Below are 56181 nucleotides of genomic sequence, written 5' to 3'. Positions count from 1 at the left end.
TCGGTGAGTTTGCCGAACAGAAGTTCGTCGGCGAGCGGTTTGCGGATTTTTTCCTGGATCAGGCGGTTCATCGGGCGTGCGCCCATTTGCGGGTCGAAACCTTTTTCCGCCAGATATTTGCGCAATGCCGGTGTGAATTCGGCTTCGACTTTTTTGTCGAGGAGCTGGTGTTCGAGCTGGAGCAGGAATTTGTCCACGACTTTGACGATAATGGGTTCGGACAAGGGCGCAAATGGGATAATCGCGTCCAAGCGGTTGCGGAACTCGGGCGTGAAGAGTTTGTTGATTGCCTGCATTTCGTCGCCGCGCTCGCGTTTGGCGGTAAAGCCGAGGTTGGGTCGGCTGAGGCTTTCCGCGCCTGCGTTGGTGGTCATAATCAGGATGACGTTGCGGAAGTCGGCACTCTTGCCGTTGTTGTCGGTCAGTTTGCCTGCGTCCATGACTTGCAGGAGGACGTTGAAAATGTCGGGGTGGGCTTTTTCGATTTCGTCCAAGAGCAACACGCAATGCGGCTGCTTGTTGACGGCTTCGGTCAAAAGGCCGCCTTGTTCAAAGCCGACGTAGCCTGGTGGTGCGCCGATGAGGCGCGATACGGCGTGGCGTTCCATGTATTCGGACATATCAAAGCGTTGCAGCGGTACGCCCATCGAGTAGGCAAGCTGTTTGGCGACTTCGGTTTTGCCGACGCCGGTTGGGCCGGAGAAGAGGAAACTGCCTATCGGTTTGTCGGGCAGGGCGAGGCCGGAGCGCGACATTTTGACGGCGGCAACCAGCGCGTCAATGGCGTTTTCCTGACCGTAAACCATGTTTTTCAAATCACGGCCGAGGAATTGCAACACTTGTTTGTCGTCGTGCGACACGGTTTTTTCGGGAATCCGCGCAACTTTGGCGATGACGGTTTCGATTTGCGCTTTGCCGATGACTTTTTTCTGTTTGGATTTGGGCAAAATCCGTTGCGCCGCGCCTGCTTCATCCATTACGTCGATGGCTTTGTCGGGCAGGAAACGTTCGTTGATGTAGCGGGCGGAAAGTTCGGCTGCGGCTTCAAGTGCGCCTTGCGTATAGCGGACTTGGTGGAAATCTTCAAACATCGGTTTCAAGCCGCGCAGGATTTGTACGGTTTCGGAAATGGTAGGCTCGACCACGTCAATTTTTTGGAAACGGCGGCTTAAGGCGTGGTCTTTGTCGAAAATGGTACGGTATTCGTCATAAGTGGTCGCACCGATGCAGCGCAGCGAGCCTTTTGCCAGCGCAGGTTTGAGCAGGTTAGACGCATCCATTGTGCCACCGCTGGTGCTGCCCGCGCCGATGATGGTGTGGATTTCGTCGATGAATAAAATGGCGTGCGGGATTTTTTCGAGCTGTTTCAAGACGGATTTGACCCGTGCTTCAAAGTCGCCGCGGTATTTCGTGCCCGCCAAAAGCGAACCCATATCCAGTGCGTATACTTCGGCTTCTTTCAGCACGTCGGGAATATCGCCGTTGACGATTTGGTGTGCTAAGCCTTCCGCCAGCGCGGTTTTGCCCACACCAGCCTCGCCGACCAAAAGCGGATTGTTTTTGCGGCGGCGGCACAGGATTTGTACCAGCCTTTCCATTTCGTGTTTGCGACCAATCAAAGGGTCGATACGGCCGGCTTTGACTTCGGCGTTGAGGTTGACGGTGTAGTCGGAAAGAGAGCCGGTTTTCTGTTCCGCTTCTTCGCCCTCGCGTCCCAGGCCGTCTGAATCATTGCAGTCTTCGTCATCAGGCGAGCCATGGGCAATGCAACGCAAGACTTCAAAGCGTGTAATGGATTGCAATTTGAGGAAATAAACGGCATGGCTTTCAGATTCGCTCATCATGGCAACCAAAATATCCAAAGGCTCTACTGCGGCTTTGCCGGCAGACTGGGTATGCACCATTGCCCGTTGGATGACGCGTTGGAAGCCCAATGTCGGCTGGGTTTCGACCGTATCCAGAAGATGATCGGGAATTTGCGGTGTATTTTCTGCAACGCTGGCCGCAAGCTGCTCGGACAGGACTTTCAAATCCGCACCACACAGTTTCAAGACGTTCGGCACAGCCGCATCTTCTTCTATCAACACCAAAAGCAGGTGTTCCAAGCTGATAAACTCATAACGGGCGTTGCGTGCTTCACGGTAGAGCAGTTGCAGGATGTGTTCCAATTCGGGTGAAAGCATGATTTAAACCTCTTCGACTATACATTTGAGCGGATGCCCTTCAGCTTTGGCACGTTCCATGACCTGATGTTGCTTGGTCTGCGCAATATCGCGCGTGTAGGTGCCGCACAGGCCTTTGCCTTCGTGGTGCACCAGCAACATGACGGCCACTGCCTGTTCCTGTGTAAGCATAAAGACTTCGGTCAGGATTTCGACGACAAATTCCATGGTGGTGTAATCGTCGTTCAATAAAAATACGCCGTAACGTTTCGGCGGCTGTGTGTTGATATCGCTGAGCAGGGTATCGGATTGGTGGTCGGTATTCGGATGGTTCATAAGCTTAGGTTTCAGTTTTCAGACGGCCTGTTTTAGAGTGTAAACAGTTTTCTGTTGTATTTCGGCAATTTTTTTCTATTTTCCCACTTTTTTGAAAACATAGCTTGACGTTTTGTCTTAACAAATGTAAAAAGACGGTTAAGCAGAAGTTGGCACTCGACCGCGTATGTGATACGTGGGAGAAACGCTGAACGTTTTAGTTTGCTGTATGCCTTGTTTTGCTGATTTTGTTAATTTTTAAGTATAGGAAGTTTCTAATGGCAACCGGTATCGTAAAATGGTTTAACGACGCTAAAGGTTTTGGTTTCATCACTCCTGATGAAGGTGGCGAAGATTTGTTCGCTCACTTCTCAGCGATCAACATGGATGGTTTCAAAACCCTGAAAGAAGGTCAACGCGTATCTTTCGACGTAACCACCGGCCCTAAAGGCAAACAAGCTGCTAACATTCAAGCTGCTTAATCAAATGCGCGGCGTAAGCCGTAAAATCATGGCGGGGTTTCCCGCCATTTTTTATGGGCGTTCGAGTTAAAAATTGTGAATCAAAATTCATCTTATCAAAATGCTTTAAACCAGTTAGACGAGCTTATCCGTCATTTTCGTAGCGAAGGCGAGGTCAGCTGCGCCGTTGCCGAGCGTGAAGACCAAATCTTAATCCGCCTTGCCGATTTGAAACTGGATTTGCGCCCTGAAGATGAAAAAGCGATTGCTGATATCGACCGTTTTTACCGCCGCCATGTTTTAAGCGAATAAACGTTTCAAAACCGTTTGCCGTTTTATTTTTTAAGCATGCCTGATAAAATAGGCCGTCTGAAAAGTTTGTAAAGAATCAGCACAATGAGTATTGCCAATAATAAAAAAGCCTTTCACGATTTCTTTATCGAAGACCAAATCGAAGCCGGTATAGTATTGGAGGGATGGGAAGTCAAAGCCATCCGCGCTGCACGCGTGCAATTAAAAGAAAGCTATATCTACTGGAAAAAAGACGCATTCTATTTGGTGGGCTGCCACATTACCGCATTGCCCACTGCCTCGACACACGTCAAACCCGACCCTGTCCGTCCGCGTAAGTTGTTGTTGAAACAATCGGAAATCAACAAGTTAATCGGTAAAACCGAACGTGCCGGTTATACGATTGTGCCCTTAAACCTGCATTACACACGTGGTAGAATCAAAGTGGAAATCGGTTTGGCCAAGGGTAAGAAACAGCATGACAAACGCCAAAGCCTGAAAGAAGCGGATTGGAAGCGTGAGAAACAACGTTTGATGAAAAACGTACGTTGATTTTTTCAGACGGCCTTTTTGTAAAGGCCGTCTGAATATTTATTGTTTGAAAATTTTAAAAAGGAAAACAGATGAAAACCATGATTTTAGCAGCGGCTTCAGCCGTATTGTTGCTGGGCGCGTGTTCTACTACGGAACAAAGAGTATTGAAACCTGAAGAGCTGACCAGCATCAAACATGTCTGCATCATTCAGAATGCAAAAGTGCGTCCGCATGATTTGGACAAGGCTTTGTCCAAAGCTTTGGCAAAACGCGGCATTGGCAGCACGATTGTAACCGCAGACAACCGTGGCAAACTGTATGATTCTTCTTGCCCGTATAATCTGCGTTACAAAACCAAAGGCAATGACGAAATCTTGCGTAAAGGCGTATTTGTGTTGCGAAGCACGAAGTATGCGGTTTCTACTGTCAGCTACTCTTTAAATGATGAAAACCACTTCCGAACCAACCCTGATTTGGTGAAACAGGCTGAAGGCGTTGTGGCCAAATTGTTGGAAAAAAACAGCAAATAAAAGCCAGAATAAAAAACCGGCTTGCCGTGATATGGAGAATATCGGGCAAGCCGGTTTTATTTTCAGACGGCCTTAAATGGATTTGATTTTTTCCCAAAGGGTTTTGACTGTACCTTGATAGTAGGTTTCGGAAGTGCAATAGACTGTTTCTAAAGCACATTGTCCTTGTGAGCCGTATTTTTTGATACATTGGTTCAAGGCAATTTGATGCACGGTTTTGAAACGTGGGGAGGTAATGGCTACCACGTTTTGAGCAGTCAATTTGCCCATGGCTTTAGGATAGGCAACAGCGATACAGGTGTTGTGCAGAGGGACAACCGTTTTGCAGCCTGTTGCTTGGCCTGCACCGATGCCGGCTAAGGCATCTTGGCCTTTGCAGAATGTTTCGAGTTCGGCTGTCGCATCCAGTTGGGTGGCATTTTCTTTGGTGGTTTTGATTTGCAGCGCTTCATCGCTGTTGGCTGGGTTTTGCCACATGGCCAGGTAGCCGTAAGTATCGGCAGCCAGGGCGGCAGGAGTCAGTGCGCAAAGGATAAGTGTCATTAGTGTTTTTTTCATGTTCGTTCCCTGTTTGTTGGGTATTTGTCGTTATTATAAAGCAAAAGTACTTATTTGATATAAATTTGCTTTTAAAATGAATATTTAGTGTGGCAGATAGATTATAGGCCGTCTGAAATTTCAGACGGCCTTTTGATTATGTTTTAAAGAATAGGGCGTAGCTTAGAGGTTTATACACCGTGGCGGTCGAGCCAACGTTCGGCATCAAGCGCGGCTTGGCAGCCGGAAGCGGCGCTGGTGATGGCTTGACGGTAGGTATGGTCTTTGACGTCGCCTGCCGCCCATACGCCTTCGATATTGGTTGCGCCGACATTGTCACCGGTACCGCCTTTGGTTTTCAGGTAGCCGGTTTCATCCATATCGAGTTGACCTTTGAAGATATCGGTGTTGGGTTTGTGGCCGATGGCGATGAAAACGCCTTTTACAGCGATTTCTTCAGTACTGCCGTCATTGTGTTTCAGGCGTGCACCGGTAACGCCGCTTTCGTCGCCCAAGATTTCATCAACCGAGCTGTTGAGCTTGAGGATGATTTTGCCTTCTTCGACGCGTTGCATCAGTTTGTCCACCATGATTTTTTCGGCACGGAAGCTATCGCGGCGGTGAATCAGGGTAACGGTGTTGGCGATATTGGCAAGGTAGAGTGCTTCTCCCACAGCGGTATTGCCACCGCCGACTACGGCAACATCTTGTTTTTTGTAGAAGAAACCATCGCAAGTCGCACAGGCGGAAACGCCTTTTCCGGCAAAGGTTTCTTCGCTTGGCAAACCTAAATATTTGGCGGATGCGCCGGTGGCAACGATGAGTGCATCGCAAGTGTATTCGCCCATATCGCCTTTGAGGGTAAACGGACGGTTTTGCAAATCAACGGTGTGGATTTGGTCAAAAATCATTTCAGTACCGAAGCGTTCGGCATGAGCTTGGAAACGAGCCATCAGTTCCGGACCTTGTACGCCTTCGGCATCGGCAGGCCAGTTGTCCACTTCGGTGGTGGTCATCAGTTGTCCGCCTTGCTCAACGCCGGTAATGATTACAGGGTTGAGGTTGGCACGGGCAGCATACACGGCGGCAGTATAGCCGGCAGGGCCGGAGCCGAGGATGATGAGTTTATGATGGTTGCTCATGATGGTTTCCTTGCTGATAAATGATTGAATTTTGTCGTATCTAAGCTTTCAGATGGCCTGAATTTTACTTGAATCTGCCGCCGTCTGAAATATGTTTGTTGCTTGGATTTAGTGGCTGTCTTTCCATTGATAGTATTTTGAGCCGAGGAAAGAGCCGAGTTTGCGCAGGAAAGGCTGGGTAATGATGTTGCTGTGGCGCAGTTGCTCAAAAGGTTTCAGACGGCCCTCATCTCCCATGATGGCCTCGGCAATTGCCAAGCCGGCAATGCCGGTAATCGCCATGCCGTGTCCGGAATAGCCTTGGGCGTAGAAAACGGTAGGGGCGAGGCGGCCGAAATGTGGGACGAGGTTGCGCGTAATGTCGCATTCGCCTCCCCAAGAATGCTCGATTCTGACATCGGCAAGTTGCGGGAAAACTTTCAACATGTCTTGGCGGACGAGTTCGGTCATGCGGTCTGGATCGTCGATAAACTCGTTGTCTTTGCCGCCGAAGAGCAGGCGGCCGTCGGCGCTGAGGCGGTAGTAATCGAGGACGTGGCGGTTGTCGCAGATGGCCATATTGTTACGGATCAGGTCTTTGGCACGCTCACCCAGAGGCTCGGTGGCAATGATAAAGGTGCTGACTGCAATGGCTTTTTGTTCCAATACTTTGAATTTCGGGTGTAAACCGGCATAAGTATTGACGGCATAAACGAGGTTTTTGCACTCGACGCTGCCATTAGGTGTATGAACCAGCCAGCCGTTATTGCATGGCTCGATACGCGTCATCGGGGATTGCTCAAAAAGTTGTGCGCCTGCATCGGCTGCCGCTTTGGCAATGCCTAGGGTGTAATTAAGCGGGTGCAAGTGACCGGATAAAGGATCAAATTGCGCGCCTTGATACATATCGCTGGCAAGTTGTTGCTTCAGCGTGGCTTTATCCCAAAGCTGGTAATGGCTTGCACCATAATGTTTTTGAGCGTGTTCGTGCCATTGCTGCAATTCTTCCCAATGCTGAGGACGGACGGCGACGGTAGCGTAGCCGCGTTGCCAATCGCATTGGATATTGTGTTTTTGAATGCGCGAGTCAACCAGTTCGACGGCTTGCAGGGATTGCTGCCAGAACCATTGTGCCTGTTCCAAGCCGACTTGTTTTTCGATTTCTTCCATGCCGCAGGCAAAGTCACTGATGACTTGTCCGCCGCTGCGACCTGATGCGCCGAAACCGATACGAGCGGCTTCAAGTACGATGACTTCATGGCCGTTTTCGGCAAGCGGTAGGGCGGTGCATAAGCCGGATAGGCCACCGCCGATAACGCAGGTTTCAGTTTTCAGACGGCCTTCAAGCGTCGGATAAGATGGATGGGGATTGGCCGTGCTGACATAGTAGGAAGGAAGGTATTCCTTGAAGCTGGGATTGATCATGATTTGAGCTTTAGGTTGGTTTTTACTTCATTGAAATTGGTTTTCAGACGGCCTTAAATGTGGGTTTAGGTTCAGGCCGTCTGAAAGGATAAGATGCAGTTAATAAAACAGGCTGTTCCGACACTTTATCGGACAGCCTGTCTGCATATTAGGCGGCTTTCTCGGCTGCCAATTTTTCTTGGCGGTAGGCTTCGGCAGCCTCGCGTTCCCGTTTGGTTGCCTGACGCATCATCCAGTAGTTAACAACAATAACCAGCGTACCGATGATACCGATCAGGATGGTTGCCAAAACGTTCATCTGAGGGTCAAGGCCGAGTTTGATTTTGGAGAAAATCACTTGCGGCAATGTCGATGAACCCGGGCCTGATAGGAAGGAGGTAATCACCAAGTCGTCCAAAGACAGGGTAATGCCCAAGAGGAAGCCTGAAGCAATCGCAGGGGCAATCAGCGGCAGGGTAATCACGAAGAAAATCTTCAGCGGACGGGCACCCAAGTCCATTGCAGCCTCTTCCAAGGATTGATCCAATTCCACCAGGCGCGAGCGGATAACGACGGTAATGTACGCCATGCAAAGTGTGGTGTGACCGAGGAAGATGGTGAAGAAACCGCGATCGAAGTATAGCGATTGCAGCAATTCGCTGCCTTGCAGGAACATTTGCACCTGAATAATCAACAGCAGCATGGACAAACCGGTAATCACATCAGGCATCACCATAGGCGCGGAAATCATACCGGCAAACAGGGTGCTGCCGCGGAAGCGCTTGATACGCGCCATAGCGTAACCAGCTAATGTGCCGAGTGCTACGGCGGCAAGTGAGGAAACAATGGCGATACGCAATGACAGCCAAGCTGCTTCCAAGATGGTGTCGTTTTCCATCAATGCGCCGTACCATTTGGTTGAGAAACCGCCCCAAACGGTAACCAGTTTGGATTCATTGAAAGAATAGATGACTAAAACTACCAGCGGAATATAGAGGAATGCCAGCGAGAGCAGGAGCATCAGTTTCAAGAACCAGGATAATTTGGTTTTCTGCATTATTTGCCTCCTTCTTCCAATTCGCGGTTTTCATAGTGCTGGAACAGGGCAATCGGTACAACCAGCAGGGCAACCATGACGACGGCGACAGCAGAAGCCAGCGGCCAGTTGTTTTGGTCGAAGAATGCCTGCCACAATACTTTACCAATCATCAGGTTTTCAGAACCGCCCACCAATTCAGGAATCACAAATTCACCGACGGCCGGAACGAAGACCAGCATAGAGCCTGCGATGATGCCTGTTTTGGATAAAGGCAGGGTAATGGTAAAGAACGATTTGATCGGACCTGCGCCCAAGTCGGAAGCGGCTTCGAGCAGGCGGTTGTCCAGTTTTACCAATTGTGTGTACAGCGGCAAAATCATAAACGGCAGATAGGCGTAAACCATCACCAAATTCAGCGAGAACGCATTGTAGAACAAGTCTAAAGGCTCGCTGATGATTCCATATTTGATTAAGAAATTATTGATGATGCCGTTGTGACCCAATAAGCCCATCCATGCGTAAACACGCAACAGGAAAGAGGTCCAGAAAGGTAGCATGATTGCCAACAGCAGGCCGTTGCGCGCAGCCGGATTGGCGCGTGAAATGGCATAAGCGGTCGGATAACCAATCAACAGGCAGATGATGGTCGTCGTCAGCGCGGTCTTAATCGAAGACCAGTAGGTCATCAGATAGATATTGCTGTTTTCACTGTCGCCAAACGGATTGAGCGTATTCCAAAAGTTTTGGAAGATGTCGGCGTAGTTCTGATAGCTGATGGCAATGTTCAGACGGCCTAAGTCTTCATCAATCGTCGTCAAAGGCGTAAATGGCGGAATGGCGATTTCTTGTTCGGCAAAGCTGATTTTCAAGACGATGGCGAACGGAATCAGAAACAGCACCAAGAGCCAAATATACGGTACGGCAATAACTGCACGCTGGCCGGGGCGGCGAAACAGTTTCTTTTTCAGTTTTTTAAGGTCCATTGCATTTCCCTCAAATTAACTGTACAGAGGTGTCGGTTGGTTTTCAGGCCAGCTGATATAGACGGTCTCGTCCCAAGTCGGCGGCGTAATGTTGCGCACATACCAATAAGGTGCGGGAACTTGGCTTTTGACGACACGGCCGTTGGCGAGTTTGATGTAGTAAATCGCAAAGCTGCCCAGGTAGGCAATCTCTTTGACTGTACCTTGGGCCCAGTTGTGCGCGCCTAAGTGTTCCGGTTTTTCTTTGTGCAAATCAATGTCTTCAGGGCGAATACTGATCCAAATTTCATGGTCGTTCGGAACGCCCAAGCCATGGTCGATGCGGACGTGGTTTTCCAAGCCATCACATTTGACGATAGAGAAATCGGCACGGTCATCAACAACGACACCGTCAAAAATATTGGTTTCGCCGATAAATTCGGCGGTAAAGCGGCTGTTAGGGTAATCGTACACATCACTAGGCGTACCGACTTGGCGCAATTGGCCGTCAGACATAATGGCGATACGGGTAGCCATGGTCATGGCTTCTTCTTGGTCGTGGGTAACCATGATGCAGGTTACGCCGACTTGTTCCAGCGTGTTGACCAATTCCAGTTGGGTTTGTTGGCGCAGTTTTTTATCGAGTGCGCCCAAAGGTTCGTCAAGCAGCAGGATTTTAGGACGTTTCGCCAGGCTGCGCGCCAAAGCGATACGCTGTTGCTGGCCGCCGGAGAGTTGGTGCGGCTTACGTTTGGCGTATTTGGTCATTTGCACCAGGCGCAACATTTCTTCGACGCGGGCGTCGATTTCGCCTTTAGGCATTTTGTCTTGTTTCAGACCGAAAGCGATGTTTTGCTCAACGCTCATGTGTGGGAACAGGGCATAGCTTTGGAACATCATGTTGATTGGGCGCTCGTACGGAGCAAGCTTGGTAATGTCTTGGCCGTCGAGAATGATTTTGCCCTGATTTGGGCTTTCCATGCCTGCCAACATGCGCAGCAGCGTGGATTTGCCACTGCCTGAGCTGCCCAAGAGGGCAAAGATTTCATGTTGGTAAATGTCCAAGTCGATGTTATCGACAGCGTAATTGTCACCAAACTTTTTCACCAAGCCTTGGATTTGCAGATAAGGTTTGGCTGAAGACGCAGTGGTTGCGGTCATAATGGCAATACTCCAAAAAGAAAGACGAGTACCGGCAAAACGGATTTTCGAATGGGCGATAAAAAGCTGTTTGATTGCTGGCGGGAGTCGGACGGAGGCCGTCTGAAACTCTTGTAAAGCGCACGGGCAGCGTGGATAGAAAGCAATTTAAGCCTAAGCTTTTGCTCTCGGCAAACTCAATATTATATTAGCCTAAGCCTCATAGGGGCAATATGAAATTGCTTGTATCGGCTGATTTGAAACAAATAGGAAAGGAAAGGCAGGCAGGGAAATAAGATAGTAAAAATGGGTAACGTTGTTTTTCTGCACAAAAGGGGGTAATTATTATCTATATGTCTTAAATAATTATTCAAAATAGAATAAAATACGCAAATTGCATTTATTTACTAAACCCATAATGGATTACGTTTTATATCGGGCGAGGCGGTTTTACTCGGAATTAAAACTAAATCCGCTATATAAATAAAAAGGGAAAACATGAGTATCAAAGAATGGCCCGAAGGGGAGCGACCGCGTGAGAAGCTCTTAGCGCACGGTGCGGCGGCATTGAGTGATGCGGAGTTGCTGGCGATTTTGCTGCGTGTCGGAACGCGTGGTATGAGCGCGGTTGATTTGGCACGTTATTTGTTGAGTGAGTTTGGCAGTTTGGGGAAGCTGATGAGTGCGGATGCCAAAACACTCGCTGCTTATAAGGGCATGGGTTTGGCAAGCTATACTCAATTTGCTGTGGTCAAAGAAATCGGGCGGCGGATTTTGGGTGAAGATTTGCAGGAGCAGATTGTTTTGTCAAACCCGAAATCGGTTGCGGATTATCTGCGCCTGCATCTTGGGCATGAAAAAATCGAGGTTAGCGTTGCTTTGCTGCTCAATCGTCAAAATCAATTGATTGCGGTACGGGAGTTGTCGCGTGGTACGGTGGCGGAAAATACGGTTTATATCCGTGAAATCGTCAAATTGGCATTGGATGAATACGCCGACAGTTTGATTTTGGCACACAACCATCCGGGCGGTTTGGCAAGGCCGTCTGAATCTGATGTGCAGTTTACAGAGCGTTTGAAACAGGCTTTAAGTTTGGTCGATATTACGCTGTTGGACCATTTTATCGTGACGGCAAAAGAAACCTGCTCTTTGCGCGAACAGGGCTATATGTAAGGATGAATGTTCAGACGGCCTCAGTAGGATTGGTTACCTTGCTGAGGCCGTCTGAAGGATTATTGCGTTACTTCGTCGGAGGATTCTTCTTTATAGACGATTTCTTCCGATTTTGGTTTTCCTTTGCTCTTTTCTTTTTCTTTTTCTTTATCCTTGTCTTTTTTACCGTCGGGAATGGCGGCATCAATCACTGCCCCCGTTCCTTTGACAACCAACTTTCCGGCAGTCAGGACGGTTGTGGCGGCCAAATCGACAGCCGCACCTACAACGCAGCCGTTAAGCGTCAGGCAAAGGGCAAGTGCCGGAATCAGGCGTTTTGTGCATCTCAATGGCTGCATCCGCAGTGTCCTTCGTGATGATGGCCGCATCCGAGTGCTTCTTGCCAAGCATCATCATCACCGTCAAATTCTTCAACTTCGTCAAATTCGCCGTTTTCTACCATGCTTACCAGCTCTTCCAGGCTTTCTGCGCCTTTTACCCAAAAGCAGGGAATATCGGGTGGTGTGTCGGGGGCAAGCAGGGCGGCCTGTTGGTTGTGCCAAGCAATCCAATAGCCGTTTTGCGTTTGTACGAATACGGCATCGGGATGGATGGTTTCGTTTTCGGTATTGACCAGCATTCTGTCAGCGATATCGGTTTGAAAAGGTAAGGTTTGCATGATGGTTTGAGAATGTGGGAAAAGAAAGTATTGTAACATGGCAAAAACAAACGCACCGTCTGAGTCAGGCGGTGCGTTTGTGTCTCGGCAACTTGGGTGCAGTCGGTTTAGAGTATCAGCCGCACCGGGAATGTCATTCCGTCAAGATTATTTGTCGTCATTAGCCAAAACGAAGCGGTAAATAGCCGCGCCAACTGCTGCGCCGGCAATAGGAGCCAACCAGAACAACCACAATTGTTCAACAGCCCAGCCGCCTTGGAACAAGGCAACGCCGGTAGAGCGTGCAGGGTTAACGGAAGTATTGGTTACAGGAATGCTGATTAAGTGAATCAGGGTCAGACCCAGACCGATGGCGATAGGGGCAAAGCTGGCCGGAGCCAGTTTGTCGGTAGAACCCATGATGATGATCAGGAAGAATGCGGTCAGTACGAACTCGATCAGCAAAGCAGCCATCATGTCGTAACCGTTAGGAGAGTGCTCGCCGAAACCGTTGCTGGCAAAGCCGGAAGCAACAGCATCAAAACCGGTTTTACCGGAAGCAATCAGATACAGAACGCCCGCAGCGGTAATCGCACCGATCACTTGGGATACGATGTAAGGCAACAGGTCTTTACCGTTGAAACGGCCGCCGATGAAAAGGCCGACGGAAACGGCAGGATTGAAGTGGCCGCCGGAAATGTGGCCAACGGCGTAAGCCATGGTCAGTACGGTCAAACCGAATGCTAAAGCGACACCGGCAAAACCAATGCCAAGCTCAGGGTAAGCTGCTGCCAAAACTGCGCTGCCGCAGCCGCCGAATACCAGCCAGAAAGTGCCGAAAAATTCTGCAAAATATTTTTTCATTTGTTTTTCCTCGTAAAGGGTGGGGTGTTGCCGAAGGCATGAATCATAATAATATTGTTTCTAATCGAAAAATGGATTTACCTGTTTTTTCTAGTCCTGACAAAAGGCCGTCTGAAAATGGCGACAAATGGATAGGGACATATATTTGGCAGGTCGAATTTTGATTATTGGGACTGGATTTATTTGATAGCGAAGCAAATGCCGTTAATGCAAAAGCATTTGTTTTTGTAAGAAATGCCGTTTACAGATTACTTATTTGCTTGTTTATTTAATTGGAATCTCTGAACCCATTATCTGATTAAAAAAGGCCGTCTGAAAACTTTTCAGACGGCCTTTTATTGATGGAGATAAGTTAATCTAAATGCTCACTGCTTTGCGCCAAGATGGTGCGGTTGCCATTGTTTTCCGCCGGGGAAACAATACCGTCGGCTTCCATTTGATCAATCAGGCGGGCAGCGCGGTTGTAGCCGATGCGCAGTTGGCGTTGGATATTGGAAATGCTGGCCTTACGCGATTTCAAGACAACGGAAACGGCTTCGTCATACATGGGGTCGAGGTCGCTGTCGTTGCTGCGGCTGGTGCTGGTAAAGTCCTCGGTCGAACCGCTGCTTAAAATATCGTCGATATAGTCAGGCGTGCTGAATTGTTTCAAGTATTCCACTACGCGGTGTACTTCGTTGTCTGATGCGAATGCGCCGTGTACACGTTGCGGATAGCCGGTACCGGGTGGCAGGAACAGCATATCGCCTTGACCGAGCAAGTTTTCCGCACCCATTTGGTCAAGAATCGTGCGGCTGTCGATTTTGCTGGACACTTGGAAGGCAATGCGTGTCGGAATATTGGCTTTAATAAGTCCGGTAATGACATCCACGCTTGGGCGTTGGGTGGCAAGAATCAAATGGATGCCGGCTGCGCGTGCTTTTTGGGCAAGACGGGCAATCAGCTCTTCGATTTTCTTGCCTGCAGTCATCATCAGATCGGCAAACTCATCTACCACGACCACGATAAACGGCAGTTTCTCCAATGGTTCAGGATTTTCAGGCGTGAGGCTGAACGGGCTGCCGATTTTTTCGCCACGAGCGGCGGCTTCGGCAATTTTTTGGTTGAAGCCGGCAAGGTTGCGCACGCCCATAAAGCTCATCAGGCGGTAGCGTTTTTCCATTTCGTTGACGCACCAGTTCAGCGCGTTTGCGGCCAGCTTCATATCGGTTACGACAGGGGCGAGCAGGTGAGGAATGCCTTCGTAAATGCTTAATTCCAGCATTTTCGGGTCAATCATAATCATGCGCACGTCTTCAGGCGTTGCTTTGAAGAGCATGGACAGAATCATGGCATTCACACCCACGGATTTACCCGAACCGGTCGTACCGGCAACCAGCAGATGCGGCGCTTTGGCCAAGTCGGTGACGACAGGCTGGCCGGTGATGTCTTGGCCGAGTGCGAGGGTCAGTTTGGATTTGGACTCGGTAAATGCAGGCGAATTGAAGATTTCGCTCAGGCGGATCATTTGGCGTTTCGGATTAGGCAATTCCAAGCCCATGCAGGTTTTGCCTGGGATAGTTTCCACCACGCGGATGGAAGCCACGCCAAGCGAGCGCGCCAAGTCTTTTTCAAGGTTCAAAACGGCACTGCCGCGTACACCGACATCAGGCTCAATCTCATAACGCGTAATGACCGGGCCGGAATAGGAGTCCATCACTTTGACTTTAACTTTGAACTCGGCCAGTTTTTCTTCGATGGTAATGCTGTTTTCCAGCAACTGTTCTTCAGTTTGCGAGGCGCTTGGGTCAAACTGCGGCGGCAGGAGCAGGGCAGTGGTCGGCAGGTGTGCCTCGGTCAGGGTTGCCGAAGTTGGAATAGCTATGCTTGGTGTATCTTCTTGAACGCTTGGTTCTACGCTTCGAACAGGCGTTTCAATGACTGTCTGTGTATATTCAGACGGCCTTGCGATTGTTTCAACAGGTTCAACAGGTTCAATCGTTTCAACCGCTTGAATCGCTTCTGTTTCCGCTTGTACAGGCGCTTCCGGCTCACCATCGAATTCTGTTTCTTCTTCCGCAGATTCGCTGATTAAATAATCGCGGATACTGCGTTCAGGCTGATTGCTAACATGCGCATTGACTTGCGAATCAAAAATCGGCACTTGGATTTTATGTTCGAAAGCAGGCGGCTCGGGGATATCAATCGGTGCAATCGAGGTTTGGAAAACGGGCGGCTCGGGAATATCGGTTTTCGCCATCGGGACAACCGGTACGGCAGGCGGCTCGACTACGGTTGCGTTTGGCGCGGCAGGTCGGGAGATATAAGGGGATTTTTTAACAGGCGCAGCCGGTTTTGGACGGGACGGCGTTGCCGATACGGCAGGTTGTGGTGCAACAGCTTCCGTGGCAGCTTGTTTGCGCGCCCATCTTTCGGCGGCCGCTTCGGTATGGCGAACTTGACGGCGCAGGCTGGCAGGACGGCTGATTTGTCCCAAATTGGCCAGAATTTCGTCATTTTCGATGGTGCGCGGAGAGTAGTCGCGCAATGGGGCGACGGCCGCAGCTAGTTTGTGGCGGGCGGCGGTGCGGCGGGCAAGGTTGTCGTGAATATCTTCCGCTTGGATTTCAGAAGGGAATGCCTGCATGGAAGTATAGGGGAGGATGGCTTCTTTTTCGGCAGTTCTTAAGGCCGTCTGAACGGTTTCGATATGCGGCGCATTGGCTTCTGCCACGCGGACATTATTGGCACGCGCCAAGGCACGCTCGCGTGTGCGGCGCAAGATAGGGTCGTTGTAGTCGATGATTTCCATGCCGGTCATCGGCAGGGATGAAGCGCGCAATAATGGAGTTTCAACTTCGTCTTTGTAAATCGGCGCATTTTTTTCTGCCAAATGCTCGTTCCATTCTTCAACCGCTGCTTCGTGCAGGGAACGGGTGGCTTCTTCTAATGTGATTTCTTCAAAATTGCTGTTTTGCACCAAAGACGGGCTGTATTCGGGAGTTTCCATTTGTGCAAACGGCGTGATTTTAGGAATACGTTCCGGTTTGGCAGATTTACGGGTTTTAGGCGCAACTTTGATTTCTTCTTCGGTAGCTGCGATGTGTTCCGGCTCTTCGGCAAACGGCTCTGCTGCATGCTCTTCGTTTGTTTCGGCGCGTTGCGTTTTATTGTGTTCGAGCGCAGAAAGCAGGCGGATGCGGGCGATTTTATGGTTGTCGGCAGTGTGCTTGTTCATACTGAACAAACGTTTCAGGCTGTCCAGTTGGTCGGAAAAACCGACCGGGCTGTCTTCTTCGTTTATTTCTTGTTCGTCGCCACTGAGTCGGGCCAATTCTTGGCGCCACTTTTGCTCTTGTTTCTGGCGCCACCAGAACAAGCCGGCTATGACAGCAAGCAGAATTAAAGCCAATATTGTCCAAAGCATGCGTCCATCCCCTTAATTAAACGGCAAAGTCCGTTATTCTAACGCTTTTTTCGGGTAAACAAAACCAGCCGAAACAAGCTTTAACGGCAAAGGCAGACAGGATTGTCAAAGCTATGGCTTGAGACGCGTATAATAGGCCGTCTGAACATTTTGCGGATGAGATGATGATTTTTCAAAACGGATGGTTTCCCGTTGGTGTCGTGATGGCGGCATGGCCTGTGTTGCTGGTGATTTTTGCTTTGTGTGCAAAGCAGGCATGGGTGTCGGTATCGCAGCATCGTTCCGCTTTTTTGGTGGCTGCCGTGATGTTGCCGCTGGCTTGGAGTTTGAATGCCTCCCCGGAAAGCGGACAACTAGCCGGCATGAGCTATCATTTGCTTGCCTTAAACTTGACAGCTTTAATGCTGGGCACTTCTGCCGCTTTCTGCCTTGGCGTATTGCTGTTTTTTCCGTATTTGTGGCTTTGGGGCGATTGGCATATGTTCCCCATCAATGCCTTGTCCGTATTGCTTCCGCCTTTATTGGTGAACTTGGGTTTCCGCCATTGGGTGTCGCGTTTGCCTGCCAATATATTTATCTTTATTTTTCTGAATGGTTTTTGGGCTGCGGCGGTCGGAATGGTGTTTACCGGCGTAATTTTGGTCGGTTTGTTAGACTGGGCGGATGTATTTGATACGACGGTATTATGGAAAACCGCCTTTCCTGTTTTCTTCTTAATCGCTTGGGCAGAGGCATTTTTGAGCGGTATTTCAACAGCTATTTTCATCGCGCTCAAGCCGCAATGGATTTGTACTTTCGATGACGACAGGTATTTGAAATCCGCGCCTAAGATTTGGCAATAAGATATGAAGGCATCCTTGCTGGGTTTTCAGACGGCCTCATGACCGGATGGCCTGTTTTTTGAATTGAATGTTTAACTTGTTATGTTTGCGTATATTTTTCCTATTGTTTGCGGTGCCGCTGTTGGGGCTGTATTGCGTTGGTTGTTTGGCTTAGTGCTGGTGTCTTCTGCGCCTTTTTCTATCGGTACATTGGCGGCAAACTGGCTGGGAGCGCTGCTAATCGGCGTATTGGCAGAACTCTTAACCGATCCGCAATGGCGTTTGCTTTGGATTACCGGCTTTCTCGGCAGCTTGACCACATTTTCAGGTTTTTCAGTGGAGATGGTGGGTTTGATGCAGGCGCAACGTTGGGGCATGGCTTTGATGGCGACCTGTCTGCATGTTTTCGGTTCGTTTGGTTTGACGGCGCTGGGGATTAAATTGGCTCAGATTTGGAAGTAAGTTGCTATTTTTTATTTGAAATATAAACTAAAGGCCGTCTGAAAATTTGTTTTCAGGCGGCCTTTGGCTTTATCAATTAGGGTTGTACATAGCTTTTTGTACGCGCTAAATCGGTAATCAACAGCGGATTGTCTTTGCGCATCATATCGATCAGCTCTTGGCAACGTTTGGTTGTTGGATCTTGCCAGAGCCAGTCAAGCTCGGGCTGGGTAAGGCCGACCATCTGCAGAAATTGAACTTCACCGTTTGGCGTTTTGATAGCGGGCAGCTTGGGGTCTGGTGCGAAGGCTACGCCGACGATGGCGGTTTCTGTATCCATTCGGATAGGGTCGTTAGTTGAAGTAAAGTGATAGGCTTCAAACCAGTTACCACTTTCAAAAACGTAACGGCCAAGATTATTCATTAGATTAATTGCCCAGTAAGGCTCGTGTTTGGTGTTGTAGCCAGAATCCGGATCCTGATCGTAAGGGGGAGTACGGAAGGTAAATTCAAATCCCCATTTACTGTAATCTGCACCGGCAAGTTCTGGATTAAAGTAAAGTTCGCTCATGCCGTAGGAAACAATGTGGCGATGGAAGGTTTGCTCTTCGCAATCATAAATACTACTGCCGTCTAATGGGTCATCACCACCTAGAATGTATTTGATAATAGAGCCGTAATGACGAGGTTTGATATCACCATAAAGTGCTTTAAGCACAGCATCGATGGCTTCCCAGCCGACGGCTTGATCTTCTTTAAAAGTTTGGCGGTATTCTTGTTCGTTCATTATCTGTTTCCGTGTCGTTGATAATTTGGTCGTAAATTAATTGGCGTGTTTCTTTTAGAATGTGTTGTTTCTAAAAATAAAGCGATTTAAATATGACATCTTATTTGCTTTTTTAATCAATGCCAATAGGTAAACAGACGGTTTCTTGACAATAGGTTTTGCCGGATTCGCTTAAATGTGCCGGTTTGTAGGCGGCAAAGGTGTAGGTCAGGTCTGCGCGGAATGTGTCGGGATCGGCTTCGGCGGTGTCGCAGTTGAGGCCGGTGGGGATATCGAGGGCGACCTTCAGGCCGTTTGAATGATTGAGTTGGCTGCAGAGGGCGGCGATTTCGGTTGGAAGTGCGCCACTGAAGCCTGTGCCGAATATGCCTTCGATAATGATGTCGTAACCTTTTTTCAGACGGCCTTCCAGTTCTTGTGCGGATATCAATTCAATATGGGGCAAACCGTTGAGGCGTTCGCGATTGGTTTGAGCTAAAGGGGAGAGGTTTTCTCCGAGTGAAAACAGAATATCGATGTGCCACCCTTGCGCCTGCATATATCTTGCCATGACTAAGCCGTCGCCGCCGTTGTTGCCTTTGCCGCAAACAATCAGGGCGCATCCGGCTTGAGGATGACGCTGCATGAGGTCTCGGGCGGCAGAACTGCCGGCGTTTTCCATTAGTTGGTCGAAGCTTGTGCCTTTATCGACGGCTGCTTGTTCGCGTTCGCGCATTTGGGCGGCGGTATAGACTTTCATGATCGGCTCTCTTTGCAGGAAGTTATTTATCGGCGGTATTCATCAGGCGCAAGGCTTTCAGACGGCCTATTTCTTTTTGATATTCCACCAGTCCGATAAATGCGCCGTCTCGGTTGTATACACGGATGGGCTGTTCGGCGGAAATGTCTTCGGTAAACTGGGGGCGTTGGCCGTGTTTGAGCATGGTAATGGCGTAGTCGTTTAACTCAAGTTTGGGGAAATGTTGCACCAAGACATCGCAAGGCAGCAATAGGGCATCGCGTTCGGCTTCATCCAATTCTGTCAAGGCTTCGAGCGTGTGGCTTTGGGCAATGGTAAAGCCGGCGGTTTCAGTACGGCGCAGGGCGGTCAAGTGGGCGAATGTGCCGATGTGTTTGGCGATGTCTTCGCTGAGTGTGCGGATGTAGGTACCCTTGCTGCAACGTACGTCTATCACGGCTTTAGGTGCATAAAATTCAGTGATATCAATGGAGTAAATGGTGATGTCGCGCGCTTTGCGTTCGATAACGATGCCTTTGCGTGCGTATTCGTATAGCGGTTTGCCTTCGTGCTTGAGGGCGGAAAACATCGGCGGCACTTGGCGGATATCACCCGTTAAGGCTTGGCAGGCCGTCTGAAATTCGGACAATGAAATATCGGCGCGTGCGGTGGCAATGATTTCACCTTCGGCGTCGCCCGTACTGCTGGCTTCGCCCAGTTTCAGAGTGGCCGTATAGGCTTTGTCGGCATCAATCAGATATTGGGCAAACTTGGTCGCTTCACCGAAACAAACAGGTAGAAGCCCTGTAGCCAAAGGATCAAGTACGCCGGTATGCCCGGCTTTTTCGGCACGGAACAAGCGCCGCGCCTTTTGCAGGGCGGTATTGCTGGAAAGGCTTTCAGGTTTGTCGAGGAGAAGAACGCCGTTGACAGGGCGTTTGGTGGGTTTGGCTGTCATATTAAGTTGGGGGAGTGTTAATGTTTAGGCCGTCTGAAAGGGTTCAGACGGCCTGTGTGTTTTAATCAATCAGTCTTCAACCGGTTTTTCCGCCGCTACTTGGTCGATCAGGCTGGAAATACTCATGCCGCGTTCGAGTGATTCGTCGTATTTGAAGTGCAGCTCAGGCGTTTTGAAGAGTTTGATGCGTTTGGCCAATTCGCTGCGCAAATGACCTTTGGCGTGTTCCAAAGCTTCTTCGGTAATGTCGCGTGTGCTGTCGTCGAGGACGGTGTAGAACACGGTTGCGTGGCTGTAATCGCGGGTAACTTCGACTTCGTTGATGGTGATGAAGCCTGCGCGCGGGTCTTTCAGGCCGGTGCGGACGAGTTCGGCAAGCTCGCGCATGATTTGTTCTTTGACACGGTCTTGGCGGGCATAGCCACGTTGGGGTTTTCTCATGGTTTTCCTTGATGTATGGCAGGCTGTCGTTTTCAGACGGCCTGCGGTTTGGATTTTGAACAGCTGCCTATTATAACGGAGCGCGGTTTATTGTGCTTGAACCGAGAAAGGCATATCGATTTTTTGCCATTGCGCGCTTTCGTAGTCCAGCGCATCGGCGATGAGGGGGTGTTGCTCCAGCCATTGGGCGTTGATGCGCAAGATGAAGCTGTGGTTGTTTTCATCGATGCGAAGCTGGGTTTGCGGCGGCAAATCAAGCGGCAGGCGCGAGCGGCAGAAGAGGGCTGCCAGGCGCAGGGACAATACGGCACACCACATGATTTCGTTGTTACCGATAATGTCTGCCATTTTCTTAAGGTCGCCGCGATGGCCGATAACCAGTTGCGCCAAAATGGTTTGCTCTTTGCGTGAGAAGCCCGGCATATCGGCGTTTTCGAGAATGTAGGCGGAGTGTTTGTGATAACCGGTATGGGCAATATCCAAGCCGATTTCATGCAGACGGCCTGCGCGGCTGAGGTATTGGTTCCACAGGGCAAGTTCTTGAACGGTTACGTTTTTGGCGTGGCACAGGCTGTTCATGAAGGCTTGCGCGGTATCGGCAACGCGTTTGGCTTGGTTGAGGCTGACGTGGTAGCGTTTTTGGAACTCCGCCGTTGTCTGTTCGCGCATATCGACATTGAGGCTGCGGCCGATTAAGTCGTAGAACACGCCGTCGCGGAGGGCAGCCTCGGTAACGGTCATTTTGGTCAGCGAAAGCTCTTCAAAAGCGGCCATCATCACGGCCAATCCGCCTGCAAAAACTTCGATTCGTTCGGGTTTGAGGTTTTCAAATTTGGCTTTTTTAACCGAACCGGCTTCGATAATCCTATCGGCAAGATAACGCATGCCTTGGGCGGTAATGTCGGCTTCTTGCGGTAATTCGGCTGCCAAAACGTCGCGTATGGATTTTGCCGAACCGGACGTGCCGATGGCGAAATCCCAACCGGTACGCTTCATCATTTTGCTGATGCGCTGGATTTCGATACGCGCGGCGGAAACGGCAGCTTGGAAATCTTTGGCGGTCACTTTGTTTTGGAAGAAGCGCATGCTGTACGTTACGCAGCCTAAAGGCAGGCTTTCTGTGGTCAGCGGTTGCAAATCCGAGCCGATGACAAATTCGGTCGAGCCGCCGCCAATGTCGATAACCAGCATTTTGTCGCCTTTGGGTGGCAGGGTATGCACTACGCCGGTGTAAATCAGACGCGCTTCTTCACGGCCGGCGATCACTTCGATGGGGAAACCCAGCGCCGCTTCGGCACGAGGCAGGAATTGGGCGATGTTTTTGGCGACGCGGAAAGTATTGGTGGCCACCACGCGCACGTTTTCAGGTTGGAATCCGCGCAGGCGTTCGCCAAATTTTGCCAAGCATTCCAAGGCTTGTTCTTGAGAGGCTTCGCTCAGGTTTTTTTGTTCGTCCAAGCCGGCGGCAAAGCGAACCATTTGTTTGAACGAGTCGATGACTTTCAGCTGGCCGTTGTTGTTTTCACAAATTTGCAGGCGGAAACTGTTGGAACCCAAGTCGACGGAGGCTAAAACGTTGGCGGGAGTGGTGGTCATAAAAAATACCGGTTGATTAGAAAAACCTAAATGTTACTTGAGGCTGTATCACTTGACAATAAAAGGTATACAGCTCTTTGATTCTGCTCATAGATGTATTTTATAATGCTGAATTTAAGCAAGTATATCAAAGGCTGTCTGAACTTTTCAGACGGCCTAAAAAGAGAAAACACATGAAATCGGAAAACCAAGATTCCTTATTTTTATCGCGCCGCCGTTTATTGCAAGTCGGAGGAGCCATGCTTTTGACGCCTACGACTGCATGGGCGGGGGCGCAACGTGAAGAAACACTGGCCGATGATGTGGCTTCCGTGATGCGCAGTTCGATCAATAGCGCCAGCCCTGCGCGGCTGGTGTTTGCCGATTCGAGGGAAGGGGAACGTTGGTTGGCGGCGATGTCTTCCCGATTGGCGCGCTTTATTCCCGATGAGGGCGAGCGCCGCCGTCTGTTGGTCAATATTCAATATGAAAGCAGTCGCGCCGGACTCAACACTCAAGTGATTTTGGGCTTGATTGAAGTGGAAAGCGCGTTTCGCCAATATGCCATCAGCGGCGTGGGTGCACGCGGTTTGATGCAGGTGATGCCGTTTTGGAAAAACTATATCGGCAATCCGTCACACAACCTTTTCGACATCCGCACCAATCTGCGCTACGGCTGTACCATTCTGCGCCATTACAACAATATCGAAAAAGGCAATATTGTCCGCGCTTTGGCAAGGTTTAATGGCAGCTTGGGCAGTAACAAATATCCGAATGCCGTATTGGGCGCGTGGCGGAATAGATGGCAGTGGGGTTGAGCGGCTTACGATTTGCCCCATGCAATTCCTTTGAATCCTGTATAATCAGAAAATCTGTTAATTCACACTTTCAGACGGTCTTTTGCAAACTTAAGGCCGTCTGAAACATTATTTATGGCAAGAGATAACCGCATTCAAATGTTTCCGCACGAATGGCGTGCCAGTACCACACTTTCCGGCGTTTACGCACTGCGTATGTTGGGGATGTTTTTGGTATTGCCCGTTTTGGCGATGTATGCCGCTTCGTTGCCCGGCGCAGAAAACAATAAAGCGCTGGTCGGTATGGCGATGGGTATTTACGGGCTGACACAGGCTTTGCTGCAGCTGCCTTTGGGCATGGCTTCCGATAAGTTCGGCCGTAAAAAAGTGATTTATGCCGGCTTGATTGTGTTTGCGGCGGGTAGTTTTTTGGCCGCAGTTGCCGACAGCCTGCAGATGTTGGTTGCCGCGCGTGCCATTCAAGGTGCGGGTGCCGTCAGTGCGGCGGTAACGGCTTTGCTGGCGGATTTGACCCGTAACGAAGTGCGGACTCGTGCGATGGCGATGATCGGCCTGAGTATCGGCTTGACCTTCTCCGTCAGCCTAGTGCTTGCGCCGATGATTGCCAGCTTTATCGGCGTATCCGGCCTGTTTGCGCTGACCGGTATTCTGACTGTAATCAGTATCGGCGTGGTTGCCTGGATGACCCCTGATCCGGAAGTGTCAAAAATGCACGAAGACACGCAGGCGCAGCCTTCGCGTATGGGCGAGGTATTGAAAAACCGCCAACTGCTCAATCTCGACTTCGGTATTTTTGCCTTGCATGCGGCACAAATGGCTTTATTTACCGCATTGCCGTTTGCCATGACGCAGTTGGGTTTGGAAAAAATCCATCACTGGCAAGTCTATCTGCCGTCAACCATTACCGGCCTGATTATTATGGTGCCGCTGATTATCGTCGGCGAAACGCGTAACAAGCTCAAACAAGTGTTTATCCTTGGTATCATCTGCATTGCTGCGGCACAAATCGGTTTGCTGTTTGGCATGCACTCGGTATGGTTAATTACCGCTTATCTGATTGTTTATTTTATTGGTTTCAATGTATTGGAAGCCAGCCTGCCGTCTATGGTGTCGAAAATCGCTCCGTCCGATTTGAAAGGCACGGCGATGGGCGTGTATAACACCATGCAGTCGGTCGGCTTGTTTGTCGGCGGCGCAACCGGTGGTTTATTGTTCCAAAAATATGGTTTTGCAGGCGTATTTGCCTTTTGTAGCGTACTGATGTTGCTGTGGCTGGTATTGGCAGTCATTTCGCCGGCACCGAAGCCTGTCAAAAACCTCAGCTATCCGCTTAACGCCGAATGGCAACAAAATCCGGATTTGCTCTACCAAAAATTGACCGAAATTGAAGGCGTTGAAAGCATCAGCTTTAGCGCAGACAAGCAAACCATTTATATCAAGGCCTTGCAAAAAGGATTCGACCAAGAGGCCGCCGAAAAAATCATCACAGGAGTGTAAAATGTCATTGAATAAAGTTATCCTCATCGGCCGCCTCGGCCGTGACCCGGAAGTCCGCTATATGCCCAACGGCGAGGCCGTCTGTAACTTCAGCGTTGCCACCAGCGAAACTTGGAACGACCGTAACGGCCAGCGCGTAGAACGTACTGAATGGCACAACATTACCATGTACCGCAAGCTCGCCGAGATCGCCGGTCAATACCTGCGTAAAGGCAGCCAAGTGTACCTGGAAGGCCGTATCCAAAGCCGTAAATACCAAGGCAAAGACGGCATCGAGCGCACCGCTTACGACATTATCGCCAACGAAATGAAAATGCTTGGCGGCCGCAACGACAACAGCGGCGGCGCACCATACGATGACGGCTACAACCAAGGCGCTCATTCAAGCCAAGGCAGTTACCAACAAGCGCCACAACAGCAATACCAATCTGCTCCGGCTCAAGAACCCCCAGCAGCCCCAGCCCGTCGTCCCGCTCCGGCACAACCGACCGCTCCGGTTGATGATATCGACGACGATATTCCATTCTAATCATTGAGTAATATAAAAGGCCGTCTGAAAAATATACTTTCAGACGGCCTTTAAAATGATTTCAAAGAAAATCCTACATTTGCACCGAGCCGTTGACGGTCAGGCTGATCTCTTCCGAACCTGGGGAGGCTGGTACGCCATCTTCTATTCCTGCCGCTACTTCTGCGGCGGGGATTGCACGCAGCATTTTGGCGCGTGCAAAATTGCCGCCGACTTGACGGTTGCCGATGTGACCCAGGTTGAGTTTAACGATTTTGTAGCTGGAGAAGCCGAGTGTTTGGGCGAGGTTTTGGGCGCGATCTTTGAAGCGCAGGATGACGGCCTTGCTCAGTTGGTCGACGGTTTCTTCGCGTTTTTCTTTGGATACGGAAAACGAGGAGCTTTCCAAAATGGCGATATTGATGCTGTCGGCAATCAGGCGGTTGAGTGCTTCAAAGTCTTTGCTTTCTACTTTGAAGTAGGCGTGTTCTTCCCAGCCGGTTTGGGTGCGTTTGCCGTTGGTGTATTGATAGCGCGGGGATGCGTTGCGCTCCATCAGCTCGGCTTTAAGTTTGCTGTTTTGGGAGATTTTGTTGAACTGGTTGAATTTCTTCATGAAAGCTTGGTTGGCGGCTTGACGGTCTTTGCCTTCTGCGTTGATGCTGAAATGCGCGGTCATGGTATCTCGCGGCACTTCCATGTTGGCGGATTCGGAAAATTCAACGATGTTGTAATTGAGGCTTTCTGCTGCAACGGGCAGGGAGACGGCTAGTAGTAGGGCGGTAAGGGCTGGGCGGAGCATTTTGGTTTTCCTTGTAATGCGGATTTCAAAAAAGTAATTTAGCATGAAAGATGGAAATGTTGGCTTTGGCAAGCGTAAGGATTTGTATGGGGTGAAGCCGTCTGAAAAGAAGTTACTTTGTATCCATCAGGCCGACTTCATGGGGATTGAGGCGGGCTTTTTCTTCTTGGCCTAAGCCGACCAATTTCCGTAATCGGGTCATGTAGGCATTGACGTCAAGGCCCCGTCCGTAGCGTTGCGCTTCCCAGATGGTTTCTGCCAAGGCTTCCATCATATCGTGTTCGGCTTTGACCCAGTCGCCGTTGTAACGGGCGCAAAGTTGGTGGTGGATGGCACGGATGCCCGGGGGCTGGTCGATGGCGCTTTGCTCTTGCAGGGAAAGGTGTAGCGACATATGCAGGAATGGGTTGCTTTCGCCGTCTTCGGGCAGCCATTCTTTATCTAAATATTGTTCGATGTCTTCGAGATAGTGTCCGTATTCGGGATGGGCTTCGATAATGCGCAATGCTTTTTGTTGCAGGCCGTCCAATTGGAGCGGTGCGAGTCTGTGTTGCCAGACGTGGGCAAAGAATCGGCGGACATCGTGGGTGTTTACGTCATACATGATGAGTGTGATTTGATTTTGGGATATGTGATTATATAGCGATTGCGATGAAAAAGGCCGTCTGAAAAATATGTTTTCAGACGGCCTTTGTTTTGCAGGGTTTAGCGGCGGTCGATGATTCGGTAATACACTTCGCCGTCTTGGACATAGCCCAATTCGACGCGGGCAATTTCGGCGATGGCCTCTTGTCCGTGTGCCAAGTCTTCAACTTCCGCATTGAGGAAATTGTTGCGCAAAGTGAGCGTTTGGTTTTTTTCCTCCTGACGGACGAGCTGCTCCTGCAATTCTTCCGTATGCCCGACGCTGCCTTTACCAAACCAAAGGCTGTACTGACAGCACAAAAGTGCGAAGGTTAAAACAAAAGTCACCCACTTCATACAATCAATATCCTATATTCTGCTTATTTGCCCAATTGGTAGAATGCGGCTTTGCCAGGGTAGTAAGCGGCTTCGGCCAATTCTTCTTCGATGCGCAACAATTGGTTATATTTCGCCATGCGGTCAGAACGGGACAGGGAGCCGGTTTTGATTTGCATACAGTTGGTAGCAACTGCCAAGTCGGCAATGGTGCTGTCTTCGGTTTCACCGGAACGGTGGCTCATTACGCTGGTGTAGCGGTTGCGTTTGGCCAAGTCAACGGCTTTCAGGGTTTCGCTCAATGTACCGATTTGGTTGACTTTGACCAGCAATGCGTTTGCCACGCCTTTTTCGATGCCTTCAGCCAAGATTTTTGGATTGGTTACGAACAAGTCGTCGCCGACCAATTGAACTTTGCCGCCCAATTTTTCGGTCAGCAGTTTCCAGCCTTCCCAGTCGTTTTCGTCCATACCGTCTTCGATGGAAACAATTGGGAATTCGTTAACCAGGCCTTCCAAGTATTCGGCAAATTCTGCGCTGGTGTAAGAGCGGCCTTCGGCTTCCAAGTGGTATTTGCCGTCTTTGTAGAACTCGCTGGATGCGCAGTCCAGGGCGAACAATACGTCTTCGCCTGCTTTGTAGCCTGCGGCTTCGGTTGCTTCTACGATCAGTTGCAGGGCTTCTTTGTGGCTGTTCAGGTTAGGTGCGAAACCGCCTTCGTCGCCCACGGTAGTTGGGAAGCCTTTGGCATCACACAGTTTTTTCAGTGCGTGGAAAATTTCGGCGCCGCAACGCAGAGCTTCGCGGAAAGATTTTGCGCCGACAGGCATGATCATGAATTCTTGGATGTTCAGGCTGTTGTTGGCATGTTCGCCGCCGTTGATTACGTTCATCATCGGAACAGGCAGAGCCATTGGGCCTGCGCCGCCCAAGTAACGGTACAGCGGCAGGCCTGAATCTTCAGCGGCTGCGCGTGCTACGGCCATGGAAACGGCCAAAGTGGCGTTGGCACCTAAGTTGCCTTTGTTTTCAGTACCGTCCAATTCGATCATGATTTGGTCGATATAAGATTGTTCGTTGGCATCGATACCGATGAGGGCTTGCGCGATTTGGTTATTGACGTGGTCAACGGCTTTCAATACGCCTTTGCCCAAGTAACGGGATTTGTCGCCGTCACGCAGTTCCAAAGCTTCTTTTTGGCCGGTTGATGCGCCGCTTGGTACGGCTGCGCGTCCCATAACGCCGGATTCCAACAATACGTCACACTCTACAGTAGGGTTGCCGCGAGAGTCTAAGATTTCGCGTGCAAAAATATCAACGATTGCGCTCATGAATATCTCCAAATAGGATGGTAAAAGAAAAGTAGCTTTGTTACGCTTCAGACGGCCTTGAGGATGATTGCCAAAGTCTGATGAATGCAGACATTATACCGTCTTTGCCAGGTATGGCATCGGAGTCAGTATGAAACCGACTGTAAGTTTGTTTCACGTCAATATCGCTCAAACAAACATAAGCCGTATAGTGTAACATTTTTTACCCTTTTTAGGGTGAAAAGCTGATTAAATAAGGCATAAGGCCGTCTGAAAACCAGATTAGCCCTCGCCCAAAATCATCGAGCCTACACCGTCATCGGTCAGCACTTCCAAGAGCAGGGCGTTGGGAACGCGGCCGTCTATGATATGCGTAGCTTTGACGCCGCTTTTGGCGGCTTCGACGGCAGAGGCAATTTTAGGCAGCATGCCGCCGTACAGCGTACCGTCTTCAATCAGTTCGTCAATGCGGCTTGGCGTCAGGGTAGTCAATAATTTGCCTTCTTTATCCAGTACGCCGGGGATATTGGTCATCATCAGCAGTTTTTCGGCTTGAAGTTTTTCCGCCAGTTTACCGGCAACCAAGTCGGCATTGATGTTGAACGCTTCGCCGTTTTGGCCTACGCCGATGGGTGCAATGACAGGAATGCAGCCGCGCTCAACCAAGCCTTCCACCAAACGGGTATCGATGTCGGCCACTGTGCCGACTTGGCCGATGTCCACGCCTTTTTGTTCAGGCGTGTCGATCAGGAGTTTTTCCGCTTTGATGAAGTGGTTGTCCCGGCCGGTAATGCCGACGGCGCGACCGCCGAAGGTGGTAATCATGGAAACGATTTCTTTATTGACGTGTCCGCCCAAAACCATTTCCACGATGTCCATGGTTTCGCTGTCGGTCACGCGCATGCCTTGAACAAATTCTCCTTTTTTGCCGACTTTTTCCAACATCTCATTGATTTGCGGGCCGCCGCCATGAACGATAACGGGATGCAGACCGATCAGTTTGAGCAGGACGACATCGCGTGCGAAACCTTCTTTTAAAGCAGGTTCGGTCATGGCGTTGCCGCCGTATTTGATGACGATGATAGAGCCGGAAAAACGGCGGATATAAGGTAAAGATTCGGCAAGGACGCGCGCCTTGATGGCAGGGGAGACAGATTGTTGCTGGGTCATGGTTTCAACCTTGTTTCATGATTTCGGCCTTTATCTTAATCCCAAAGGCCGTCTGAAACAATATTTCCAGGCGCTTGAAATCCTGTTAAATCAGTTAAATGGTTGAAACCAGCCTCATGCAAACGGTAAAATGACGGTTTGCTTCGGCCTCTTCGCCGATTACTAAGGATACCCATGATGAAAATCAGCACCCAATTCGATGCCGGTTCGGTCGTTGTCAAAGATTTGAGCAACCCTGCCGATATCCGCCTCGCCCTGCGTCCCGACAATGCTTCGGAGTTTGCCCAATGGTTTTACTTCCGTTTACAGGGTGCGGCCTATCAAAACTGCGTGATGCATTTTGAAAATGCGGCGGACGCTGCGTATCCTTTGGGTTGGGAAGATTATCAGGCTTGCGCTTCTTACGACCGTCAAAATTGGTTCCGCGTGCCGACCAGCTACGAAAACGGCGTGTTGACCATCAACCATACGCCTTTGTCCAACAGCGTTTACTACGCTTATTTCGAGCCTTATTCCAACGAGCAGCATTTGAACCTTTTGGGCGATGCGCAGGGCAGCGGCTTGTGCCGTATCGACGACTTGGGCAGCACTGTTCAAGGCCGCGACATCAATCTTCTGACCATCGGCAACCAAGTCGAAAGCGACATGAAAGTCTGGATTATCGCCCGTCAGCATCCGGGTGAAACCATGGCGGAATGGTTTGTTGAAGGTTTGCTGGGCCGTCTGCTTGATCCGCAAGATCCGACCGCGCGCATGCTGCTTGACCGTGCGACTTTCTATATTGTGCCGAATATGAATCCGGACGGTTCGGTTTTGGGCAACCTGCGCACCAATGCCGCCGGTGCCAACCTCAACCGCGAATGGGAAACCCCGACTTTGGAACGAAGCCCCGAAGTCTTTGCCGTCCGCGAAAAAATGATGGAAACCGGCGTGGATTTGTTCTTGGATATTCACGGCGATGAAGGCCTGCCGTTTGTCTTTGTGGCCGGTACCGAAGGTGTGCCGAACTACAACGAGCGCATCGAAGCCTTAGAAGATCAATTCAAACTTGCGTTGCTCAATGCCAGCCCCGATTTCCAAGACGATTACGGCTATGACAAAGATGCGCCGGGTCAGTCAAACATGACTTTGGCGACCAACTGGGTCGGCAATCATTTCAACTGCCTTGCCTATACTTTGGAAATGCCGTTTAAAGACAATGCCAATCTGCCGGACGATGATTTCGGCTGGAACGGCCAACGCTCGCTGCGCTTGGGCGAGGCAATGCTGTCTGCTATTTTGAATGTGGTTGGCGATTTGCGTTAAACCATCCGACACCGCATACAGGCCGTCTGAAAGTTCAGGCTTTCAGACGGCCTTTAAGATAAGGAACACACATTATGATGATACATCCCCAGTTTGATCCGGTGCTGATCAGCATCGGCCCGCTTGCCATCCGCTGGTATGCCTTGAGCTATATCGTCGGCTTTATCCTGTTTACGATTTTGGGCCGCCGCCGTATAGCGCAGGGCAATTCTGTGTTTACCAAAGAAACACTCGACGATTTCCTGACTTGGGGTATCTTGGGTGTCATCTTGGGCGGCCGTATCGGCTACGTTTTGTTTTATAAATTTTCCGACTATCTGGCCAACCCGTTGGATATTTTCAAAGTTTGGGAAGGCGGTATGTCGTTTCACGGCGGCTTCTTGGGCGTGGTCGTTGCCATGTGGCTGTTTGGCCGCAAGCATAACATCAGTATTTTAAAATTGATGGATACCGTTGCACCGCTCGTACCGCTGGGCTTGGCTTCCGGCCGTATCGGCAACTTTATCAACGGCGAACTTTGGGGACGCGTGACCGAACTCAATGCTTTCTGGGCAATGGGTTTCCCGCAAGCGCGTTACGAAGATGCGGAAGCTGCAGCGCACAATCCTTTGTGGGCCGAATGGCTGCAACAATACGGTATGCTGCCGCGCCACCCGTCTCAGCTTTACCAGTTTGCCCTTGAAGGCATTTGCCTGTTTGTCATCGTTTGGATTTTCTCGAAAAAACCGCGTCCGGCCGGTCAAACGGCGGCATTGTTCTTGGGCGGTTACGGTTTGTTCCGCTTTATTGCCGAATTTGCCCGTCAGCCTGACGATTATCTCGGCCTGCTGACCTTGGGTTTGTCTATGGGTCAATGGTTGAGCGTGCCGATGATTGTATTGGGTGCGATTGGTTTTGTTTGGTTTGGCCGTAAAAACAGCGTTGCCAAAGCATAAATAAAACAAGAAATAAAGGCCGTCTGAAAAGGTTTTCAGACGGCCTTTTTATGGCTTCAAGCAAACGGATTTTGGGTTTAACCGAAAAAGCCCATTTTAACTTGAATGAGTTTCTCCAGTTCCGGCAGAACGCGGCGGCGTGAGACGAAGAAGATAATGTGGTCGCCGTCTTGGAGGATGGTTTCGGTGTGGTGTCCCATGATGACCTCGCCGGTTGCGCCGCGGACGATGGCGGAGATGTAGCAGTCGCTTGGCCATTTGATGCCGCTGATACGGCGGCCGACGATGGCGGAAGTGTTTTTGTCGCCGTGTACCACCACTTCAATGGCTTCGGCTGTACCGCGGCGCAAAGGATGGACGGCAACGACGTCGCCACGGCGGATGTGGGCGAGGATGGAGCCGATGGTAATCAGGTGGGGGGAAACGACGATATCGATTTTGTTGCCTTCGAGCAAATCGACGTAACTTGAGCGGTTGACGATGGTGATTACGCGTTTGGCACCAAGGTTTTTCGCCAGCAGGCTGGACATGATGTTGTTTTCGTCGTCGTTGGTCAGCGCGCAGAAGACGTCGATTTCGTCGATGTATTCTTCGTCCAGCAGGGTTTCATCGGTGGCGGAACCTTGCAGGACGAGGGTGTTGTCCAGATTCTCGGCTAGCCATTCGGCGCGGTGGGGTTTGTATTCGATGATTTTGATGTCGTATTTGGATTCGAGCTGTTTGGCGAGGCGGTAGCCGATGTTACCGCCGCCGGCAATCATGATGCGGCGGGTACGCGCTTCTTTGGGGCGCAGTTCGCGCATGATGATGTTGACGCTGCTGATGTCGGCGGTAAAAAGTACCTCGTCACCTTCGATGATGACGGTTTGCGGCGTGGGGACGATAAGGCGGTTGTTGCGGTAGATGGCGCAGATTTGGCAGTCCGCGCCTTCGGGGAGATGTTGGTTGATGTCGGCAATTTCACGGCTGATCAGCAAACCGCCTTTGCGAGCTTGAACAATCACCATGCGGACTTGGTCGTTGGCAAAGCTGAGTACCTGTAATGCGCTGGTGTAGCTGAGCAGGCCGACAAGTTGTTCTGTAACCAGTTGTTCTGGGCTGATGGTTTCGGTAATGCCGAAGATGTTGAGGCTGCCTTCTTCGGGTTTGTCGCTGCCGGCAACCGGATATTCGAGGTATTCGCTTGAGCGTACGCGTGCAATACGGCCGGGGATGTTGAACAGGTCGGCGGCGATTTTGGAGGCAACGATGTTGGTTTCGTCGCTGCGGGTCAGGGCAAGCAGGAGGTCGGAGTCCGCCGCACCTGCCTGTTCGAGGGTAAAGGGCGATGCGCCGTTGCCGACGATGGTTTGGACATCGAGGCGGCTGCTGATGCGGTTGAGCGCTTTTTCGTCGATGTCGATGATGGTAACGTCGTTGCTGGGAACGGAGGCAAGGTTTTGGGCGACGGTCGAGCCGACTTGGCCGCTGCCGAGGATGAGTATTTTCACGGTAATTGAGTGTGTTCGGTAAAAATGAAATTGTAACAAAAGGCCGTCTGAAATTGGAGTTTTCAGACGGCCTGAGTTTTAAATAAGCCAGAAGGTTACCAGTAGCCCAAAACTTTCCACCACAAGATACCGACAGTGCCGAAAATCAGGATTTCGAGCACGCTCATGATGAAGCCGGCTTTCCACCATTCGGTCATGGTTACATAGTTGGAGCAGTAAATGACAGGTGCAGAACCGGTAGCGTAGTGGGTCAGCGACATCATGATGCCGGTAGCGGCTGCCATAATCAGGGCAAACAGCATCGGTGGTGCGCCCAAGGCCAAGCCTGCGCCGTAGAATGCGCCGAACATGGCGGTAACGTGTGCCGTACCGCTGGCGAAAACGTAGTGGGCGTAGAGGTAGGCCAGCATCAACAGGGCACAACCGGCTTCCCAACCCAAACCCATGTGGGCGATACCGCCTTGCATGGAGTCGGACAACCAACTGATGAGGCCCAGTTTGTTGAGGAAGTTTGCCATCATCACCAAGGCAGCAAACCAAACAATGGTATCCCACGCGCTTTTTTCTTTCAGCGCGTCGTCCCAAGTCAGTACGCCGGTCAACAGGCACAGGCTCAAGCCGAGGAAGGTGGTGGCAGTAGCGTCCACTTTCACGCCAAACAGCATCTCGGGAATACCCGCCCACAACAGCAGCAGAACCAGGAAAATACCGAGCATGATTTTTTCTTCTCGCTTCATCGGTCCCATGGCAGCCAAATGCTCTTTTGCCAATGCAGTGGCGTTGGGGGTTTGTTTGATTTCAGGCGGATACAGGAAATACAACACCAGCGGCATCAGCAGCATAGCAATCAGGCCGGGTACGACCATTGCCAAGAACCAAGTACCCCAAGAGAGTTGGATTTGCGAATTGGTGGCTTTGGCAACCAATTCGACCACCAGCGGATTAGGTGCGGTGGCGGTGATAAAAATCAGACAGGTAATCACGTTGGAGTGGAAATTGACCAGTGAAAGGTATTTACCGATTTTGCCTTCCGTCCCTTTTTCTGGGTCGGAGTCGAAGCTCAAAGCAATGGATTTCATAATCGGATGCACGATGGCACCGCCGCGCGCAGTATTACTCGGCGTTACCGGACCGATGACCAAGTCGGCCAGCGCCAGGCTGTAACCTACACCCAGCGTGCGTTTGCCGAAGAGGGAAATCAAGAGGTAGCCGATACGCATACCCAAGCCGGTTTTCAACAGGCCGCGTGAAATGATGATGGCGATACCGATCATCCAGATGAGCGAGTTGTTGAGGCTGCTCAAAGCGTCTTTGGTTGCATCGGCGGCTTTTTCGTTGGTCACGCCGGTCAGTGCAACCAAGGTAATGCCTAAAATCGCCATTGCGCCGATAGGCATGGCTTTGCCGATGATGCCGGCAATGATGCCGACAAACAATGCCAAAAGGTGCCATGCGTCAGGCGATACGCCTTGAGGAACGGGGATAACGAACCAGATAAGCAGCGTCAGCACAAGTGCGACTGCAGCAGGAATTGGCTTGAAGCCCATGTTGAATCTCCTAATTTGAAGATTGAAGTATTGGGAAATCGGTTTTCAGACGGCCTGAGTGTTGCTTAAGCTTGTCTGAACGTGTTTTGGTAGGTTCGGAAGGTATTTTTCTTATTGGGTTTCTCTTCCATCTTGGAAAGAAGAGAAAGGGAGGCGGGTATCGTTTTTCAGACGGCCTTTACGGCAACAGGCCGTCTGAAAACAACGCCGTTTTACTCCTGTTCTTGCGGCAGGCCGTACTCTTCGGGGAAAGTGCGCAGCGAGCTTTGCAACACGGTAACTGCGCCATCAATCAAACCGCAACGGCCGCTTCGTGGCAACAGTTGGCACAGGCTTTGCAAGGCGCGGAGGTCGTCTGAAGTGCCGATGCCGGTGTCCACGCGGTTGAGCAGGCGTGAAAGTTGGAATGTGCCGCCTTTGCAAGGCGGGCATTGTCCGCATGAGTTGGAAGCAAAAAATTCCACATATTCGGCTACTTTACGCACGACGCTGGTGCCTTCGGAAATCACAATCATCGCACCGGTACCGAGGCTGGATTTACGTTCGCGTACGGAAACGAAATCCAAAGGCACATCCAAATCTTTTACGGTTAAAAGCGTATTGGACGGACCACCGGTAAATACGGCTTTAAACGTGCGGCCCTCGAGCATACCGCCGCCGTGGTCGAAAATCAGCGATTGCAAGGTTGTGCCCATCGGCAGTTCGTACAGGCCCGGATTCAATACGTCGCCGGAAAGCGAGTAGAGTTTCGTGCCTGCGGCATCGCCCAAACCCAGCGATTTGTACCATTCCGCGCCTTTGGCAAGGATTTGCGGGATGTTGGCGAAGGTTTCGGTGTTGTTGATAAGGGTCGGTTCGCCTGCTACGCCGCTTTCGGCAGGGAAAGGCGGCTTGCGGCGAGGGAAGGGGAAACCGCCTTCCAGCCATGAAATCACGGCAGTTTCTTCGCCGCCGATATAACGGCCTGAAGTTTCAACCAGTTGCAAGTCCAAAGGTTTACCCAAGTAGTTTTCGATGCGGATAAACAAATCGCTGTTTTTCCATTGCTCAATGGCCGGTGTGATGGAAGCGATGGAGTCAGTTTGATGCGGATTGACGTACAAAATCGCTTTATTGGCACGGCAGGCAACGGCGGCAATCAGGACGCCTTCGATGACTTGGTGCGGCGTATTTGCCAGAAGTACGCGGTCTTTAAATGTACCCGGTTCGTCTTCGTTGGCATTGCAGACAACGTATTTGTCGCCATTTTTGCTTTGGGCGGCAACGGCGGCCTCCCATTTGCGCCAAGTCGGGAAACCTGCACCGCCCATACCGCAAAGATTGGCATCTTGCAGTTTGGAAACAATGCTTTGAGGATCGGCAAGCGCAGCCAGCAGGCCTTCTCCGCCGCCGACTTTGCGCCACGCGGCTAAATCTGCGCCGACTTGGCGGGAAGGATGCAGTAAGTTTTGATTGGCTTGATTCATGATTGTTGCTCCTGCAAACCGGCGTGTTCACGCAAATCGAATTTGCCGTAGTCGGGATATAAAACGGGGGCTTTTATGTCGCTGGTCAGACCGGCGCGGGTCATTTCGCGTTGCAGGTCGTGGACGTGTCCGACACCGCCGCGTACTTTTTTCAGCGGCAGGCCGCAATTTGCCGCGGCTTTACCGGCACGGCGGCCGAAGCTGATGATGTCCAAAAGCGCATTGCCCATCAGGCGGTTGCGGCCGTGGATGCCGCCGGTTACTTCGCCGGCGCAATAGAGGCCTTCTACGCAGGTTGCGCCGTTGCCGTTGATTTCGATACCGCCGTTTTGATAGTGCAGGGTAGGATGAATCATGACCGGCTCAACAGTAGGGTCGATGCCGCATTTGTGGGCAACGTGGCCGAGTGTTACCAAACGGTTTAATACGTCAGGGTCGTTAGCAATCAGGCGCGAGGTGTCAAGGAACACGCCGACTTGACCGTCACGTACCACGCCGCGGCCTTCGCGGCATTCGCGCAGAATCGCAGCGGCAACAACATCGCGCGGTTGCAATTCGTCAACGAAACGTTCGCCCAAACCGTTGACCAGCTTGGTGCCTGCGGAGAGCACGGCTTCGGAAATCAGTGCGCCTGCCAAGTGTGGAGGGTGGGCAACGCCGGTCGGGTGGTATTGGAAAGAATCGACATCGCGCAGTTTGGCGCCGATACGGTAAGCCATTACCAGGCCGTCTGCAGTCGCGCCATAGTGGTTGGAAGTGGCAAAACCTTGCAAATGCAAGCGTCCGCTGCCGCCGGTTGCCAAGACCACGGCTTTGGCGTGAACCAATACCAAAGAGCGTTTTTCCAAATCGTACAAAATCGCGCCGACGCAGCGGCCGTGTTCGTCCGACAATAATTCGATGGCGGGGTGGCGGTTGAGTTGGGTGATGTTTTCGTCGAGTTCGACCGCCTCACGCAGTACGCGCATCATTTCGAGGCCGGTAAAGTCGCGGTAGCTCAGGATGCGCGGCACGGTCGTACCGCCTGCACGTTTGCGGCTCAACATGCCGTTGCTGTCCGCGCCTTTGGTAAGGTCGAAAGTCATGCCCAAACCGATCAGCCAGCGGATGGCGGACGGCGCGTCGGTAACCATTTGCGCCACCAATTCTTTTTTGCCTGCGTTGTGGCCGCCTTTGATGGTGTCGTCAAAGTGTTGCTGCAAGCTGTCTTCCGCGCCGACCGCTGCCTGAATGCCGCCTTCGGCCATCACGGTATTGCTGTCGCCGATACGCAGCTTGTTTGCCATAATCACGCGTGCGCCTGCTTCGGTCGCAGACAATGCCGCCGCCGCCGATAACCAGCACGTCGGTGTTCAAGTGTTCCGCGCCCGACAAATCATAGTCGTCAATCAGCGGATGACTGATCAGCAGTTTCGCCAAATCAGGATGGCAGTAATCGCCCGTGTTCGGGCCGATAGGCAGTTTGACGCGCGCATTGGCCTGATAGTCGGGGTGAAACTGACTCAACAATTCGTTTTTTTCCGGCAGGTCGCTGCGCAGTTCCAATGAGGAAGCGCGCAGGTTGGTAAGGGCAGTTTCGTAGTCTATGCCTTGGATTTTGTTAACCATTACACTGACTCCTCTTCAAATTCGACTTTCATTTTGCCGCTGTCGATTTCGCGCAGGCGGCGCATTAAATCCACAGGGCGTAATGTACGCGCCGCTTTCATACGGCGTGCGAACAGGCCCACGTGGTTCGGACGGATGTGTTCGGGGCAGGAGAGGGTGCAGAGGTTGCACACCACACATTGGTCAAAGGTCAGCGCAGCCGCGCCGAAATCACCGGAAACTACCTGCGCTACGCCGTTTTCCACTTGCAAACCTTTAGGACAGGCGCGATTGCAGCCGCCGCAATGACGGCAGTTTTGTGCTTCAGGGAAAGCTTTGACGGTATCGTCCAACCAGTTCCAGCCGTCACCAATCTCGCCGACGTCGTAATATTGGATGTGCTCCGGAATAAAGTAATCCAAGAAGCTGACCTGCATACCTTCTTCGACTTTGGTCTCGCATGCCAGTGCGGTGGTAACTTCACGCTCGCCTTCTTTACGAATCATGCAACGGCAGGAACCGCATACGCCTTGACCCATACAGCCGACATTGGCAGTAATCGCATTGCCTGAACGGGCATAGGCTTGGATGATTGACGAGTTGGCAGAAGCTTTGACTTCATGGCCGTCTATGGTCAGGGTTAACAAATTTTCACTCATGGTTTGTTCCTGTGAAATTGGAAGTTGGAATAGTGGGTAATTTAATTAATTGTATTTTTATTACATCTATTGTGTACGTGGAAATATCCAAGTGATTTACTCAGAAATTCTTTTAAAATCAATATTTATCTTTATGAGTTGAAGTGTGTCAGAATTTAGTGATTTTGATGATAGGGGTAATCCAAGGTTTTATAGAAGGAGGATTACAAACAAAACATGCCTATTATTTAGACAAATTTATTACAAAAATTTGATTTTAAAAGTAAAATAAAATTACTTTTTTATTATAAATTTTAAAATATTCGTATATTTACTAGTAAAAATCATTATTATATGTTAGAAAATTTTGCATAGATTATTGTATATATTGAATAATGTTCTGATAGGCAAGCAAGTGAAAAAATTGTTATAAAATTTCAGAAAATCAAACAAGTTTGATATCAGTCAAGAAGATTGAGGGAGAAAATGACACGGATTTTACAATTATGTATTGTATTGGAGAATAAGAAAGACCGTCTAAAATTTAGGTAGTTTCCTTTTAAATACAGGATACTAAATTTTTTATCAGATACTTAAGGCAAGCATTTTCAGACGGCCTTGGAATAAGATTATCATTTAAAAATAATGTAATTTTGTTTCTATGTAAGTGAGTGGTCAGTGGATATAGATTATCAATAACCAAGTGATTTAATGCGATATTAAATTCTATTTAAATCAATAAGGTATGAAAATGATATTGTCTGGATTATTCATTTGAAAGCACTATTACACTATTGAAGGCCGTCTGAAAAAATCGGTCTCTTAAGAAATAAACAAACCCTCCCTACCATGACTCCGAAAAGGAACACAATCATGACCGTCATCAAGCAAGAAGACTTTATTCAAAGTATTTTCGATGCTTTCCAATTCATCAGCTACTACCATCCTAAAGACTACATTCAGGCTTTGTACAAGGCTTATCAAAAAGAAGAAAACCCTGCCGCCAAAGATGCAATGGCGCAGATTTTGGTCAATAGCCGTATGTGTGCTGAGGGCCATCGTCCGATTTGTCAGGATACCGGTATTGCGACCGTATTCTTGAAAGTGGGCATGGATGTACAGTGGGATGCCGAGATGAGCGTACAGGAAATGGTTAACGAAGGCGTACGCCGTGCATACACCTATCCTGACAACAAACTGCGCGCCTCTGTATTGGCCGACCCGGCAGGCAAACGTCAAAATACCAAAGACAACACCCCTGCCGTTGTACATATGGAAATCGTAAAAGGCGACAAAGTCGAAGTCACTTGTGCAGCCAAAGGCGGCGGTTCTGAAAACAAAACCAAAGTTGCCATGCTCAACCCTTCAGACAATATCGTTGATTGGGTATTGAAAACCGTTCCTCAAATGGGTGCCGGCTGGTGTCCTCCGGGCATCTTGGGTATCGGCATCGGCGGTACGCCTGAAAAAGCAGTGTTGATGGCCAAAGAAAGCCTGATGAGCCATATCGATATTCAGGAGCTCAAAGAAAAAGCCGATTCCGGTGCAGAATTATCTACAACCGAAGCCCTGCGCTTGGAACTCTACAAAAAAGTAAATGCCTTGGGTATCGGCGCACAAGGTTTGGGCGGTTTGAGCACCGTGCTGGATGTCAAAATCCTTGACTACCCAACCCACGCGGCTTCCAAACCGATTGCCATGATTCCAAACTGCGCGGCAACCCGCCACATCGAATTTGAATTGGACGGCTCAGGCCCGGCTAAACTGGAAGCCCCATCTTTGGAAGATTGGCCGGATCTGACTTACAGCCCGGACAACGGCAAACGTGTCGATGTCAACAACCTGACCAAAGAAGAAGTGGCTACATGGAAAACCGGCGACGTATTGTTGCTGAACGGTAAAATCCTGACCGGTCGCGATGCCGCGCACAAACGTTTGGTTGATATGCTCAACAAAGGCGAAGAATTGCCGGTAGATTTCACCAACAAACTGATTTACTACGTTGGCCCGGTTGATCCAGTCCGTGACGAAGTTGTTGGCCCGGCCGGTCCGACTACTTCCACCCGTATGGATAAGTTTACCCGCCAAATGCTGGAACAAACCGGCCTCCTGGGTATGATCGGTAAATCCGAACGCGGTGCAGCAACTTGCCAAGCCATTGCCGATAATAAAGCCGTTTACCTGATGGCTGTCGGCGGCGCGGCATATCTGGTTGCCAAAGCCATTAAAGCATCTAAAGTCTTGGCGTTCCCAGAATTGGGTATGGAAGCGATTTACGAATTTGAAGTCAAAGACATGCCTGTGACCGTTGCGGTGGATAGCAACGGTGAATCGGTTCACGCCATTGCGCCAAAACAATGGCAGGCCAAAATCGGTATTATTCCGGTTGAAGCTTGATATTTGCCTGGATAATCAAAGGCCGTCTGAATGATTTTAGACGGCCTTTTTTTGTTTACAAATAATTTAAATGTTTTCAAACGAGTAAATTTCCCTTTCTAAAAAGCACTTGTCAAAATCAGCGTTTGAAACTAGAATTCACAGCTTATCGAGTCGGAGTGTGGCGCAGTCTGGTAGCGCACTTGCATGGGGTGCAAGGGGTCGAAGGTTCGAATCCTTTCACTCCGACCAAAAAATTGGAAAGAGTCGTTTTAAAAACGGCTCTTTTTTCGTTTGGATGATTTATCTGAATAATGTGTCCGAATGGATTTTAAAACTTAATACCAATGCCGTCTGAAACAAAACCTGCTTTCTCAAAGCAGGTTTTGTTGTTTCTAAAGCAGGGCTATTCGGCACTATCTTTCAGCGTGTCTTTATAAGTATAAAGATAAGACGCGCCGACAAAGGATGCACCACCGACGACATTGCCCAAGAATACGGGAATCATGTTAAAGAAAAATTGCCCCCATGTGATGTTTGCGCCTGCCAGAATACCCGCTGGGATAACGAACATATTGGCGACAAGGTGTTGGAAGCCGTTTAATACGAAAATCATGACGGGGAACCAAATGGCCAGCATTCGTCCGGTTGTGTTTTTAGCGGCAAAATGCAGCCACGCGCCCATGCAGACCATCCAGTTACATGCTACTGCCGATACAAAAGCGCGGCCGAAATCCATATGGACTTTTGCCTCCGCCACAGCAATGGTTTTTTCTGCCATGCTGCCTTCAATCATACCGACATAGTACCCAAGGAAAAAAGCCATTGCCAGTGTGCCCACCAAATTGCCCATGCAGACGATAACCCAGTTGCGCAGCAGCATTTTGGAGGAAATCCGTCCGGCCAATCTGCCTAAAGACATGATCATCATATTGCTGGTTACATTTTGCTTCTGTATGAAAAAAGGCCGTCTGAACATTGAGGTTTCAGACGGCCTTGTTTTGATTTTTAAACTTACAAATGTGCCAGCTTTGCATTGCCTTCGCGAGGAATAGGGCGCGGATTGCCTTGTGCATCGATAGCGACGTAAGTGAACACGGCTTCGGTGACCAGTTGGCGGTCTTCCGTTACCATATCGTTCATCAAAGTCTTAACCCATACCTCGATTTTCAGTTGCAAAGAAGTATTGCCTACGCGGACACAATGACCGTAGCAGCACACGACGTTGCCGACCTTTACCGGTCTGATGAAATTCATTTCTTGAACGGCTACGGTTACAATTCGTCCCTGTGCGATTTCTGCCGCCAAAATACCGCCGCCTAGATCCATTTGCGACATAATCCAGCCGCCGAAGATATCCTGATTAGGGTTGGTATCGCGCGGCATGGCTACCGTACGCAATAAAAGTTGTCCTTCGGGTGCCGCATGTGTTTGTTTGTTGTCAGTCATAAATAATCCTGTCAAAAAAGTGCTATTTTACGCCATTTGTGGCGATAAACCTATGTAGGCCGTCTGAAAAATCAGCAGGTAAAGTGTTACAATCAACCTATTCATCAGACAAAGGAGAAAGCTCATGCATCCGATTCAAGAACCACGAAATAGCGGCCTTTTGCGCGTATCCGACATTCACGAAATCTACTGGGAAGAGTCAGGCAATCCTGATGGCCACCCCGTGATTTTCCTGCATGGCGGCCCCGGAGCAGGCGCATCACCGGCCTGTCGCGGCTTTTTCAACCCAGAGCATTTCCGCATCGTCATCATTGATCAACGCGGTTGCGGACGCTCTAAACCGTATGCCTGTATTGAAGACAACACCACATGGGATTTGGTTGCCGATATTGAAAAAGTACGCGAAATGCTCGGCATTCAAAAATGGCTGGTTTTCGGCGGCTCATGGGGCAGCACCTTGTCGCTGACTTATGCCGAAACCCATCCCGATCGCGTCAGCGGCTTAGTTTTGCGCGGTATTTTCCTGTGCAGGCCGTCTGAAATGGCATGGTTGAACGAAGCAGGTGGCGTAAGCCAAATTTATCCGGCTCAATGGCAAAAATTCATTGCCCCCGTAGCCGAAAACAAACGCCAAGCCCTAATTAAAGCCTACCATGAAATGCTGTTCAGCGAAGATGAAGCTACGCGCCTCAAAGCAGCTAAATCATGGGCAGATTGGGAAAGCTACCTTATTCGGTTTGAACCTAAAGACGTAGATGAAGACCCGCAAGCCTCCCTTGCCATCGCAAGAATGGAAAACCATTACTTCGTGAACGAAGGTTGGTTGCAGGGCGATAAAGCTATCTTGGCAAACATCGACAAAATCCGCCATATCCCAACCATCATCGTCCAAGGCCGCTACGACCTATGCACCCCGATGCAAAGCGCGTGGGAACTCTCGCAAGCCTTCCCAGAAGCGGAATTGAGAATCGTCCAAGCAGGCCACTCTTCTTTTGATCCTTCGCTTTCCGAGGCTTTAGTGAAAGCAGTGGAGGATATTAGAAGTAAGTTATAAAGGTAATAAATGACAATGCCGTCTGAAAAAGTTTCAGACGGCATTTTTTCTATTTACATATTAAATTTAATATCATATTATCATTGCATGATATCAGTTTGAATTTTTTAGAATTTCAATATGAAACCCTTAATTTACTACGCCCATTCCGCGCAAGATAAACTCGGTAATCTCTTACCTTATGAACGTTGGCAAACCTTGCAAAGCCATTCTGTGAATGTTGGCGAAATGGCGGCGGAGTTTGCTCGGGTATTCGGTGCTCAGGAAATTGCTTGCCAGACGGGACAGCTTCATGACTTAGGGAAATATTCTGAAGCCTTTAACTGCCGATTGCATGGTGGCCCATCAGTCGATCATGCTACTGCCGGAGCCAAAATTGCTGTCGAACGCTGGAGAAATGTGATTGGCAAACTGATAGCGTTTTGCATTGCGGGCCACCATGCTGGGTTGGCAAATGGAAACGGTGAAGGTGATAACCGCAGCACGTTAAAGGATCGTTTGGCTTTGCAATTCGGCACAGATATTCCCGCTCTTGATAACCAGTGGCAACAAGAAATCAAGCTCCCTCAAAACCTGTCCGACCCGCCACTCAAAGCCGACGCACATCATCCTTATTTCTCCTACGCTTTTTTCACCCGAATGCTCTATTCCTGCTTGGTGGATGCTGATTATCTTGACACCGAAGCCTTTTATTCAAACCTAGAAAACAAAGCCGTCGAGCGCGGCGGTTATCCCGATTTAAACGCCTTACAACACAATTTCAATCAATTTATCAACACTTTCAGACGACGTATCACCCAAGCTTCAGAGCAAACCGAAGCTGAAAAACGCAATGCCGCCTTAAACCGCCTGCGCAGCGAAATTCTCGATCATGCCATAGAACAAGCGGCACAACCGCAAGGACTGTTTACGCTCACCGTGCCGACCGGCGGCGGCAAAACTTTCACTTCCATGGCATTCGCACTGGAACACGCCAAACGGCACGGTATGCGACGCGTGATTTACGTCATCCCGTTCACCAGCATCATCGAACAAAATGCTGCCGAATTTCGTAAAGCCTTTGGCGAATTGGGCGAACAAGCCGTGTTGGAACACCACAGCACCTTCGACGACGGCAAACTGCAAGACGACGCCACCAAAGACAAACTGCGCCTTGCCTCGGAAAACTGGGATGCGCCGATTGTCGTGACAACCGCCGTGCAATTCTTCGAATCCCTCTTTGCCGACCGCTCCTCGCGCTGCCGCAAGCTGCACAACATCGCAGGCTCCGTCATCATTCTCGACGAAGCGCAAATGCTGCCGCTCAATCTGTTGCTGCCCATCATGCAAGCCATCAAAGAATTGGCGCAAAACTATCATTGCTCTGTCGTCATGTGCACCGCCACCCAGCCAGCCGTGCAAGCCGAAAACGGCTTCTATCGCGGCTTTGAAAACGTGCGTGAAATAGCCCCAAAACCGACCGCACTTTTCGACAAACTGCGCCGCACTACCGTGCAACACATCGGCACACAAACCGATGCCGACTTGCTCGCCAAACTTGCCGAACACCCGCAAATGCTCGTCATCGTCAATAACCGCCGCCACGCCCGCAGCCTGTACGACCAAGCCAAACACCTTGACGGCACCTTCCACCTGACCACCTTAATGTGCGCCAAACACCGCAGCCAAAAGCTCGATGAGATTCGTGGTCGTCTGAAAAAGGGTGAAGTCTGCCGCGTCATCGCCACCTCCTTAATCGAAGCCGGCGTTGATGTGGATTTTCCGCTGGTGATGCGCGCCGAAGCAGGTTTAGACAGCGTTGCCCAAGCCGCCGGACGCTGCAACCGCGAAGGCAAAAGGCCGTCTGAAAACAGCTTTGTCTGGATATTCGCCCCAGAAGAACAATGGAAAGCCCCGCCTGAACTTGCCACCCAAGCCGCCGTTATGCGCCTGACCGCCGACAGTTTTTCAGACGACCTCTTATCCACCCAAGCCGTCGCCGCCTACTTCGCCGAGCTTTATCAATTAAAAGGCAGTGAACTGGACAATAAAAAAATCCTGAAAATGCACAACGATACAGGGCAAAGCCTCGATTTCCCATTCCAAACCATCGCCGACAAGTTCCGCATGATCGAAAGCCATATGCAGCCGCTGATTATTCCGTTCGATGTTGATGCCGAAAACCTCATTAGCAGCCTGCACCATGCCGACCACATCGGCGGACTCTTACGCAAACTGCAACCCTACACCATCCAAATCCCCGAAAAAGCCCTCGCCGCTTTGTATAAAGCAGGGCGTATCGAACCGATTAACGAGAAAAACTTCGGAAAACAGTTTTATACACTGATCGGGCTGGATTTGTATGATGACGTGGCGGGGTTGAGTTGGGAGGATGTGGAGTTTTTGAAGGGAGAGAGTTTGGTGTTTTAAGTTTGGTGTATAAGGTAAATAATTTAACTTCTTTAGAAATTGATTTTTTAAATGTGCAAGAGTAATATGCAATCAACACAAAAATGGATGCTGGAGAACGCGTAAAAAATGGATAACACAGAACTTGATAATTTAAAAAGATGGCTGCAAACGATCTTTACAGATAAGTTAGTAATTATTGTTGGTTCAGGTCTATCCTGTGCGGAAGGATTGCCTGGTATGTGGCATCTAGGTGAGAAATTGAAACAGGAGATACCTAGCAAAATCTCAGATGAAAATTTGAAAACTTGGAATGAAATTGCAGCCTGCCTTGAATCAGACGGATTAGAAGGTGCTTTATTAAAGCATCCAGCTAATGATGCAATCGAATCAGCAATAATCAAAATAACGGCTGAATATGTTTTAAATGAAGAACAAAAAGCAATTAATAGATGTATTTCTGAAAATAAGAAACTCAAATTCTCCTATTTATTGCCTCATATTTCAGCATGCACTCCTAAGACAGCTCGTGTGATTACAACAAATTACGATAGATTGATTGAGTTTGCAGCAGAGTATGAAAATTGGGGCGTTGATTCGATGATGGTTGGGCGGTACTGGGGAACACATAATCCTGATTTGAGTAAAAAATTATTAGTTGAAAGAGTATCTAAAGGAAAAATACCAAGACTTGTTTATCGAAATCATATCAAAATTTATAAACCACATGGCAGTTTAGATTGGTTTATGGCTGGGGACACTCCAATGACTAGTTGCATCGGTGCAATGGAAGAGCCGTTAATTATTACGCCTGGTGTTGGTAAGTATAAAAAGGGCTATGCGCAGCCATTTGATGTTCATAGAGAACAAGGGAATAAGGCAATTGATGACGCTTCTGCAATTTTATGTATTGGCTATGGTTTCAATGATGATCATCTTCAAACTCATCTGACTACTAAAATTAAAAGCGGTATCAAAACTCTAATATTGACAAGAGGTTTGTCAGATAATGCTCGAAAAGTAGTCAGTGAATCATCAAATTGCAAGGCTCTTGTTTTTAATGAAAATCCACAAGGCACTTCCGTTATTAGTAGCTCAGGAGAAGAGGTTATTTCTAATGTTGACTGGTGGGATATTGAATATTTTGTGAAAGAGGTTATAGAAAATGGATGTTAATAAATTAAATTTTGAAGCTAAAGATCAGCTCGGAAGAGTGGTAACGGTAGATACAAGTCGGGTTTTGATTTCTGTCGAAGAACATGAACAAATGACCAGCATTGCCGTTGGTAATTTGATTGCAATCAATGGTAGAACAGCCAATGAATTCCTTATTGGCATCATTGAACGGGTAACTCGATCAATTAGTGAAAAATTACTTTTGGAAGATGAATCTGATGATGGTTCAATTCCGTTAGGAGAAAGTCAAGATGATTTTATTAGGGCTGTTCTGATTGGAACTTACAGAAAAGTTGATGGGAGTTTAAGTAATACATTTAAACGTGGTGCGGATTGCTTTCCTCAAATTGATAAAACTTGCTTTCATCTTAGTGGCAGCAATTTGCAATTATTTATGAACCTGTTATCAGTCAATGTAGCAGAAAACGAACGATTGGCATTAGGTCATTTTATGGCTGATGAAACAGCGGTAGCGGTAGCGAATGGCGATAAGTTCTTTCAACGGCACGCTGCTATTTTAGGTAGTACTGGTTCTGGTAAAAGTTGGTCTGTTGCTTTGATTTTAGAAAGAGCAGCCGCATTAAAATCGGCTAATCTTATCGTTTTCGATATGCATGGAGAATACTCGACTTTGTGTGACGGAGAAAATCCAATTGCGCAGCAATATCATATTGCAGGACCAGGAGATTTAGACGGTTCAAATCCGAATAGTCTGTTTATACCTTACTGGTTGTTAAACAGAGAAGAAATGCTGGCTTTGATTCTTGACCGAAGTGATGATAATGCACCAAATCAGGCAGCAAGGTTTACCGAACATGTCCGTACTTTAAAAGAGCAGACCTTACAAAGTGAAGGAAAAGCGGAGATGCTTGAGACATTTACAGTGGATTCACCCATTCCTTATGATATTAACTCTTTATTGGATGAATTGAATAAAGATGATACAGGTACAAAAACTGGCGCAAGTGGAAAAGAAGTAAAAGGAGATTGGAATGGTAGATTGACGAGATTCATAGGTCGTCTGAAAGCCAAAATTGATGATAGACGTTGCGGATTTATGTTTCAGCCTCCTAAAAAATGTAATGCTTACGACTGGTTAGAAGAGATGCTGATGAAGTTGTTTTCTGTTTCAGAGAGTCAAAGAGGGATTAAAATCATTGATTTCTCTGAAGTTCCGTCAGATGTATTGCCAATCATTACAGGTGTTCTCGCTCGCTTGTTATATAACATTCAATTCTGGATGGATAAAGATGCACGACACCCATTAACTATTGTTTGTGATGAAGCGCATTTATATCTTCCGGTTCGTGATGCAGCAGAGGCAGCAGAAAAACGTGCATTAGAAGCCTTTGAACGTATTGCAAAAGAAGGCAGAAAATACGGTGTATCTTTATTAGTTGTTAGCCAGCGTCCTTCGGATGTTAGTCGGACAATTCTCAGTCAATGCAATAATTTCTTGGTTCTTCGCTTAACAAATGATCAAGATCAAAGTGTTGTGAAACGGTTGTTACCTGAATCAATGGTAGGAATTACAGATATTTTGCCATTGCTTGATTTAGGTGAAGCATTGTTATTAGGAGATTCAATTTTACTTCCTACAAGAATTAAACTTGATAAACCTACAATAGCTCCTGAAAGCGCAACGCGACAATTTTGGAGTGATTGGGCAAACCAAGAACCAAAACCGGATGCCGTATCAAAAGCTGTTGAAGCACTACGCCGACAAGTTCGAGCATAACACGTGGTCTGAAAACCTTTCGCACTTAACCGTGCGTGGATTGAAACTAAAGTAGTTAGATTAGTCAGCTAATCCGCCCCTTCTTTATGAAGGGGCGCGTGTACAACCAAAAGGAGAACCGAATGAACCAAATCCGCCTACACGTTTGGGGTGATTATGCCTGTTTTACCCGTCCGGAGATGAAGGTGGAGCGGGTGTCTTATGATGTCATCACGCCGTCGGCGACGCGCGGGATTTTGGCGGCGGTGCATTGGAAGCCGGCGATTCGGTGGGTGATTGACCGCATTTATGTGCTAAAGCCGATTCGGTTTGAGTCGGTGCGGCGCAATGAGTTGGGCGGCAAGATTTCGGCGGGTAAGGTTAGCAGCGCGATGAAGCGTAAAAGCGTTGCCGATTTATATACGCTGATTGAAGACGACCGCCAGCAGCGCGCGGCGACGGTGCTTAAAGATGTGGCTTATGTGATTGAAGCTCATGCGGTGCTGACGGCAAAAGCGGGGGCGGATGAGACCGTTACCAAGCATATTGAGATGTTCAAACGTCGTGCGAAAAAGGGGCAATGCTTTCAGCAGCCTTGTTTGGGCGTGCGTGAATTCCCTGCCGATTTTGCGTTGATTGATGAAGGCGAGCCGTTGCCGCCGTCAGCGTTAGTGGAAAGCGAGGCAAACCGCGATTTAGGCTGGATGTTGCACGATATTGATTTTGACCACGGCAACACACCACATTTTTTCCGCGCACAAATGAAAGACGGCGTGATTGATGTGCCGCCGTTTTACGCTGAGGAGGTGAAAGCATGATTCTTGCGTCCCTTGCCCGCTATTACCGCCGTTTGGCAGCAAAAACCGATGAAATGGGCAACCCGAAAGTGCCGCCTTATGGCTTTAGCGAGGAGAAAATCGGCTGGATTTTGGTGTTGGATAAAGAAGGTCGTCTGAAAACCGTTGTGCCGAATCTGACCGCCGATAAAAAGCCGCAGCCGAAGCTGATGAGCGTGCCACGCCCTGAAAAACGCACATCGGGTATCAAACCGAATTTTTTGTGGGATAAAACCGCCTACGCGCTTGGCGTGGAAGCCAATAAAAACAAAGCCGAAGCGAAAGAAAAACCGTTTACGCCGTCTGAAAAAACTTTTGACGCCTTCAAGCAATACCATCTCGATTTACTGCAAAACAGCGACGATGATGGCTTGCAAGCCTTGTGCCGTTTTCTGCAAAACTGGCAGTCTGCACATTTTGCTGCCGAAAATCTTCCTGCCGAAATGCTAGATGCCAATATTGCATTTTCTCTTGAAAAACCGACCGCACTTATTCATAAACGCGAAGCTGCGCAAACCTTGTGGGCAGGCTGCCTGAAAAGCGATGAGTCTGAAGAAGGTCTATGCTTGATTAGCGGTAACACCGCCCCGATTGCGCGGCTGCATCCGGCGATTAAAGGTGTGTTTGGCGGGCAAAGCTCCGGCGGTTCGATTATTTCGTTCAACAAAGAAGCCTTCGCCTCGTTTGGCAAGGAACAAGGCGCAAATGCGCCTGTTTCCGAACAATCCGCGTTTGCCTACACCACCGCGCTGAACTATCTGTTGCGCCGCGAAAATAATCACTGCTTGACCATCGGCGATGCCAGCACGGTCTTTTGGGCGGAAGCGGATGATAGCGCAACGGCGCAGGCTGCCGAGGGCTTCTTCGCGCAAGTGTTCACGCCGCCGGATGACGAACAAGAAAGCGCCAAAGTTTTCAACGTATTGGAACAAATGGGCAAAGGTCGTCCGCTGCAAGAAATTGCGCCCGAACTTTCTGCCAATACCCGTTTTTACATCTTAGGGCTTGCCCCCAATGCCGCGCGGATTTCTGTTCGATTTTGGCTGGACACTACGTTTGGGCAGCTGGCGGAAAATTTGGCGCAGCATTGGCAAGATTTAGCCCTTGAGCCTTGCGCATGGAAAACGCCGCCGTCTATTTGGCGACTCTTATTGCAAACTGCCGTATTGGGCAAAAGCGAAAACATCTCGCCCGTGTTGGCAGGCGAAATGACCCGCGCCGTGATTTGCGGCACGCCGTACCCTATGAGTTTGCTGTCGCAACTGATTACCCGAATCCGCGCCGACGGCGACGTGAACGGTCTGCGCGTGGCAATGATGAAAGCCGTATTAGAGCGGCGTTTTAGAAAAGGTTTTATCGAAGAAGGAGTTCCTATGAGTTTGAACAATGAAAGCCCGAATCGCGCCTATCTTTTAGGGCGGCTGTTTGCCGTGTTGGAGCGCATTCAATATCAGGCGTTGGGCGAATTAAACGCCGGCATCGCCGACCGCTATTACGGCTCTGCATCCGCCGTGCCGTTTTCCGTTTTTCCGCGTCTTTTGTCGGGTGCAAAACACCATTTGTCGCGCTTGCGTAAAGACAAGGCCGGTATGGCGGTGAATTTGGATAAAGATTTGGGCGAAATCATTGCCAAACTGCCCGAAACTTTTCCACGCCATTTGAGCATTGACGAGCAAGGCCGCTTCGCCATCGGCTATTACCACCAAAAACAAAGCTATTTTGCTAAAAAAGAAACCGCTGAAACTATTGAGAACTAAGGAGTCAGAAAATGTCTGCCATTCAAAACCGCTATGAATTTGTTTACTTTTTTGATGTTACCAACGGCAACCCCAACGGCGATCCCGATGCGGGCAATATGCCGCGTCTTGACCCCGAATCCAGCAAAGGCTTGGTAACCGATGTCTGCCTGAAACGCAAAATTCGTAATTTTGTAGAAATCAGCAGCGAAAACGAAGCCGGTTACGAAATCTACGTCAAAGAAAAAAGCGTGTTAAACCTGCAAAACAAACGCGCTTATGAAGCACTTGGCATTGAATCGGAAGCCAAAAAACTGCCAAAAGACGAAGCCAAAGCCCGCGACATTACCGCTTGGATGTGCAAAAACTTTTTCGATATCCGCACCTTCGGCGCCGTGATGACCACCGAAGTCAACAGCGGACAAGTGCGCGGCCCGGTACAACTGGCGTTCGCCCAATCCATCGACCCGATTGTGCCGCTGGAAGTTTCCATCACCCGCATGGCGGTAACCAATGAAAAAGACTTGGAAAAAGAACGCACCATGGGGCGCAAATACATTGTCCCTTACGCGCTCTACCGCGTACATGGCTTCATTTCCGCCAACCTTGCCGCCAAAACCGGTTTTTCAGACGACGACTTAGCCAAACTCTGGCAATCCCTGACGCTGATGTTTGAACACGACCGCTCCGCCGCCCGTGGCGAAATGGCGGCACGCAAACTGATCGTTTTCAAACACGACAGCGCGCTCGGCAGCCAGCCTGCACATAAACTGTTTGACGCCGTGAAAGTCGAACGCGTAAACGGCGAATCAGGTACGCCTGCAAGCGGTTTTGGCGATTACAAAATCAGCGTGGTTTCAGACGGCCTGAATGGCGTGAGTGTGGAAGAATATTTGTAAAAATGTCTGAAAAGATGACCGCTTGTATTGCAGAAGCAGAAAAGGAAAATCAAGACACGCGCCTGATTCCCCTTTCCGCCCTGCAACACTACGCTTTCTGTCCGTGCCAATGCGCGTTGATTCATAACGAGCAGGCGTGGGCGGAGAACTATTTGACCGCGCAGGGTAAGGCGCTGCATGAGCGGGTGGATTCGGGCGAACCGGAAACGCGCAAGGGCGTGCGTTTTGAGCGGACGGTGCATGTGTCGGCGGAGAAACTGGGCATCAGCGGCATGTTGGATTTGGTGGAAGTGGACACGAAAACAGGCCGTCTGAAACCTGTGGAATACAAACGCGGCAAGCCCAAACCCGACCCGATGGACGAAATCCAGCTTTGTGCTCAAGGTTTGTGCTTAGAAGAAATGACGGGGCAAGCCGTTAACGAAGGCGCGCTGTGGTATATGCAAACCCGCCACCGGGTCCCCATCGTGTTTTCAGACGACCTGCGCGCCCAAACACTCGCCACCATCTCCGCCGTGCGCGAACTCTTAAACAGCGGCCAAACCCCGCTGCCCGACCACGGCAAACGCTGCAAAGCCTGCTCGTTAGTGGAAATTTGCCAGCCGGAGTTGCTGGGGAAACGGGATAGGAGTGTGGGGTATGTAAAGGGGTTATTTACTAATGATTAAAGGATATAAACATGAATTGCATATATTGTAGGGAAGAGAAACAAATTGATGAATTCAGCTTGGAGCATGTTGTCCCACAGTTTCTTGGTGGAAATTTTGTATCAGATAAATTTAAAACACGAAATGTGTGCAAAAAATGTAATAATAATCTAGGACTTTTTGTTGATGCTGCATTTGAAAAAGATTGGTTGGTATTCAATCATCTAAAGAGTCAGGCGCATGCATTTTTTAATCCGAAAGCACCAACATCTCTTCCTTTGCATTACATGGGGCATAGTGTAATAAATCCACCGCATATGGTAGATGGAGAAATATGTGAGTATTGGTTAGGACCACTAGGGGAGCAAATCTTTTGGATTAGACCGGATGATGAAAAGCTATATTGGTACGCTGGAGGAAATCCGCGTACAGTTAAAAAGCAGAAAACAAGAGCATATTTTATTTTTGCTGAACGTTATTTAAAAAATTTTGAGTTGGCATTACTGTCATTTAAAGATGCTTTTGAGGGCAAGCCTGTCAAGAAAATTATGTGTACTCGTTTAGACGAAGAAAATATTTTACCTAGAATAGGCTTTTCAAATCCTGATGACATAGATCAAGAAAGAATAGAATTCTTTTTAGAAAGTGTAAGAGGTGGAAAAGAACAGCATTGCAAATACCATAAAAACGCATTTGCTGAAAATCGATTTATTGCGAAATTAGCACTTGGAATTTTGCATTGTTTATTCAATAAGAGCAAATTTTCTAGTGAGTACATGGAAGAGCTTTATAAGGGCTTGTGGTATAGAACAGGAGATAATATCCCTAAAATCCGCGGTTCAGGGGCACTTCATGAAGGTAAAGATTTAAAAAGGTTATTAGGTGTTCCGTATGGCACGACTATATCTATTTTAAAGAGTAACAATCTATTGATTATGAATTTAAATATTGGCACAGAACTTAATTATTCTATTCAATGTGGAGAAATTGAAGAGTTAGATAGTCAAGAGGCAGAAATATTTGATCAAGGCGGATTATGTATTGTTATTTATAAACCTTTACAACGTTTTATTGAGTTGGGACTGTATGAATTTATAGCACATAAAAGTGGAGATTATATTAATAATGACTTATCTGAGATTGAAAGTATGCTCCACAATAATGAGGATTATTTTAAGAATTTATAACTGAGAGTTGGTTAGGTTATGGAGTTCCTCTTAACCCAACATACCGTCTTCAAGTAGTCTGTATGCGCCGTTATCCCCAAAGTGCGGTCAAAATCTAAGGAGTTTCCCCATGCGCAAACTGCAAAACACGCTCTACATCACCACCCAAGGCAGCTATCTGCATAAGGAGCGGGAGACGCTGGTGGTGGAGCAGGAGCGCAAGAAGGTGGCGCAGTTGCCGGTGCATTCCATAGGGCATATTTTCTGTTTCGGGAATGTGTTGGTGTCGCCGTTTTTATTGGGGTTTTGCGGTGAAAATAATGTGAATTTAGCGTTTTTTACGGAAAATGGGCGTTATTTGGGACGGCTTCAGGGGCGGCAGAGTGGCAATGTGCTGTTGCGTCGGGCGCAGTATCGGGTGTCGGAGCAAAATCCCGTGCCGATTGCGCGCAATATCATTGCGGCGAAGATTCAGGCGAGTAAACGGGTGCTTCAGCGGCAGATTCGCAATTATGGCGAGAATGCGGCGATTCAAAGTGCGGTCGATGCTTTGAACATTTCACTGCGGCAGTTGAAGGGCGCGGCGGAGCTGGACGTGGTGCGCGGTATTGAGGGCGATGCGGCGGCGCGTTATTTCGGCGTATTTGGGCAGCTTTTGAGCGAAAAAAGCGGTTTTGTTTTTGACGGGCGCAACCGCCGTCCGCCCAGAGACGGGGTGAATGCGCTGTTGTCGTTTGTGTACAGCATTCTGGGCAAGGACATCAGCGGCGCGCTGCAAGGCGTGGGGCTGGATCCGCAGGTGGGTTTTCTGCACGCCGACCGACCGGGACGCGACAGTTTGGCGCAGGATATTTTGGAAGAATTCCGCGCGTGGTGGGCAGACAGGCTGGTGTTGTCGCTGATTAACCGAGGGCAAATCAAACCGCAGGATTTCGTTACCGAAGCAAGCGGCGCGGTGAGTTTAAAAGCCGATGCGCGTAAGCTGTCGTTTCAAGCCTTGCAGGCGAAAAAGCAGGAGAAAATCGTTCATCCGTTTTTAGGCGAGGAAGTGGAAATCGGGCTGCTACCGTATATTCAGGCAATGCTGTTGGCGCGGCACTTGCGCGGAGATTTGGCGGAATATCCGCCGTTTTTGATGAGATAGGTTTGCAGGTCGTCTGAAAATGGGTTGGATGTTTTCAGACGACCTCTAAAGCAGCCTGCACATGGGAATACAAAATGCTGATGCTGATTACTTACGATATTTCGCTGGAAGATGCGGAAGGACAGGCAAGGCTGCGGCGCGTGGCAAAATTGTGTTTGGACTACGGCGTGCGCGTACAGTATTCGGTGTTCGAATGCGACATCGCGCCCGATCAATGGGTTGTTTTAAAAGACAAACTCTTAAAAACCTACAACCCCGAAACCGACAGTCTGCGCTTTTACCATCTGGGCAGTAAATGGCGGCGCAAAGTGGAACACCACGGCGCAAAACCGGCGGTGGATGTGTTTAAGGATACGTTGATTGTGTAAATCGCCAACCTGCGGTTCTCATGAAAATGCGGCAGGGTTGGCGAATTGGGATTGTTCTTTAATAATCAGGATATTGCGAATGCGGGCGTAACGGAAAAGGCTGTGTTATACTCGCGTTCACGCTTTTCTTAGGAGCTTAGCGAAATCGGGGCTGCGAAACCTGATGGAACAAGGCTTTTAAGAGAGGCTCAGCCGCCTTCGGGCGGCTGTGTGTTGAAACAAAGTCGCCCTGACCAACGAAGCAGGCGAGCCGTCAGCCGCCTTCGGGCGGCTGTGTGTTGAAACATGAACCCTGTCGAATTGGCGGCCAATACGTTCAGCAGCCGCCTTCGGGCGGCTGTGTGTTGAAACTGCCTGTACGTTTTCAAAAGTGGCTTTTCGGTACTGGCAGCCGCCTTCGGGCGGCTGTGTGTTGAAACGCCGTTATCGTCGCCAGCGGTGGCAGAATCGCCTTCAGCCGCCTTCGGGCGGCTGTGTGTTGAAACAGCCATGCCCGAATCTGCCTAAACTTGAGGGCGGCAGCCGCCTTCGGGCGGCTGTGTGTTGAAACTCGCCGGTGGGCTGGGCATTTTTCGGGATAGGTTCAGCCGCCTTCGGGCGGCTGTGTGTTGAAACCAGCGTATGGCCGTCAAAAGCTCGCAAAATGTTCAGCCGCCTTCGGGCGGCTGTGTGTTGAAACTCATTTTCATTTGGAATTTGGGCTTCTTATCGACAGCCGCCTTCGGGCGGCTGTGTGTTGAAACAGAACGTGATTGTTGATATTCAGCCTGTGCTGAACAGCCGCCTTCGGGCGGCTGTGTGTTGAAACATGGTCTTTCTTCTGTTCTTTCGGGGCTTCCGCTCAGCCGCCTTCGGGCGGCTGTGTGTTGAAACTT

51 protein-coding genes, 1 tRNA gene, 2 pseudogenes and 1 CRISPR repeat array (1 of these 55 running past the window's edge) are annotated in these 56181 nt (G+C 49.5%); of the genes and pseudogenes, 25 read left to right on the top strand and 29 right to left on the bottom strand.

Features of this window, described 5'->3' with window-relative positions; translation table 11 throughout:
• Together clpA and clpS are read right to left on the bottom strand one after the other, a co-directional pair.
• On the bottom strand, nucleotides 1-2183 hold the 5' portion of the coding sequence (gene clpA / locus HMPREF2871_RS00910) for an ATP-dependent Clp protease ATP-binding subunit ClpA (protein WP_004520800.1). The gene continues 97 nt to the left of window position 1, outside the view; only the first 2183 of its 2280 coding nucleotides appear in the window; its start codon is at nucleotides 2181-2183; the stop codon falls past the left edge of the window.
• A 3-nt stretch (nucleotides 2184-2186) separates the two neighbouring features.
• The gene (clpS, locus tag HMPREF2871_RS00905) at nucleotides 2187-2498 is read right to left on the bottom strand and encodes an ATP-dependent Clp protease adapter ClpS (protein ID WP_004520799.1); all 312 of its coding nucleotides are present in this window, start codon (nucleotides 2496-2498) and stop codon (nucleotides 2187-2189) included.
• A gap of 257 nt (nucleotides 2499-2755) precedes the next feature.
• Between clpS and HMPREF2871_RS00900 the strand changes: the two genes are divergently transcribed.
• From HMPREF2871_RS00900 to HMPREF2871_RS00885, 4 genes are all read left to right on the top strand, one after another.
• A complete protein-coding gene (locus HMPREF2871_RS00900) occupies nucleotides 2756-2959 on the top strand; it encodes a cold-shock protein (protein WP_003682902.1) in 204 nt (67 codons plus the stop codon).
• Between the two features lie 75 nt (nucleotides 2960-3034).
• On the top strand, nucleotides 3035-3250 hold the full coding sequence (locus tag HMPREF2871_RS00895) for a hypothetical protein (protein WP_003679564.1): 216 nt from the start codon (nucleotides 3035-3037) through the stop codon (nucleotides 3248-3250).
• A gap of 84 nt (nucleotides 3251-3334) precedes the next feature.
• Complete coding sequence (gene smpB, locus HMPREF2871_RS00890) at nucleotides 3335-3781, top strand: SsrA-binding protein SmpB (protein WP_003679566.1); 447 nt, start codon at nucleotides 3335-3337, stop codon at nucleotides 3779-3781.
• 71 nt (nucleotides 3782-3852) lie between these two features.
• Nucleotides 3853-4293: a hypothetical protein gene (locus HMPREF2871_RS00885; protein ID WP_004520797.1), complete on the top strand. Its 441-nt coding sequence runs from the start codon at nucleotides 3853-3855 to the stop codon at nucleotides 4291-4293.
• 72 nt (nucleotides 4294-4365) lie between these two features.
• Here HMPREF2871_RS00885 and HMPREF2871_RS00880 read toward each other — a convergent pair whose 3' ends face one another.
• The 6 genes from HMPREF2871_RS00880 to potA form a co-directional block, all read right to left on the bottom strand.
• The gene (locus HMPREF2871_RS00880) at nucleotides 4366-4851 is read right to left on the bottom strand and encodes a DUF4189 domain-containing protein (RefSeq protein WP_004520796.1); all 486 of its coding nucleotides are present in this window, start codon (nucleotides 4849-4851) and stop codon (nucleotides 4366-4368) included.
• A 170-nt stretch (nucleotides 4852-5021) separates the two neighbouring features.
• Nucleotides 5022-5972, bottom strand: coding sequence for a thioredoxin-disulfide reductase (gene trxB / locus HMPREF2871_RS00875; RefSeq protein WP_004520795.1), 951 nt, complete (start codon nucleotides 5970-5972; stop codon nucleotides 5022-5024).
• A gap of 108 nt (nucleotides 5973-6080) precedes the next feature.
• On the bottom strand, nucleotides 6081-7376 hold the full coding sequence (locus tag HMPREF2871_RS00870) for an NAD(P)/FAD-dependent oxidoreductase (RefSeq protein ID WP_049335898.1): 1296 nt from the start codon (nucleotides 7374-7376) through the stop codon (nucleotides 6081-6083).
• A gap of 148 nt (nucleotides 7377-7524) precedes the next feature.
• The gene (locus tag HMPREF2871_RS00865) at nucleotides 7525-8412 is read right to left on the bottom strand and encodes an ABC transporter permease subunit (RefSeq protein WP_003679574.1); all 888 of its coding nucleotides are present in this window, start codon (nucleotides 8410-8412) and stop codon (nucleotides 7525-7527) included.
• Nucleotides 8412-9377: an ABC transporter permease subunit gene (locus HMPREF2871_RS00860; protein WP_049335897.1), complete on the bottom strand. Its 966-nt coding sequence runs from the start codon at nucleotides 9375-9377 to the stop codon at nucleotides 8412-8414. The genes HMPREF2871_RS00865 and HMPREF2871_RS00860 overlap by 1 nt, the downstream gene beginning before the upstream one ends.
• A gap of 15 nt (nucleotides 9378-9392) precedes the next feature.
• On the bottom strand, nucleotides 9393-10517 hold the full coding sequence (gene potA, locus HMPREF2871_RS00855) for an ABC transporter ATP-binding protein (protein ID WP_049344161.1): 1125 nt from the start codon (nucleotides 10515-10517) through the stop codon (nucleotides 9393-9395).
• Nucleotides 10518-10994: 477 nt separating this feature from the next.
• Between potA and radC the strand changes: the two genes are divergently transcribed.
• Nucleotides 10995-11669: a RadC family protein gene (gene radC / locus HMPREF2871_RS00850; RefSeq protein WP_049344162.1), complete on the top strand. Its 675-nt coding sequence runs from the start codon at nucleotides 10995-10997 to the stop codon at nucleotides 11667-11669.
• A 59-nt stretch (nucleotides 11670-11728) separates the two neighbouring features.
• Here radC and HMPREF2871_RS00845 read toward each other — a convergent pair whose 3' ends face one another.
• The 4 genes from HMPREF2871_RS00845 to HMPREF2871_RS00830 form a co-directional block, all read right to left on the bottom strand.
• On the bottom strand, nucleotides 11729-12007 hold the full coding sequence (locus HMPREF2871_RS00845; protein WP_049344164.1) for an NF038104 family lipoprotein: 279 nt from the start codon (nucleotides 12005-12007) through the stop codon (nucleotides 11729-11731).
• Nucleotides 11995-12327, bottom strand: coding sequence for a hypothetical protein (locus tag HMPREF2871_RS00840; RefSeq protein ID WP_049344250.1), 333 nt, complete (start codon nucleotides 12325-12327; stop codon nucleotides 11995-11997). The genes HMPREF2871_RS00845 and HMPREF2871_RS00840 overlap by 13 nt, the downstream gene beginning before the upstream one ends.
• Nucleotides 12328-12474: 147 nt before the next feature.
• Entirely contained in the window at nucleotides 12475-13170 is a 696-nt protein-coding gene (gene aqpZ, locus HMPREF2871_RS00835; RefSeq protein ID WP_049344166.1) for an aquaporin Z, read from the bottom strand.
• Between the two features lie 352 nt (nucleotides 13171-13522).
• The gene (locus tag HMPREF2871_RS00830; protein WP_004520784.1) at nucleotides 13523-16576 is read right to left on the bottom strand and encodes a DNA translocase FtsK; all 3054 of its coding nucleotides are present in this window, start codon (nucleotides 16574-16576) and stop codon (nucleotides 13523-13525) included.
• 164 nt (nucleotides 16577-16740) lie between these two features.
• Between HMPREF2871_RS00830 and HMPREF2871_RS00825 the strand changes: the two genes are divergently transcribed.
• Nucleotides 16741-17418: an energy-coupling factor ABC transporter permease gene (locus tag HMPREF2871_RS00825; protein ID WP_049335881.1), complete on the top strand. Its 678-nt coding sequence runs from the start codon at nucleotides 16741-16743 to the stop codon at nucleotides 17416-17418.
• Nucleotides 17419-17499: 81 nt separating this feature from the next.
• Nucleotides 17500-17859, top strand: coding sequence for a CrcB family protein (locus HMPREF2871_RS00820; RefSeq protein WP_003679592.1), 360 nt, complete (start codon nucleotides 17500-17502; stop codon nucleotides 17857-17859).
• Between the two features lie 76 nt (nucleotides 17860-17935).
• Here HMPREF2871_RS00820 and HMPREF2871_RS00815 read toward each other — a convergent pair whose 3' ends face one another.
• The 5 genes from HMPREF2871_RS00815 to ppx form a co-directional block, all read right to left on the bottom strand.
• Entirely contained in the window at nucleotides 17936-18625 is a 690-nt protein-coding gene (locus tag HMPREF2871_RS00815) for a suppressor of fused domain protein (protein WP_004520782.1), read from the bottom strand.
• A 112-nt stretch (nucleotides 18626-18737) separates the two neighbouring features.
• Nucleotides 18738-19364, bottom strand: coding sequence for an NAD(P)H-hydrate epimerase (locus tag HMPREF2871_RS00810; RefSeq protein ID WP_004520781.1), 627 nt, complete (start codon nucleotides 19362-19364; stop codon nucleotides 18738-18740).
• A gap of 22 nt (nucleotides 19365-19386) precedes the next feature.
• Nucleotides 19387-20301 carry a tRNA pseudouridine(55) synthase TruB gene (gene truB, locus HMPREF2871_RS00805; RefSeq protein WP_004520780.1) on the bottom strand — a complete coding sequence of 305 codons (915 nt, stop codon included), beginning with the start codon at nucleotides 20299-20301 and terminating at the stop codon, nucleotides 19387-19389.
• A 69-nt stretch (nucleotides 20302-20370) separates the two neighbouring features.
• Nucleotides 20371-20742: a 30S ribosome-binding factor RbfA gene (gene rbfA / locus HMPREF2871_RS00800; RefSeq protein WP_003685554.1), complete on the bottom strand. Its 372-nt coding sequence runs from the start codon at nucleotides 20740-20742 to the stop codon at nucleotides 20371-20373.
• An 87-nt stretch (nucleotides 20743-20829) separates the two neighbouring features.
• The gene (ppx, locus tag HMPREF2871_RS00795) at nucleotides 20830-22338 is read right to left on the bottom strand and encodes an exopolyphosphatase (RefSeq protein WP_004520779.1); all 1509 of its coding nucleotides are present in this window, start codon (nucleotides 22336-22338) and stop codon (nucleotides 20830-20832) included.
• Nucleotides 22339-22511: 173 nt separating this feature from the next.
• On the opposite strand from ppx, the gene HMPREF2871_RS00790 reads away from it, so the two are divergent.
• From HMPREF2871_RS00790 to HMPREF2871_RS00780, 3 genes are all read left to right on the top strand, one after another.
• Complete coding sequence (locus HMPREF2871_RS00790; RefSeq protein WP_049335878.1) at nucleotides 22512-23135, top strand: lytic transglycosylase domain-containing protein; 624 nt, start codon at nucleotides 22512-22514, stop codon at nucleotides 23133-23135.
• A gap of 114 nt (nucleotides 23136-23249) precedes the next feature.
• The gene (locus tag HMPREF2871_RS00785; protein WP_004520777.1) at nucleotides 23250-24632 is read left to right on the top strand and encodes an MFS transporter; all 1383 of its coding nucleotides are present in this window, start codon (nucleotides 23250-23252) and stop codon (nucleotides 24630-24632) included.
• A 1-nt stretch (nucleotide 24633) separates the two neighbouring features.
• Nucleotides 24634-25161, top strand: coding sequence for a single-stranded DNA-binding protein (locus HMPREF2871_RS00780; protein WP_004520776.1), 528 nt, complete (start codon nucleotides 24634-24636; stop codon nucleotides 25159-25161).
• Nucleotides 25162-25234: 73 nt separating this feature from the next.
• Here HMPREF2871_RS00780 and HMPREF2871_RS00775 read toward each other — a convergent pair whose 3' ends face one another.
• The 5 genes from HMPREF2871_RS00775 to argB form a co-directional block, all read right to left on the bottom strand.
• Entirely contained in the window at nucleotides 25235-25942 is a 708-nt protein-coding gene (locus tag HMPREF2871_RS00775; RefSeq protein WP_039862478.1) for an SIMPL domain-containing protein, read from the bottom strand.
• A gap of 112 nt (nucleotides 25943-26054) precedes the next feature.
• Nucleotides 26055-26546, bottom strand: a complete 492-nt coding sequence (locus HMPREF2871_RS00770) for a DUF1841 family protein (RefSeq protein ID WP_049335876.1) — start codon at nucleotides 26544-26546, stop codon at nucleotides 26055-26057.
• A gap of 101 nt (nucleotides 26547-26647) precedes the next feature.
• The gene (gene ftsB / locus HMPREF2871_RS00765) at nucleotides 26648-26923 is read right to left on the bottom strand and encodes a cell division protein FtsB (RefSeq protein ID WP_003679613.1); all 276 of its coding nucleotides are present in this window, start codon (nucleotides 26921-26923) and stop codon (nucleotides 26648-26650) included.
• A gap of 23 nt (nucleotides 26924-26946) precedes the next feature.
• Complete coding sequence (gene eno, locus HMPREF2871_RS00760; RefSeq protein WP_004520772.1) at nucleotides 26947-28233, bottom strand: phosphopyruvate hydratase; 1287 nt, start codon at nucleotides 28231-28233, stop codon at nucleotides 26947-26949.
• A gap of 261 nt (nucleotides 28234-28494) precedes the next feature.
• Nucleotides 28495-29382: an acetylglutamate kinase gene (argB, locus tag HMPREF2871_RS00755; RefSeq protein ID WP_049328699.1), complete on the bottom strand. Its 888-nt coding sequence runs from the start codon at nucleotides 29380-29382 to the stop codon at nucleotides 28495-28497.
• 174 nt (nucleotides 29383-29556) lie between these two features.
• Between argB and HMPREF2871_RS00750 the strand changes: the two genes are divergently transcribed.
• Both HMPREF2871_RS00750 and lgt read left to right on the top strand, forming a co-directional pair.
• Nucleotides 29557-30687 (top strand): M14 family metallopeptidase, encoded by a 1131-nt coding sequence (locus tag HMPREF2871_RS00750; protein ID WP_049335874.1) that lies wholly within the window; start codon nucleotides 29557-29559, stop codon nucleotides 30685-30687.
• Between the two features lie 74 nt (nucleotides 30688-30761).
• A complete protein-coding gene (gene lgt / locus HMPREF2871_RS00745) occupies nucleotides 30762-31622 on the top strand; it encodes a prolipoprotein diacylglyceryl transferase (RefSeq protein WP_004520768.1) in 861 nt (286 codons plus the stop codon).
• A 77-nt stretch (nucleotides 31623-31699) separates the two neighbouring features.
• Here the strand turns inward: lgt and trkA are convergent, their stop codons facing one another.
• From trkA to HMPREF2871_RS00720, 5 genes and pseudogenes are all read right to left on the bottom strand, one after another.
• Nucleotides 31700-33112 carry a Trk system potassium transporter TrkA gene (gene trkA / locus HMPREF2871_RS00740; protein ID WP_049335872.1) on the bottom strand — a complete coding sequence of 471 codons (1413 nt, stop codon included), beginning with the start codon at nucleotides 33110-33112 and terminating at the stop codon, nucleotides 31700-31702.
• A 95-nt stretch (nucleotides 33113-33207) separates the two neighbouring features.
• Nucleotides 33208-34659, bottom strand: a complete 1452-nt coding sequence (locus HMPREF2871_RS00735) for a DASS family sodium-coupled anion symporter (protein WP_070629732.1) — start codon at nucleotides 34657-34659, stop codon at nucleotides 33208-33210.
• 212 nt (nucleotides 34660-34871) lie between these two features.
• Complete coding sequence (locus tag HMPREF2871_RS00730) at nucleotides 34872-36125, bottom strand: complex I 51 kDa subunit family protein (RefSeq protein WP_070629730.1); 1254 nt, start codon at nucleotides 36123-36125, stop codon at nucleotides 34872-34874.
• A pseudogene (locus HMPREF2871_RS00725) lies at nucleotides 36122-37733 on the bottom strand (FAD-binding protein). Before HMPREF2871_RS00725 ends, HMPREF2871_RS00730 begins: the two are co-directional and overlap by 4 nt.
• Entirely contained in the window at nucleotides 37733-38371 is a 639-nt protein-coding gene (locus tag HMPREF2871_RS00720; RefSeq protein WP_070629728.1) for a 2Fe-2S iron-sulfur cluster-binding protein, read from the bottom strand. The pseudogene HMPREF2871_RS00725 and the gene HMPREF2871_RS00720 overlap by 1 nt, the downstream one beginning before the upstream one ends.
• An 852-nt stretch (nucleotides 38372-39223) precedes the next feature.
• On the opposite strand from HMPREF2871_RS00720, the gene HMPREF2871_RS00715 reads away from it, so the two are divergent.
• Nucleotides 39224-40747 (top strand): fumarate hydratase, encoded by a 1524-nt coding sequence (locus HMPREF2871_RS00715; protein WP_003746217.1) that lies wholly within the window; start codon nucleotides 39224-39226, stop codon nucleotides 40745-40747.
• A 154-nt stretch (nucleotides 40748-40901) separates the two neighbouring features.
• A tRNA-Pro gene (locus HMPREF2871_RS00710) sits at nucleotides 40902-40978 on the top strand.
• A gap of 154 nt (nucleotides 40979-41132) precedes the next feature.
• Here the strand turns inward: HMPREF2871_RS00710 and HMPREF2871_RS00705 are convergent.
• A pseudogene (locus tag HMPREF2871_RS00705) lies at nucleotides 41133-41669 on the bottom strand (formate/nitrite transporter family protein); the annotation flags it as partial.
• A 71-nt stretch (nucleotides 41670-41740) separates the two neighbouring features.
• Nucleotides 41741-42175, bottom strand: coding sequence for an acyl-CoA thioester hydrolase YciA (gene yciA, locus HMPREF2871_RS00700; protein WP_004520760.1), 435 nt, complete (start codon nucleotides 42173-42175; stop codon nucleotides 41741-41743).
• A 124-nt stretch (nucleotides 42176-42299) separates the two neighbouring features.
• Between yciA and pip the strand changes: the two genes are divergently transcribed.
• From pip to cas2, 11 genes are all read left to right on the top strand, one after another.
• Complete coding sequence (pip, locus tag HMPREF2871_RS00695; protein WP_004520759.1) at nucleotides 42300-43229, top strand: prolyl aminopeptidase; 930 nt, start codon at nucleotides 42300-42302, stop codon at nucleotides 43227-43229.
• 120 nt (nucleotides 43230-43349) lie between these two features.
• The gene (locus HMPREF2871_RS00690; RefSeq protein WP_049344170.1) at nucleotides 43350-45638 is read left to right on the top strand and encodes a CRISPR-associated helicase/endonuclease Cas3; all 2289 of its coding nucleotides are present in this window, start codon (nucleotides 43350-43352) and stop codon (nucleotides 45636-45638) included.
• Between the two features lie 108 nt (nucleotides 45639-45746).
• On the top strand, nucleotides 45747-46793 hold the full coding sequence (locus tag HMPREF2871_RS00685) for an SIR2 family protein (RefSeq protein ID WP_049344171.1): 1047 nt from the start codon (nucleotides 45747-45749) through the stop codon (nucleotides 46791-46793).
• The gene (locus HMPREF2871_RS00680) at nucleotides 46783-48531 is read left to right on the top strand and encodes an ATP-binding protein (protein WP_049344174.1); all 1749 of its coding nucleotides are present in this window, start codon (nucleotides 46783-46785) and stop codon (nucleotides 48529-48531) included. Before HMPREF2871_RS00685 ends, HMPREF2871_RS00680 begins: the two co-directional genes overlap by 11 nt.
• Nucleotides 48532-48653: 122 nt before the next feature.
• A complete protein-coding gene (gene cas5c / locus HMPREF2871_RS00675) occupies nucleotides 48654-49328 on the top strand; it encodes a type I-C CRISPR-associated protein Cas5c (RefSeq protein WP_049344175.1) in 675 nt (224 codons plus the stop codon).
• A complete protein-coding gene (gene cas8c, locus HMPREF2871_RS00670; RefSeq protein WP_049344176.1) occupies nucleotides 49325-51103 on the top strand; it encodes a type I-C CRISPR-associated protein Cas8c/Csd1 in 1779 nt (592 codons plus the stop codon). Before cas5c ends, cas8c begins: the two co-directional genes overlap by 4 nt.
• 11 nt (nucleotides 51104-51114) lie before the next feature.
• Complete coding sequence (gene cas7c / locus HMPREF2871_RS00665) at nucleotides 51115-51981, top strand: type I-C CRISPR-associated protein Cas7/Csd2 (RefSeq protein ID WP_049344178.1); 867 nt, start codon at nucleotides 51115-51117, stop codon at nucleotides 51979-51981.
• A 14-nt stretch (nucleotides 51982-51995) separates the two neighbouring features.
• The gene (gene cas4, locus HMPREF2871_RS00660; RefSeq protein ID WP_049344251.1) at nucleotides 51996-52649 is read left to right on the top strand and encodes a CRISPR-associated protein Cas4; all 654 of its coding nucleotides are present in this window, start codon (nucleotides 51996-51998) and stop codon (nucleotides 52647-52649) included.
• A gap of 11 nt (nucleotides 52650-52660) precedes the next feature.
• Entirely contained in the window at nucleotides 52661-53815 is a 1155-nt protein-coding gene (locus tag HMPREF2871_RS00655) for an HNH endonuclease (protein WP_049344180.1), read from the top strand.
• A gap of 109 nt (nucleotides 53816-53924) precedes the next feature.
• Nucleotides 53925-54938 carry a type I-C CRISPR-associated endonuclease Cas1c gene (gene cas1c / locus HMPREF2871_RS00650; protein WP_049344181.1) on the top strand — a complete coding sequence of 338 codons (1014 nt, stop codon included), beginning with the start codon at nucleotides 53925-53927 and terminating at the stop codon, nucleotides 54936-54938.
• Between the two features lie 74 nt (nucleotides 54939-55012).
• Nucleotides 55013-55306 (top strand): CRISPR-associated endonuclease Cas2, encoded by a 294-nt coding sequence (cas2, locus tag HMPREF2871_RS00645; RefSeq protein ID WP_003685729.1) that lies wholly within the window; start codon nucleotides 55013-55015, stop codon nucleotides 55304-55306.
• A 189-nt stretch (nucleotides 55307-55495) separates the two neighbouring features.
• Nucleotides 55496-56179: direct repeats of the CRISPR family, unit length 31 nt; unit sequence CAGCCGCCTTCGGGCGGCTGTGTGTTGAAAC.
• Between the last annotated feature and the right edge of the window lie 2 nt (nucleotides 56180-56181).

The sequence above is a fragment of the Neisseria sp. HMSC067G12 genome (genome assembly GCF_001812725.1).
Classification (GTDB): Bacteria; Pseudomonadota; Gammaproteobacteria; order Burkholderiales; family Neisseriaceae; genus Neisseria; species Neisseria perflava.
The sequence above is the reverse complement of the archived record's forward strand: the minus strand, read 5'-3'. Positions and strand labels throughout refer to the sequence as shown.

What these genes read in the sequence shown, in the direction of transcription:
- pip (WP_004520759.1), top strand. Translation starts at nt 42,300, where the DNA reads ATGCATCCGATTCAAGAACCACGAAATAGCGGCCTTTTGCGCGTATCC.
- HMPREF2871_RS00885 (WP_004520797.1), top strand. Translation starts at nt 3,853, where the DNA reads ATGAAAACCATGATTTTAGCAGCGGCTTCAGCCGTATTGTTGCTGGGC.
- HMPREF2871_RS00770 (WP_049335876.1), bottom strand. Translation starts at nt 26,546, where the DNA reads ATGTATGACGTAAACACCCACGATGTCCGCCGATTCTTTGCCCACGTC.
- HMPREF2871_RS00790 (WP_049335878.1), top strand. Translation starts at nt 22,512, where the DNA reads ATGAAATCGGAAAACCAAGATTCCTTATTTTTATCGCGCCGCCGTTTA.
- clpS (WP_004520799.1), bottom strand. Translation starts at nt 2,498, where the DNA reads ATGAACCATCCGAATACCGACCACCAATCCGATACCCTGCTCAGCGAT.
- potA (WP_049344161.1), bottom strand. Translation starts at nt 10,517, where the DNA reads ATGACCGCAACCACTGCGTCTTCAGCCAAACCTTATCTGCAAATCCAA.
- HMPREF2871_RS00825 (WP_049335881.1), top strand. Translation starts at nt 16,741, where the DNA reads ATGATTTTTCAAAACGGATGGTTTCCCGTTGGTGTCGTGATGGCGGCA.
- HMPREF2871_RS00815 (WP_004520782.1), bottom strand. Translation starts at nt 18,625, where the DNA reads ATGAACGAACAAGAATACCGCCAAACTTTTAAAGAAGATCAAGCCGTC.
- ftsB (WP_003679613.1), bottom strand. Translation starts at nt 26,923, where the DNA reads ATGAAGTGGGTGACTTTTGTTTTAACCTTCGCACTTTTGTGCTGTCAG.
- HMPREF2871_RS00715 (WP_003746217.1), top strand. Translation starts at nt 39,224, where the DNA reads ATGACCGTCATCAAGCAAGAAGACTTTATTCAAAGTATTTTCGATGCT.
- HMPREF2871_RS00810 (WP_004520781.1), bottom strand. Translation starts at nt 19,364, where the DNA reads ATGAAAGTCTATACCGCCGCCCAAATGCGCGAACGCGAACAAGCAGCC.
- HMPREF2871_RS00750 (WP_049335874.1), top strand. Translation starts at nt 29,557, where the DNA reads ATGATGAAAATCAGCACCCAATTCGATGCCGGTTCGGTCGTTGTCAAA.
- HMPREF2871_RS00785 (WP_004520777.1), top strand. Translation starts at nt 23,250, where the DNA reads ATGGCAAGAGATAACCGCATTCAAATGTTTCCGCACGAATGGCGTGCC.
- cas1c (WP_049344181.1), top strand. Translation starts at nt 53,925, where the DNA reads ATGCGCAAACTGCAAAACACGCTCTACATCACCACCCAAGGCAGCTAT.
- lgt (WP_004520768.1), top strand. Translation starts at nt 30,762, where the DNA reads ATGATGATACATCCCCAGTTTGATCCGGTGCTGATCAGCATCGGCCCG.
- radC (WP_049344162.1), top strand. Translation starts at nt 10,995, where the DNA reads ATGAGTATCAAAGAATGGCCCGAAGGGGAGCGACCGCGTGAGAAGCTC.
- HMPREF2871_RS00775 (WP_039862478.1), bottom strand. Translation starts at nt 25,942, where the DNA reads ATGCTCCGCCCAGCCCTTACCGCCCTACTACTAGCCGTCTCCCTGCCC.
- HMPREF2871_RS00860 (WP_049335897.1), bottom strand. Translation starts at nt 9,377, where the DNA reads ATGGACCTTAAAAAACTGAAAAAGAAACTGTTTCGCCGCCCCGGCCAG.
- HMPREF2871_RS00780 (WP_004520776.1), top strand. Translation starts at nt 24,634, where the DNA reads ATGTCATTGAATAAAGTTATCCTCATCGGCCGCCTCGGCCGTGACCCG.
- HMPREF2871_RS00735 (WP_070629732.1), bottom strand. Translation starts at nt 34,659, where the DNA reads ATGGGCTTCAAGCCAATTCCTGCTGCAGTCGCACTTGTGCTGACGCTG.
- HMPREF2871_RS00830 (WP_004520784.1), bottom strand. Translation starts at nt 16,576, where the DNA reads ATGCTTTGGACAATATTGGCTTTAATTCTGCTTGCTGTCATAGCCGGC.
- cas8c (WP_049344176.1), top strand. Translation starts at nt 49,325, where the DNA reads ATGATTCTTGCGTCCCTTGCCCGCTATTACCGCCGTTTGGCAGCAAAA.
- cas7c (WP_049344178.1), top strand. Translation starts at nt 51,115, where the DNA reads ATGTCTGCCATTCAAAACCGCTATGAATTTGTTTACTTTTTTGATGTT.
- HMPREF2871_RS00680 (WP_049344174.1), top strand. Translation starts at nt 46,783, where the DNA reads ATGGATGTTAATAAATTAAATTTTGAAGCTAAAGATCAGCTCGGAAGA.
- HMPREF2871_RS00655 (WP_049344180.1), top strand. Translation starts at nt 52,661, where the DNA reads ATGAATTGCATATATTGTAGGGAAGAGAAACAAATTGATGAATTCAGC.
- HMPREF2871_RS00845 (WP_049344164.1), bottom strand. Translation starts at nt 12,007, where the DNA reads ATGCAGCCATTGAGATGCACAAAACGCCTGATTCCGGCACTTGCCCTT.
- ppx (WP_004520779.1), bottom strand. Translation starts at nt 22,338, where the DNA reads ATGACCACCACTCCCGCCAACGTTTTAGCCTCCGTCGACTTGGGTTCC.
- HMPREF2871_RS00840 (WP_049344250.1), bottom strand. Translation starts at nt 12,327, where the DNA reads ATGCAAACCTTACCTTTTCAAACCGATATCGCTGACAGAATGCTGGTC.
- aqpZ (WP_049344166.1), bottom strand. Translation starts at nt 13,170, where the DNA reads ATGAAAAAATATTTTGCAGAATTTTTCGGCACTTTCTGGCTGGTATTC.
- yciA (WP_004520760.1), bottom strand. Translation starts at nt 42,175, where the DNA reads ATGACTGACAACAAACAAACACATGCGGCACCCGAAGGACAACTTTTA.
- cas5c (WP_049344175.1), top strand. Translation starts at nt 48,654, where the DNA reads ATGAACCAAATCCGCCTACACGTTTGGGGTGATTATGCCTGTTTTACC.
- smpB (WP_003679566.1), top strand. Translation starts at nt 3,335, where the DNA reads ATGAGTATTGCCAATAATAAAAAAGCCTTTCACGATTTCTTTATCGAA.
- argB (WP_049328699.1), bottom strand. Translation starts at nt 29,382, where the DNA reads ATGACCCAGCAACAATCTGTCTCCCCTGCCATCAAGGCGCGCGTCCTT.
- HMPREF2871_RS00880 (WP_004520796.1), bottom strand. Translation starts at nt 4,851, where the DNA reads ATGAAAAAAACACTAATGACACTTATCCTTTGCGCACTGACTCCTGCC.
- rbfA (WP_003685554.1), bottom strand. Translation starts at nt 20,742, where the DNA reads ATGAGAAAACCCCAACGTGGCTATGCCCGCCAAGACCGTGTCAAAGAA.
- trxB (WP_004520795.1), bottom strand. Translation starts at nt 5,972, where the DNA reads ATGAGCAACCATCATAAACTCATCATCCTCGGCTCCGGCCCTGCCGGC.
- HMPREF2871_RS00730 (WP_070629730.1), bottom strand. Translation starts at nt 36,125, where the DNA reads ATGAATCAAGCCAATCAAAACTTACTGCATCCTTCCCGCCAAGTCGGC.
- eno (WP_004520772.1), bottom strand. Translation starts at nt 28,233, where the DNA reads ATGAGCGCAATCGTTGATATTTTTGCACGCGAAATCTTAGACTCTCGC.
- truB (WP_004520780.1), bottom strand. Translation starts at nt 20,301, where the DNA reads ATGACAGCCAAACCCACCAAACGCCCTGTCAACGGCGTTCTTCTCCTC.
- HMPREF2871_RS00720 (WP_070629728.1), bottom strand. Translation starts at nt 38,371, where the DNA reads ATGAGTGAAAATTTGTTAACCCTGACCATAGACGGCCATGAAGTCAAA.
- cas4 (WP_049344251.1), top strand. Translation starts at nt 51,996, where the DNA reads ATGACCGCTTGTATTGCAGAAGCAGAAAAGGAAAATCAAGACACGCGC.
- HMPREF2871_RS00690 (WP_049344170.1), top strand. Translation starts at nt 43,350, where the DNA reads ATGAAACCCTTAATTTACTACGCCCATTCCGCGCAAGATAAACTCGGT.
- HMPREF2871_RS00870 (WP_049335898.1), bottom strand. Translation starts at nt 7,376, where the DNA reads ATGATCAATCCCAGCTTCAAGGAATACCTTCCTTCCTACTATGTCAGC.
- HMPREF2871_RS00685 (WP_049344171.1), top strand. Translation starts at nt 45,747, where the DNA reads ATGGATAACACAGAACTTGATAATTTAAAAAGATGGCTGCAAACGATC.
- cas2 (WP_003685729.1), top strand. Translation starts at nt 55,013, where the DNA reads ATGCTGATGCTGATTACTTACGATATTTCGCTGGAAGATGCGGAAGGA.
- HMPREF2871_RS00900 (WP_003682902.1), top strand. Translation starts at nt 2,756, where the DNA reads ATGGCAACCGGTATCGTAAAATGGTTTAACGACGCTAAAGGTTTTGGT.
- HMPREF2871_RS00820 (WP_003679592.1), top strand. Translation starts at nt 17,500, where the DNA reads ATGTTTGCGTATATTTTTCCTATTGTTTGCGGTGCCGCTGTTGGGGCT.
- HMPREF2871_RS00865 (WP_003679574.1), bottom strand. Translation starts at nt 8,412, where the DNA reads ATGCAGAAAACCAAATTATCCTGGTTCTTGAAACTGATGCTCCTGCTC.